Genomic DNA, 57671 nt, shown 5'->3' on the forward strand with positions numbered 1-57671 from the left:
TATTTATCAACGATGATTTTCTACAATAGTTAAAAAGACTTTTATAAAAGGTGTAAGTAAAAAAATGTCTAAAACCGTTGCTGACGTGATGAGTCGTGATCCTATTCTCGTTCATCCTCAAACTCCCTTAAAAGAAGCCATCCAAATTTTAGCAGAAAAACGAATTAGCGGTTTACCTGTAATTGATGATGCAGGTAAATTAGTAGGAATTATCTCAGAAACAGACTTGATGTGGCAAGAAACTGGTGTCACTCCCCCAGCTTACATCATGATTTTGGATAGTGTGATTTATTTACAAAATCCTGCCACCTATGACCGAGATTTACATAAGGCTTTAGGACAAACTGTAGGGGAAGTTATGAGTAAAAATCCTCTTACTATTTCTCCTGATAAACCATTAAGAGAAGCAGCAAAACTAATACAAGAACACAAAGTTCACCGTCTCCCAGTCCTTGACAGTGTGGGTAAGGTAATTGGTATTCTAACTCGTGGTGATATTATTCGCTCTATGGCTACTGAGTAGATATTGGGGAGTAGAGGAATAGGGTACACAAATATTCTTTTGCAACTGACAACTGACAACTGACCACTGACAAAGGACAATTAAATGAGTGTTTCGGCTGATAGTATCAAAGAGTTACTGAGTTCTGAAAATTTAGGCGATCGCTTGCGTGCAGTCAATCAAATTCGGGAACTAGAACCACAAATTGGTTTAGAATTAGTACAGATTGCTATTAGTGATAGTAGTGCGCGGGTGCGTTATTCAGCGGTAAGTCAAATGGATACCCTGGGAACACAGGATTTACCATTATCCTTGAAGATATTACGGGGTTTACTGAATGATCCTGAAGCAGATGTTCAAGCAGCCGCAGCAGACTGTTTAGGTGCGCTAAAATTACATGACGCTTTTGAAGATATAGAAAAGCTTTATCAGAAAACACCAGAATGGTTGGTAAAGTTTAGCATTATTGCCACATTAGGAGAATTAGGAGATCCGCGAGGCTTTGAATTACTAATACAAGCACTGGCTTCAGATAATGGCTTAATTCAAACTGCGGCCATTAGTTCTTTTGGTGAGTTGGGAGATCCAAAAGCAGTTCCTCTCCTAGTTCCTTACAGCACTAATCCAGATTGGCAAGTGCGTTATAGAGTTGTTCAAGCATTAACTCGCTTGGGCAATGATGAAGCTAAATCTGTTTTAGCAACTTTGGTAAATGACGAAGTAGAAGCCATATCTAATGAAGCTAAAAAAGCTTTGGAATTAGTTTAAATCTTATAGATCCCCGACTTCTTAGAGGATACTGCTGGCAAATAGGGGGTCACACCCCCCAGTCCCACGATAAAACAAGGTTTTCGGCAAGCGATCGCATAATTATGATTACACCGTAAACCCTATAAAATCGTAGGGGTGAGGGGTGATACCCCTGAATGACCAGCGGTATCCTTAGAGAAGTCGGGGATCTGAGATTAACCACCATATACCTGCGGCCAAGTCGTCAGTAAAAAGACTACAACCGCGCTGATAGCTAAGACACCTTGAATTAAATTCCCGACAACTGTTCCGACGGTAATTCCTATACCAGCTTTCACCGCAGGCCATAATTGACGTTGGTAAAGAAACTCACCCACAATCGCTCCTAACAGTGGTCCGAATAAAATTCCTAATAAGGGTCCACCAAAAGGTAAAGCAGGCAATAATCCGAAAAATCCCAGTAATAAACCCACAAACGCGCCAATTTGTCCCCACTTACTAGCACCGGCTTGTTTTGCTCCGATGTAACCCGCGAGGAAATCAACACCCATACTCAAGACTAAAACAATAATTGTGACAATCAGGGGAATTTTGATCGCTGCAAAGGAATGACTGACAATTCCCCAGATAATAATAGATATTAAAATTAAACTGCTTCCAGGTATAGCTGGAACTACAGCACCAATAATACCTACTAACATGACAGCAATTAACAGCCAATAAATAATTTGCATAATTAGAAAATAGTAGGTTGGGTTAAGCGACAGCGCAACCCAACAAAGTTGAAAAAATGTTGGGTTTCCTTACAGGATGTTTTAAAAGTCCTTCGTCATGTATCTAAAGTATTGAGATCCCCCTAAATCCCCCTTGAAAAGGGGGACTTTGACTCTAATTCCCCCCTTTTTAAGCTATCCATTACCGGGATCTTTCTTAACATTCGTGAGAGCGATCGCTCTCAAACCCCAAACCTTAATCCTCCGTTGATGATTCTCAATAAAATAAGGGTTTTATCAAGAAGAATAAGGTACATTTTGTCAAGAGTAGGGAAATTTTCAAGCGTTGAAACCGTTGCCACATAAATGTTTCAAGATTGTTAAGAAAGATGTGGGTAATGGATAGCTTAAAAAGGGGGGAATTAGAGTCAAAGTCCCCCTTTTTAAGGGGGATTTAGGGGGATCGGATAACGTTTAGCATCCTGTCTAGAGATGTGTGTACACCGTAGCTTTTTAAGGGGGTTAGGGGGGATCTCTTGATACAACTTAATACTTTATAAACATTCTCTTCAGTCAACCCAACCTACTGCTGACAAAATTTATTACTCATTACCAAGGGTTACAGCCAACTTATCAGCAATTCCCCCAATCCAGTTTTCATCTTGTTTTGTATAACTGCGGGGAGCATTTGCAGCTAAAATCAAAACCCCTTGATTTCCAATAGGTTGACAAATTACACCTTGAGTATTTTCTGGCAAATAATCAAATTCGATTTTACCAGGATAGACATACAAAGCAACTAAATAAATTGGCTTTTGTGTTTCTAATACTTTTTTTAAGATTATTCCTGGTGTCACTTCTGATTTAGCAGCCAGAATACCGCGACGCAATATAACTTTACCTTGATAGTAGACTATAAGCGATCGCGTGACTGTATTTGTTAATAATAACCGCGTTGCCCAGGCTAATTCTATTTTCACGGTTTCTGGTAAATCTGCTGCTAAAAAAAATCCCTCTTCTCCAATTAGTTCTACTGTTTCAGGTGTGCGTGGCTGTACCTGTTGCCAAATTAAACCCGTTAAAATCAATACCGCACTCAAAATTACCCCCAGCACATCTCCCCGTGCTTGGGAGTTAGTCAGATCCGGTGTTAACAACCGATTCATTAACAAAAGTACAGCACCTAAACCCCCAACTACTAAGGGTAAACGCCGTAAAATTCGATTAGGGTCATTAGTCATTGGTCATTGGTCATTGGTCATTAGTCATTGGTCATTAGTCATTAGTCATTGGTCATTGGTCATTGGTCATTGGGTTATTCACCTCCCCTACTTCCCCTACTTCTTCTCTGTCAACTGTCAACTGTCAACCGTCAACCGTCAACTGTCAACTGTCAACCGTCAACCGTCAACCGTCAACCGTCAACTGTCAACTGTCAACTACTCTTCCCCTGGTTCTAGTATGCGTTGGAAAAGATAACCAGTACCTCTAGCAGTGAGAATTAATTCTGGGTTACTAGGATCATCTTCTAATTTTGCCCGTAACCGAGAGATATGTACATCTACAACGCGAGTATCTACATGGCGTTCAGGAGTATATCCCCATACTTCTTGCAAAATCTCGGAACGGGAAAAAGCTTCACCAGAACGACTAACTAATAATTCTAATAAGCTGAACTCCATACCAGTTAAGCGAATCCGCTCATCACCTTTATAAACTTGACGCTTATTTGTATCAATTTTGATGGTGCTGACATGAATCACTCCAGAACTAGGAATACCATTTGCACCTGTTTTGTCTACCCGTCGCAATACTGAGCGAATCCGCGCTTCTAGTTCTTTGGGAGAGAATGGTTTCACTACATAATCATCAGCGCCCAATTCTAAGCCCGTGATGCGATCTGCTACATCTCCCAAAGCTGTGAGCATAATAATGGGGACATCTGATTCTTTGCGTAATTCTTGACAAACGCCATAACCATCTAGTTTTGGCATCATTACATCTAAAACTACTAGGTCTGGTTCAGATTTGCGAAATATTTCTAAAGCTTCCTCTCCATCCCCTGCTGTCACCACATCGTAGCCAATCATGGAAAGGCGTGTTTCCAAAATCCGCCGAATGCTGGCTTCGTCGTCTACTACCAGGATTTTTTCTTTATGACTTTCCAATTTTTGTCATGCTCCTTAACTAAAATTTTTCATGATTAATTCTTTAGCTTAACCGACAGAAGCCCCACGTCTGAGCCGATAGGGCCGCGAGGGATGAATGGCGCGTGAATTGACGACGGTTTTCCTACCAACGCGACAGCAAGGAAGGAAGACATGGAGACAATTCACAAATTTTGTGTTATGAACTGAGTATCTCGACAAGGCGAGAGAATAGCGATAATCAAGCTAGATACATGATCATTTTTGTTGATTAACCTTGATTTTGCCTTAGAAGGGGTCAGCCTATCGCCTTAACATCAGTCTTGTTGTTCTCGAAGAGCAAAAAGCTGTTAACTTGGTAGGAAGCCTATACTTCCCTTGCGGGTAAGTGTAGGTAGTTCACTATCATAATATTAAGATATCATTGCTCTCAATTGATTTGGAAAAAGCTTCTAACTATTACTATTAAGTAATGGGACACAATTAATTACACAACTGATTTTTCTGTTCCCTGTTCCCTGTTCCCTGTTCCCTCTCTCAACAAGTGAATTTAATTTTGTCCGACTACTTATTAGATTTGCGTTTTTTCCAAAATTTAAGAAATAATTAAGATTATTAACTAAAATTTAAACATGGCCAAGCCAAAAATCGTTTATATCTGTAGTAGTTGTGCAGCAGAATTTTCCCAATGGTTCGGAAAATGTTCCAATTGCGATACTTATGATTCTTTAGTTGAGCAGAATATTAGTGCTTTTATAGGGGATATATCTAGCCGATCTGGGGTGGGAAATTGGCAAGCTGGAGGTCATAGTAAATCTCATAATAAACCAGCTAAGGCTAGATCATCGCTGACTTTTGAGCAAATTAGCGATCGCCAAATTGCTCGGTGGGAATCCGGTTATGGGGAATTAGATCGAGTTTTAGGTGGTGGTATAGTTCCCGGTTCAATGGTGCTAATTGGTGGCGATCCTGGTATTGGTAAATCTACTTTACTACTGCAAGTATCTCATCAATTAGCCCAGAAATACCGTATCCTTTACGTAACTGGAGAGGAATCAGGACAACAGGTAAAATTGCGTGCTTCTCGGTTGGGAATGTCAAAACCCCCTCTTGTCATTACGGAAGATAATCAAAGCAAAGCCCCTGAAGAAACAGTAAAAGATTCAGAAAAGCCCATAGATCCTGACAGTATCGGCGCAGATTTATATGTATTGCCAGAAACGGATTTAGAGGAGATTTTGCGAGAAATAGACTCTTTGAAACCAAATGTAGCGGTAATAGATAGTATTCAAACGGTATTTCTTCCCGCTTTGACATCAGCACCGGGTTCAGTCGCACAAGTCAGGGAATGTACCGCAGCTTTAATGAAAGTGGCAAAACATGAAGATATTACAATGTTAATTGTGGGTCATGTTACCAAAGAAGGAGCGATCGCTGGACCCAAAGTATTAGAACATTTAGTGGATACTGTATTATATTTTGAAGGCGATCGCTTTGCTTCCCATAGATTATTAAGAACTGTAAAAAACCGTTTCGGAGCTACCCACGAAATTGGGATATTTGAAATGGTTTCCCAAGGGTTAAAAGAAGTTGATAATCCTTCTGAGCTATTTTTAGGTAATCGTGACGATCCTGCTCCTGGTACAGCCATTGTTGTTGCTTGTGAAGGAACAAGACCCATAGTAGTAGAATTGCAAGCTTTAGTTAGTCCTACCAGTTATCCCTCTCCTCGACGCGCTGGCACAGGCATAGACTATAACCGTTTAGTGCAGATTCTCGCCGTATTAGAAAAGCGTGTGGGGATACCCATGTCCAAATTAGATTCCTACGTTGCTTCTGCGGGGGGATTAAGCGTCGAAGAACCAGCAGTAGATTTAGGAATTGCGGTGGCGATTGTTGCCAGTTTCCGAGATCGGATAGTTGATCCTGGTACAGTCTTAATTGGGGAAGTCGGATTAGGGGGACAAGTGCGATCAGTTTCCCAAATGGAATTAAGATTAAAAGAAGCAGCAAAATTAGGATTTAAAAGAGCAATAGTTCCTAAAGGCACAAAATTTCCAGAGATTGGGATTGAGATATTACCAGTAGGTAAAGTCATAGATGCAATTATTGCGGCTGTACCACATCAAGAATTGACAGAAGAAGATTTAGAACCTGATGAGGATGAATAATCTTTTCTGCTTTTAATATTTTATCAAATCGCTGTAATACCCCTGCCTCAACGCTTCCTAGGCAGGGGATGTAAAGCGGTCAAAAACGAAACACCTTCTGCCCAGAATTGAGCGTAAGCGAAATTAGGGAAGAAGGTAGTTGAGTTTTTGATAATCATGCTATACTATTTTATGTAGCAAGAATAGACATAAATGATTGTATTTGAGGCAAAACTTGAAGGACGAAACGAGCAGTACGAATCACTCGATGAAGCGATTCGTACTGCTCGTTTTGTGCGTAATAGCTGCCTGAGATACTGGATGGACAACAAGGGCGTTGGACGCTATGACCTAAATAAATTTTGCGCTGTACTTGCAGCCAGTATTGAGTTTCCTTGGGTTAACAAGCTGAACTCAATGGCAAGGCAAGCCAGTGCTGAAAGGGCGTGGTCTGCTATTGCTCGGTTCTTCGATAACTGCAAAAAAGGTAAACCAGGGAAAAAGGGATTCCCAAAGTTCAAGAAAGAACAAACACATGGTTCTGTTGAGTACAAAACCTGTGGGTGGAAACTTTCTGATGACCGCAGGTATATCACTTTCTCGGATGGATTCAAGGCAGGAACCTTTAAACTTTGGGGAACCCGTGATCTGCATTTCTACCAACTTAAACAGTTTAAGAGGGTGCGGGTTGTGCGTCGTGCAGATGGCTATTATTGCCAGTTTTGCATCGACCATGAACGAGTTGAAAGACGAGAACCAACGGGTAAAACTATTGGTATTGATGTAGGTCTAAACCACTTCTACACCGATAGCAACGGGGAGACAGTCGCCAGCCCTAGACATCTTCGCAAAAGCGAGAAGTCTTTGAAACGATTGCAACGCCGGATGTCTAAGACTAAAAAAGGTTCTCAAAACAGAATCAAGTTGAGAAAAAAACTTGGATTAAAGCATCTCAAAGTAAGTCGCCAGCGTAAAGACTTTGCTATGAAAACGGCAAGGTGCGTAGTGAGGTCTAACGACCTTGTGGCGTATGAAGATTTGATGGTGCGGAATATGGTGAAAAATCACCGTTTGGCTAAGTCGATTAGTGACGTTTCGTGGTCGCTGTTCCGTGAGTGGATTGAGTATTTCGGCAAGGTATTTGGTGTGGTCACGGTTGCCGTTCCACCTCACTATACTTCGCAGAATTGCTCTAATTGTGGTGAGGTTGTCAAAAAAACTCTTAGCACTAGAACTCATGTTTGCCCTCACTGTGGGCATACGCAAGACAGGGATTGGAACGCGGCACGGAACATATTAGAAAAAGGATTGAGTACGGCGGGTCACGTCGGAACTAACGCCTCTGGAGAGACTGATCAATACTTGGGTGAGGAAACTCCTCCAAGCAAATCAACTCGTGGAAAGAGGAAGCCCAAAGAGCGATCTTTGGAATCCCCACCCTCTACGAAGTAGGGTGGGGAGGATGTCAATTGTGATGAAATTTTGGGAATCTATAGAACATGACAATGGAGTTTCTTGGGCTTTAGCAATGGTAGTAAATAAAGTTAAAGTTGCGGCTAATAAACCTGTAATGATTGAGTATTTCATGGCTTAATTTGAGATGGATAAAAATCAAATATGAGTCCCATAGCAAAAATGGACGTTTTTTTGAAACTTTAGTTTCGCTTTGAAATCATCCAAATCATAGAAATCAAACAAATCACAGTTCAGACAAGAGATTAAATCATCCAAATCATAGAAATCAAACAAATCACAGTTCAGACAAGAGATTAAATCATCCAAATCATAGAAATCAAACAAATCACAGTTCAGACAAGAGAGTAAAAAATCAATGATATGGGTTAAAGAAGAAGAATCTAGCAGAATACAGAAAAAGACAGGGAATTTATTCCCTGTCTTATAGCTAAAGTCGGTTAAAACCGACTATTGATTGGTTTGGTGGGTGGGTGTGGGGTTCATGTACATCACTCAATCAAGAATCACTATATTAACTTTGAGCAATACCTTCTTCCCGTGCGGCTTGTTGGACAGCAGCAGCCACAGCAGTAGCCACACGCTTATCAAAGACGGAAGGAATAATATGTTCCCGATTCAAGTCAGAGGGTTTAACTAAAGAAGCGATCGCACTGGCAGCTTCTAAACACATAGTAGTAGTAATTGTACTGGCCCGACAATCTAAAGCCCCACGAAACACCCCTGGAAACGCCAGGACGTTATTAATTTGGTTGGGGTAGTCACTCCGACCTGTAGCCATAACAGCAACGTTTTTAGGAGCTAATTCGGGTTGAATTTCGGGAATGGGATTAGCCATTGCAAATACAATTGCATCTTTCGTCATCCCCTGTACCATTTCTGGTGTCAAAACTCCCGGTGCGCTGACACCGATAAACACATCTGCACCTTGGACAGCACCGGCTAAAGTTCCTTGGGCTTTAACCGCAAATTCCAGCTTTTCGGCGGTCAAATCGCTGCGATTAGTGGAAATAATTCCCTTAGAGTCGCACATCAAAATGGTTTGGGCATCGGCTTTGCGGAGTAACCGAGCGATCGCAATCCCAGCCGCACCAGCACCATTAATCACAATGCGGATATCTGCAATAGATTTTTGGACAAGTTTCAGAGAATTAAACAGTGCTGCCAAGGTGACAATAGCTGTACCATGTTGGTCATCATGAAAAATGGGGATATTTAATTCTGCTCGCAATCTTTTTTCAATTTCAAAACAGCGTGGTGCAGCGATATCTTCTAAATTCACACCACCAAATACAGGAGCGATATTTTTAACAGCCTTGACAATCTCATCTGTATCTTGAGTATCTAAACAGATAGGAAAAGCATCAAGCCCCGCAAATTCCTTAAACAGCATGGCTTTCCCTTCCATCACAGGTAAAGCAGCCTCTGGTCCCAAATTGCCCAAACCGAGAACAGCACTGCCATCTGTGACGATAGCCACGGTATTTTGTTTAATAGTCAGATTATATACTTCCTCTGGATTTTCGGCGATCGCCTTACAAATGCGACCAACTCCTGGAGTATAAGCCATTGCTAAATCAGAAACACTTTTGAGAGGAATTCTACTCACAATACTGATTTTGCCACCGCGATGTAAATTAAAAGTGCGGTCATAAACATCAATTACCTTAATATCCGATAATTCCTTTACTCCTTGCACAATGGTTTCCGCGTGTTCCGTACTAGCGGCATCAACTGTAATATCGCGGATAGATTCTTCACGAGTTTGTTCAATTAAATCAATTTGTCCGAGATTACCACCAGTGGAGGCGATCTCTTGAGTCACAGATGCTAACATCCCCACCCGATTGGGAATTTGTAACCGCAGGGTAACACTAAAACTAGAATTAGGAGTAAGATTTTTCATGGTACTAATCTCTATTTTAAAGTTTAGATTTTATATTGAATTGCCACTGCAAATTTTATTTTTACAAAAAACCTGACATTAGAAACAGCTTTTTCTTCTCTGCGTTCTCTGCGCCTCTGTGGTTCGATAGTATTTTTTCAAGCACCATAGACACAGAGGAAAAAAAATCCAACAAAATCTTGACTCATATTCCTAAAATAACTTCTTCCTTATCAGTTGTCGCTATTTCCAAAAGTGGTTGAGACAAATTCCCAAAAAAGTCATAATAATCCAAAGCTTCCAAAATCCCCCAAGCATGATTTCCTTCAGCAAAATAAATCTGTGGTAAACCTCGTAGCTGTTCGATTTCCTGACTGTGATTTCCCACCACCACAGCCAGAGTATTACCAGCTAACATAGATTCATCATTACCCGAAGCCCCAGCCACCAAAAAGCGTTGCACAGGCAAACCCCATTTCAAAGCAGCATAACGAATAGCATCTCCCTTAGAAGCTCGGATAGGCACTAAATCCAGATACATATTATGGCTATAAAATCCTTTCACGTGGAGACGATTTTGGCGGAGACGACGAATAATTTCGCGGAAACTAGGTGATTTAGCCTCATCTACAAAATAGCTAATCTTAAACTTGCCCTGAGCATCATCAGATTGCAATTCTACCCCAGGAATATCCCGCATAACTTTGCGAATTTCCGACCGTCGCCAATTATACGCGATGTGTCTTTGCCAACTCGTATCTGTGACTATCTGCGGCCCATAGTAAATTTCACTTCCGGCTGAAGTAATCAGTAAATCTGGCATCGGGAAGCGCCATTCTTCCAACAAACTTAAGGTACTTTTGAGACTGCGACCAGTAGCAATACCAACTCCTGTTGTATTACCTTCATCATGAATTCTCTGAATTAACTTTGCTAAAGCTGCCTCATCACCCAATAGAGTATTATCAATTTCACATACCAAAAATCTATCAGCAGTTGCTAAGTGATTAGTTGCGGGGACATTCCAATCTGGATGTTCATCTGCGGGAGATTTAACCAGAGGACTCAGCAAAGACTGAATGCGTTTTTGGGGCAATAATCGGTTAACTTCTTTTAGATAATGATCTACATGACTATCCCAAGAGAAATGTTGGCAAACATTGATCATGCCATTTTTAGACCATTTTTGCCATTGTTCTTGATCTGTGAGAGCCTTTTTTAAGGCATTTTGGATATCTTGAATATTCAAAGGATCAATTAATAACCCATTCTGACAAGCAGCGAGAATATCCCTCGGACCACCATCAGCAGTCGCAATTATAGGCACACCACAGGCACTAGCTTCAATTAATGTGAGTCCAAATGGTTCTGTTAAGGCTGGGTTAATAAATACCCCTTGTGTTTTTGCCGTGAGTCGGTATAAATCTGGTACATCATCAGCATTATGATGTTTAGGATAAGCTACATGACCATAAAGATCATAGCGATCTATTAATTGTAATATCTCTAAAAATACCTGACGTGGCCCCGATTCCATTGCCAAAATGTCCTCTCGTTTACCTAGTATCAATACCAGGTTGGCCAATTTTCGTAATTCGGGATCTTCCCCATAAGCCTTAATTAAACTACTGACATTTTTCCGGATAGCTGGGCGAGAAATCGCCATAATTATGGGCTTTTGCAGGTCTTTGAGAAATTTCTCCAATTCCTGTTGAATAGGGGGATTTTGCCAATTATCTGTAGCTGGGTAAAAACGCTCTAAGGTAACACCAGGAGGAATTACTACCATGCGTTCTGGTTGATAGTGGTCGTAAACGCTGTACTGCTCTTCAACTTCTTGAGAAGTGCTGGCAATAATTAGGGCTGCACTCCCCAAGGTGATTTCTTCAGCTTCTATTCTTGTACTAATATGAAAATTCTCTTCAATGTTTTTTTGTTTAGTACCATGCTCTAATAATCTTTGTTGCTTGATGCGTCCTAGAGAGTGGCCTGTATGGACTAGGGGTATACCTAACCAACCTGCAACCCTAGAACCTACATAGCCGGCATCAGCATAATGTGTATGAATAATATGGGGAATTTTGCCGATTTTGCGAATGTGTTTGAGTAATTCATCTGCAAAACTATCTAAATGTGGCCAGAGAACTTCTTTGCGAAGGTAGCGTTTGGGACCACAAGCAATGCGAATAATTTGGGCTTTATCTGCGAGAATTTCCACTGGTTGAGCATAGTCAGGGCTAACTTTTGGGTCATTTACTAACCGTGTTACTAAGTCAACTCTTGCAATCTGGGGATTTTTAGCTAATGTGCAAGCAAGTTCAACCGCGTATTTAGTTTGTCCACCAGTGTCAGCATCCTTACCTAACTCTAGATTGTGGCCACGAATTAAACCATGAACACTAACGAGCAAAATGTACAACCCAGGGTTGTTTAACACAGTGCTGATTCCTCCATAATTAGCAATAAATCAAACATTTTTGCGTGATTCATTATAGTTATACCATTTTACCTGTTCCCTGTTCCCCGTGAGGAAATAGTTCTGGGAAAGTTGTTTCTAGTTTCAGACAATTAGCACCATTCACCTGTAATTGGTACTCTACCTTATCCATCAGGCGATTCATAATTAACCAACCATAACCACCTTCTTGTTTTGCTATGGGGTTGGGTGGAAAGTAAGTAGATAGATCAAAACCTTCACCATAATCCCAAATCTCTATAGATAAATCCCGGCCTTTTAGTTCTAAGCGCAGTAAAATCGGTAAATTTGGCTTTTTTTTATGGGCATGACGCACAGCATTAGAATAGGCTTCTACCAAAGCCAATCGTAAGCGACTTGATTGTTGTGTCCAATCAACAGATTCCCCTAGATGTAATTGTAAGCAGCCCAATAACCATTGTTCTACAATATTGATAAAACCTAGATCACTGGGAATATGAAGTTCACTTTTCATGATTTATAAAACCTCCAGAGATACTATAGTTTGATCATCTTCTTGAATATCATTATTGGTTTGAATAAGAGCTAACAAATTATCAAGATTAAGTGGTTGAGGTTGTTTTTTAATAAGTTGCCATAAACCTTCTTGATGAAGTATAGAACGATTATTTGTCCTTGAATCATCTAAATTTTCCCACACAGTTGCTTCTGTAATTCCATCACTAGTCACCAGTAATGTATCTCCAGAAGCGAGAATTAAACGGCCAGATTCAGCCTCCCATTTAGGCAATATTCCCAAAGGAATACTTCGGACTTTTAAATAATGAGGAGAATCATTTATAGTAGCTGACTCAGACCACACAAAAGGATAAATATGCCCCGAATTAGCATAGACAATTTCTTTTGTGATTGGGTGATAACGTGCTAAAACCATAGTAATAAAATAGTTACTGCTGATTAAGTCATCAATCAGAGTAGAATTCAGATTCTGCATCATCACATTTGGCTCTACTGGTACTTCAAGAGATAGTTCCCGACGCAGCAGAGAAATTGTACTAGCCATAAACAAAGCCGCTGGCACACCTTTACCAGAAACATCACCAACCGCTAACCACAAATCACCATTAGGATGGACAAATACCTCAAAAAAATCACCTCCTACCTCCCGGGCTAGATAGCAACAAGCTTGGACTTTTACACCCGCCATTTCCGGTAAAGTTTGCCGTAATAAATTATGTTGAATTTGGCGAGCTACTTCTAACTCTAGGTTAGTTAGTTGTTGTTTTTCTTGCAGACTTTGATAGAGTTTAGCTTGAGAAAGCGCTAAAGCAGCTTGTTCGGCTACACCTGTAATTAATTGAATATCTTCTTGATCCCAAACATGATCACTTCCCAATTTACGAATAGCAATAATAGCTAGTAAGTGTTCTTGATAAATAAGTGGGACTACTAAATATTGATAATGGATGTTTTCGTAGATATCTTCTGTTATTTGATAGTGGTGAGTTTGAAAAACTTCGGTAATTAACTCACTAGGGTCTGGGAGAAAATCGTATACTTCTGATTGGGAATTTTGATAGCAAAATTGCTTTTGGGTGAGAAAATTATCTTCAACTGTTTTAAGTAAACAATTATCAGCCGCAAATGTTTCTCCAATAGTGACAACAATTTTTTGCAGCATATTGTCATAGTCTAAAGATTCTCTAATTGCCGTTGTCACAGCATTAAATAAAGATTCCCGTCGCAAGGCACGAGATAATTCAGCTACTCGTTTTTTGACTACGCGATATGTATCACTAGCTTGATTGACTAATGATTGGAGTTGATAGGGATTCCAGGGCTTTGTAATGTATTTAAATACGCGACCTGAGTTAATGGCATCTACTAAATCTTCAACATCAGTAAAACCAGTTAATAAAATCCGAATTGTATCAGGAAACCGCTCTACTGTCAGACTTAATAATTCGCTACCGTTCATGTCCGGCATTCTTTGGTCAGAGATAATCATAGCCATTTCCCCTTCTCTTTCTAAGATAGCTAAGGCTTCAGTAGCATTATTAGCTCTATAGACTATAAAATCTTTCCAAAAAGTGCGATAAAGTAAATCCAAGTTATCTCGCTCGTCATCTACAACCAAGAGCTTGAGCTTGCTTAACTTTTTTTCAGTCATAATTTAAATTAACTTTCTACATAGTTAAATGACAAGATGTCCTTAATTTAAAAAATATTTAGCTATTAGCTAAGAAACTTTTATGGCTTACGCTACGCTGTCAGCCAACATTAAGTCAGTAGATGGGCTGAAATAAATATCAAAATAATATTGTTGATTAGGGCGGGCTAGAAGCCCACCCTACAAGAATATTATACTTATTGTGGGGTGGGCATCCTGCCTGCCCATATTATATTTAATTGTGCCTACCTACTTACATTTTACGCAACTAAGCCAGAACGCAAAGCAATTACTGCTGCTTCAGTACGGTCTTTAGCACATAGTTTATTCATAATATTGCCAACGTGTGTTTTTACTGTTCCAGTTGTAATATAAAGTTTTTTAGCAATTGTAGCATTACTACAACCTCCAGCTATTAATTGTAACACTTCTAACTCTCTAGCTGTGAGAATACCAGGTTTAATAGATCGTTGATGATTATTAGATTCGACAGAAGTTTTCTCCTGCACTTGTTCTAAAATAATTCGCGCAATCATCGGATCAATCCAAGGATTACCAGCAGCAGTTACCCCTATAGCTTCGAGTAAATTGTCAAATTCGATATCCTTCATACAGCAAGAGTCTGCACCAGCACTAAAGGCTGTAAGTACAGATTCTTTATCATTAGCCAATGTTAAAATTAATACTTTTGTATTCCGTAATAGACGAATTGCTTTAATCTTCCTAGTTAATTCAATGCCATCTTGATCTGGCAAACCTATATCAACAATCGCAATATCCGGCTGTAGCTGCTTTAAGATTATAAGACCATGACGAGCATTAATCGCTTCTCCAACTACTTCAATTTCGTCTTTTTGCCGTAATGCTGTACAAATACTCAGACGAGTTAGATGATGATCCTCAATAATGACAGTGCGAATTTTACTCATATTAAAATGCTGCTAGATATTAAATAGACATCTAGTAAAAATTAAATATGCCTGATATGAAACCTCTGTAGAGACGTTCCATGGAAAGTCTCTACATTGATTTTTACCAGATGTTTAATAATATATAGCTTTTTGTTGCTTAAATTATGACTAAAAAAATTTAATCTCCACAGACCTAACTTATCAATTTACATTACTTTTGAGCTACTCGTATTAACAAAAATAAACCTACAGTTAATCCAAATAAGTTGGGCAACCAAGCACCAATTAAGGGAGAAAGTATACCAGCTTGTGCCAAAGCTCCAGAAACGGATAGTAGTAAATAATAACTGAAAATCACAATCACGCTAATACCAAAACTTGTCCCGCGTCCGGTGCGCTGAGGTATACTCCCCATAACTGAGCCAACTAAACCAAAAATGACACAAACAAAGGGAAAAGCGATTTTTTGTTGAATTCGCACTTGAAGTTTGCGAATTTTTTGATCGTTACCACCTAAACGTTCTATTTCTAGTTGTTCTAGGGCTTGGGCAATATTCATTTCGCCATAGTCTCGGCTATTTTCAGCTAAGGTTAAAGGAGTGCGAGGTAGTTGTAATTGCTGATGTTCAAATCGTAAAATATTCCGATAGGAGCGATCAGATGCTACTAAATAGATAGTGCCATTGTAAAAATCCCAAACTTGTTGTTTACTGTTCCATTTAGCTGATTCAGAAACAACAATTTGATCAACTCCGCCTCGAGAACGATCTATAATTGTTAAACCTTTCATTTCCTTACCATCAAATTGGTCAGCATAAAATAAGCGAGAAAGTATTTTCTTTTTATCACCATTTGATTCTTTTAATTCTCGATATTCAGGATAGTAAATATTTTGTTGTTTAAAGGATGGTTGGTCTGACTTCAGGGCTTGTGCTAGGGTGGTAGTAGCTTTGTAATTGGCAGCAGGGGCGATTTGCTCATTGAAGATATAAGTCATGATGGTGACTCCAAAACTTAAAACCACAGCAGTTAAAACCATGCGATAAACGCTCACTCCACAAGCACGCAAAGCAATTAATTCACTTTCGCTAGAAAGACGGCTATAGGTCATTAAAGTGGCTAACAAAGTGGACATGGGGAAGGAGTAAACCATGACATAAGGTAGCTTTAATAGGAAAATTTGTAAAGCAATATTCAGTGGTAGCCCAGATTCTACAACTTTTCGTAATAATTCAAATAAGCTATCAATGGCTAAAACGACAGAAGTAAATGCCCCGACACCAAATAAAAATGGTGAAATTAATTGCATCGCCAAGTAGCGATCCATGATGGAAAAAGAAAACAGAGAAATGAAATTAGAGAATGGATTAAGCTTTTTATAAATCATGATATAGCGATTTTCAGTTGAGTAAAATACAAGAACCCCACCCCCAACCCCCTCCCCGCAAGCAAGGAGGGGACTATGATGTATCTCATTCAAGTGCATACCGCCATATAGCAGGAGTCACCGAGGTAGGGGCGCAGGGTCTGCGCCCACTCAGGAGTCAGAATAAAAACCGATTTTGAGTTTGAATTTTGGACTTTATGTACTTGCCATTTGCTATAGTAACTGATGGTATTTTTTAAATAAAAATGAATTTAAACTGCAAAATTGTCACCTAAATAATATTGTCGCACTAAAGGATTATTGTAAAGTTCATCAGCATTACCAAAAGCGAGAATTTGCCCTTCCCGCATAATATAAGCACGATCTGTAATAGCTAAGGTTTCGCGGACATTGTGATCTGTGATTAAAATGCCCATACCGCGATCGCGTAATTGACCGACAATTTCCTGAATCTCAGACACAGCAATCGGATCAACTCCAGCAAAAGGTTCATCTAAAAACAGAAATTTTGGTCCATCTTTACCAGCGGCTAAAGCCCTGGCTAATTCTGTGCGTCGTCGTTCACCCCCAGAAAGCTGAATACCTTTACTAGCAGCCACCTTTTCTAGGCGAAATTCTCGCAATAAAGTATGTAATCTTTGTCTCCATTCTCTCCTGGGAACTTGAGTTTGTTCAAATACGAGCAGAATATTTTCTTGCACAGAAAGATGACGAAATACACTTGGTTCTTGGGCTAAATAGCCAATACCTAATCTAGCCCTTTTGTGCATAGGAAAATGAGTAATATCAGAATTATCTAACCACACTTTGCCATGATTAGGTTGTTCTAAACCTGTAGCAATATAAAATGTTGTTGTTTTTCCAGCACCATTGGGACCTAGTAAACCCACAACTTCCCCTTGGCTGACAGAAAGGCTAACACGATTGACAATTAATCGCTTACCGTAAGATTTATGAATATTCTCTAAAACAATTTTCACTATCGAGTTTTGTCTAGGTGTGGAGGTCAGGAGTCACCGAATCAGTAGGGGCAATCCCCCTGTGGTTGCCCCTCTTATGGAGTCACCGTAGGGGCAATCCCCCTGTGGTTGCCCCTCTTATGGAGTCACTGAACCACGTATCCCTGACGGGACCGGAGGGATATAGGAACGTTCGCGGAGCGTCTCGATAGCTTGCGTGGCGACGCAGGAGCCATAGAGATAGGACACGAAGGAAGAAGGAAGAAGGAAGAGAAGAGTTAGCTAATGAGTTTTCAAGTTTACTCAGTTATTTTTAGTGAAAATGTCAGGGTTTTAAACATCTATTGTCAATAATCTGGCACTTGTTTACTAATTAGAACGCTTTAAGGCTGGAGTTTTTGGGGCTGGTTTAGTAGTTTGTCTATTGGGATTAGCATCCTCAATCATGTATACAGATTCTACCTGACGGTTAGATTGGGGTAGAGCAATAAATTTACCTTCGTCAATTAAATAGGTGACTTTTTCCGCGCGAATACTATTGCTACCCTGTTGCAAAATGTAAACATTACCACTGAAATCAATCCGTTTTTCTTTACTAAAGTATTGTGCTTGAGCAGATGTGGCTTGAATTTGGCGAGCCGGATACACCATTTGCACGTTACCACGAGCAGTAATTACTTGGGTTTTCGCGTCATATTCTTGGGTATCAGAGCGGATAGTTAGGGGACGATTTCCCCCAGATTGGGCTGTAGCGGGTTGCAATTGGTTAGGCAATACTACCGCACCCACAAGGGAAACTGGAAGTACCAAGGCTAATCCTAAACGGCGTATCTGTGATTTCATCAATTGATAGCGAGGTATCATATAAGTTAGAGAATAGGTAACGGGGAATAGGAAACAGAGAAATAAAAATCAAATATGAGTCCCATAGCAAAAATGGACGTTTTTTTGAAACTTTAGTTTCGCTTTGAAATCATCCAAATCAAACTAATCAAACAAATCATAGTTCAGACAAGAGATTAAATCATCCAAATCAAACTAATCAGACAAATCACAGTTCAGACAAGAGATTAAATCATCCAAATCAAACTAATCAGACAAATCATAGTTCAGACAAGAGATTAAATCATCCAAATCAAACTAATCAGACAAATCACAGTTCAGACAAGAGATTAAATCATCCAAATCAAACTAATCAGACAAATCACAGTTCAGACAAGAGATTAAATCATCCAAATCATAGAAATCAAACAAATCACAGTTCAGACAAGAGATTAAATCATCCAAATCATAGAAATCAAACAAATCACAGTTCAGACAAGAGATTAAATCATCCAAATCATAGAAATCAAACAAATCATAGTTCAGACAAGAGATTAAATCATCCAAATCATAGAAATCAAACAAATCACAGTTCAGACAAGAGATTAAATCATCCAAATCATAGAAATCAAACAAATCATAGTTCAGACAAGAGATTAAATCATCCAAATCATAGAAATCAAACAAATCATAGTTCAGACAAGAGATTAAATCATCCAAATCAAACTAATCAAACAAATCACAGTTCAGACAAGAGATTAAATCATCCAAATCAAACTAATCAAACAAATCACAGTTCAGACAAGAGATTAAATCATCCAAATCAAACTAATCAAACAAATCACAGTTCAGACATTGAATACTGGGTAAAAGCCAAACTTTATTTTCCAGCAATTCGCTATTTGCCACTGGTTCTAGACTTTCTTCTTGTAGTGTTTTTAACAAATCCACACTTTGAGTAAATAATTCTTCTACATTAATACTGCCGTAGTCGGGTAGATAACGCTTAAGACGATTGCTACCTTCTCCTAAAAGAATCATCGCGCCTCGGCGGTTATGATTACCCAGATGATAGAGTCCTACGGCAATTTGCAGAATGCCTTGATAAAAAGTTTTATCTGGTTCGATACTATCAATCCAGAGTGCTTCGAGAATGTCATGACAAGCATAGAACTGCCCAGAATTGAACTCTTCTACACCTTGCCAAAACTCTTCAGGCATGATTTCGCTCATCCCATAGTATCCCGAACTTCTTTGATAGTCTCCAGGGAAATTTCTTGTTTCTCACCAGCAAATTCATTTTCAGGAGTGAGGAATAGCATACAGTGGCATTCTTTGCGTTCGCGCATGGGTACACAAGGACAGTTCCAAAAGGCAGCGTTAACTTCTGCTTCTTTATCTTCGTAGTGACGACAAGGACATAAAGGCGCACCGATTTCATCTTTATGCTTGGCTAGTCCTTCGATAACAACTGCGGTCACGGAAGGTTCAGAACAGAAGTATGTGCCAGTCCGCTTGGCGTATTGTTCGGAAAAATGCCGCATTGCTTCTAGGCTTTTATCACTGGATTTTGAATTAACTTCTGATTTAACCATTGGCTGTGCTGTTTTAATATTTCAATGTTTCTTTGCATTGTACATCAGGCGAGAGTGTGAGAAATCAATTCAAATTGAACTAAGAGCTTTTTGTAATTGCGGTTGTAGTTCTTGTTCGTTTTGGATGACAATGCCGGGATATTCTCGATTAATGACGGTTTCGGCGGGTGAATCTGGATTTTGCCATAGTAGCCAACGACTACCCAAGGGTAAAGAGGATGTGGTGTAGGAGTTTTGTGTCAGCCAAATTAGGGGACAGTGATCTGGTGGTAAACTATTTTTTTCGATGGGGTTGGTAGCTGCTAAGGTCTCCAAAACTGCGATATTCCCTGTAATTAAACCTGTGGCTGATGTCCATAGTTGCACTTGCAGTTTTTGCTGTTGGGCATAAAAATACAAGGAAGCCGCAGCAATTACCGCTTGTTCAAATAATTCTTGTGGCCATTGGAAGGAACTATCTATGGCAATGATAATTTCTTGTCCCCCGGTAATCACTTCTAATTCCCGGACTCGTAATTCTCCATAACGAGCGCTAGACCGCCAATGAATTAAGCGAGTAGGATCACCTATGCGATAGGGACGCAGCGATCGCACTAAACCCGTTGTTGCCATCTGTAAGGGTTTACCGCGAGGATCTCCTCTTTCGCTGTCTTCTTGTCCTATTTCATCAATTAAAGGGCAAGCAGTCAGGGGTAACACGGTAGGATAAACAATTACCCTAGCTTCACATGGACGGGGACGACGACACCAAAATAAACCCCAAGGCGCACCTGTAGCCAATTCTACGGTGTGCCAGCGGTAAATTCCTCTTTTTTCAACAGGGTGATAATAAGTCCAGTGGTAACTATCTTGTGGGGGAATAGCTTCAATATTTTGCTGGACTGGTTGACCAAGAATAAATGGGAGAATGTCTCTAACTTGCAATAAACTGGCAGGTTTTTTGCTGTGATTATGAATTTCTATTTCAATTTTCAGGTCGTCACCGGCGGTTATTGGTTCAATGGGACGACGTTTAACAATTATACCCATAAGCGATCGCACAGCCACAAAACCTGATAATCCTAAAAGGGCAAAACTAACACCACTAATGACATACAGCCAGCCAGCCATGGTATTAATCCCTGCACCTAAGTAACATACAGAGATACCCGCTAACACCCAACCACCATAAGCAGGGGCGGCTGCATGGGTTTCCAGCCAATTGTTGATTTTTTTAGTTATTTTCATCCTTCTTTTTTAACTTAATTTTGCCAGAGGTGGTGCTATTCCAGTCCGGGTCTTGTGGGTTGGTTTTTGGGTGTTTTGCTTTGGCGTTGGTTTTTTGGTTTGTTGTTGTGGGTTTTTCTCTTTCTGCTCTTATTCTTTGCGTGAGACAAATCTATATATTGTCAAACTTACAGCAAATTGTCATCAAACCTGGAATAAGAACCCCACCCCCAACCCCCTCCCCGCAAGCGATGAGGGGGCTAAGATGTACCTTATATCCGACATTCCGCACTTCATAATGTAGTATGAGTCTTTTCAAGAATTATTCTTAATAAGGCTTAGATTGTTCAATATTAATACTTAAAATGATGGATAAAATATGTATTTTATTAAACGATAAAAAATAAAATTATGGAAATATTCGCGTATTACAAAATGAAGTGCAGAAAGTGGGATATAAAGAATCTTGTCCCCTCCCCTTTATAAGGGGAGGGTTAGGGTGGGGTAATTCATTGACTTCTGAACCTTGAGGATTGCTATATATACAAGTTTCCTGTAATCTATTGCCACTGACAACTGACAACCAACAACTGACATCATGGTTTATCCCGTTATTTGGAAAGATAATTCAGTATCACTCATTGATCAAACTCGTTTACCTAACGAATATACAGTGGTAGAGATTCACCGCAGTGAAGATATGGCACAAGCCATTATAACAATGATTGTCAGGGGTGCGCCGGCGATTGGGGTTGCTGCGGCTTATGGGATGTATTTAGGTGCTAGGGAAATTGAAACAAGCGATAACCAAGAATTTTTAGCTAAACTAGAGAAAGTAGCCAATTTGTTGCGTTCTACCCGTCCCACTGCGGTAAATTTGTTTTGGGCAATTGGGAGAATGATGCAAACAGCCTATGAAACATTAGGCACAGTTGCCGAAATTCAACAAACTCTTTTAGAAACCGCTAAAAAGATTAATGCTGAAGATTTACAAACCTGTCAAGCCATAGGTGATCATGGTTTAGCCGCATTACCGAAAACTCCCGAACAACTGATTATACTCACACATTGTAACGCTGGAGCTTTAGCAACTGCTGGTTATGGTACAGCATTAGGTGTAGTCCGTTCTGCCTGGAAAGAAGGACGTTTAGCCAGAGTATATGCAGATGAAACTCGTCCCCGGTTACAAGGTGCAAAACTCACCGCTTGGGAATGTGTACAAGAAGGGATTCCGGTGACAGTAATTACCGATAATATGGCTGCCCATTGCATGAAACAAGGTTTAATTGATGCTGTGGTTGTGGGTGCTGATAGAATTGCTGCTAATGGTGACGCTGCCAATAAAATCGGGACTTACAGTTTAGCAATTGTGGCCAAAGCCCATAATATTCCTTTCTTCGTCGCTGCACCTTTATCCACAGTAGATTTTGAATTAATTGATGGTAGTCAAATTCCCATTGAAGAACGTCACCCCCAGGAAATTTATCAAATAGGTGAAACTATCCTCACACCTCCAGGAGTGGAATTTTATAACCCGGCTTTTGATGTCACACCTGCCCATTTAATCACAGCAATTATCACTGAAAATGGAGCTTTTCCTCCTGGTGATTTATTAAATGCTAAAAATGCCAAAATCCAAAGCTAAAATCTGAATTATTTGCTGCATTTAAACTAGAAAATGTCGCTTTATATCTTCGGTAAACTATTCAAATAGATTAATACCAAAATATAAAGCTGCATAGAATAATCAAACGCAGATAAACGCAAATGAAAATGTGATAATCAATGGATTTAGTTTAGGCAGATTTAAAAAATCTAATAATCTCTCTGACATTATCTAGGAATTGTCCATCTGTAGAAAGCTGTGCAATCGCATTTCTAGCTTCTCTAGATAAACGCTCATGTTCAGTTTGGTTTATAGCCCGTAATTCTGCTAAATTTGCCACAGTTCGAGCGATTTCTCGGTGAGTTTCGTCGGTAAACCGTTGGTAGTTAGCTGCTAAAGAAGAGGATTTTTCTGGATTTAATTGATCTTCTAAAGATTGTACTTTTTGTTCTAGTTCATAAAAGCGGTTACGAAGTTCCAAAATATCTTCACGGGGATAGGTAAAAGCTTGACGAATCATTGTCAACCGATTATATAAATATTCATAGGCACTGATAGATGGCCGCAGTATAGTTAATAATAAAGCTGCACCAGAACTTATATATCCTACGGCACTGATTCCTGTAAAGGCTAGAATATAAAGGACAATAGCTGAAATTAAGTGTAAGCTAATTGCCACCAATAGCGATTGCTTGGCTAAAACTTTTACATAATTAACTTGTTTTTCATCTACCGGAATATTTTTTTCTATTGATTCTGCGGCTTGTGCTAAAACTTCTTTAGCTTGAAAATGGACATTCCACGGAACTGTCACGATTACTAATAACCACCAAAAACTTGCACCACCAATTACCCAGTCGAGAAAATTACCACTAGGAACGTGAAACCATTGTAAGACGCTAAAACCCAGTAATACTGTGATCACAATTCCCGCAATAGAACTGACAAAAAAGTTAAAATACATATTTTATTATCTCTGCTAAAACTATTACTTTGAGAATATCAATTATAACCTCTTTTTTAAGATGAACATTCTTTGATCAGATCATCAACTAAAAATCAATGTTAGTATTACAAAGTCTTAATTCTTTCTTCCTACCCATTGAGTAACAGGAGACATGGCTTTCCAACCGAGAAATTTACCAATCGGTTCGGCGCGTTGAATAGCAATGCGGGTGAAATTTCCGCCTACTTTTTCATACCATTGATATAATCTTTGTTCACCTTCCAAAGTGACAACATTCACTACCATTCTACCCCCTGGAAGCAAGGCACTCCAACAAATTTCTAATATTTCCGGTGCTGTCACACCACCACCAATAAAAATCGCATTTGGTGCGGGTAAATTGTGAATAACTTCTAGTGCTTTACCCGCAATAATTTGTAAATTTGGTGTTCCCAAAGCGGTGGCATTATCAGCAATATAATTTAGTCTAGTGGAATTTTGTTCAATAGCGATCGCTCGACATCTAACATGACTCCGCAACCATTCTATAGAAATAGAACCACAACCAGCCCCCACATCCCAAAGCAACTCACCAGGATTAGGTGCTAAACTAGATAATGTCACCGCGCGGACTTCCCTTTTAGTTAATTGTCCATCATGATGAAAAGCATGATCAGGTAAACCGGGAAATCTGGATAAAGCGACTATTCCATTATCTGTAATACATTCCACCGCAATAGTATTTAAAGCCGCGATATTTGTTTGATTCCAATTAGCAGCGATATCTGTGATAATATTTTCATCAACATTCCCCATTTTTTCTAAAACGGTAATTTGACTATGACCATAACCGCGACTTGTCAAAATTTCCGCCACATTAGCCGGAGTATTTTTTCCCTCACTCAAAATTAATAATTTTGCACCAGGATAAATATAAGATTGGAGTAAAGAAACCGGACGACCACATAAACTTAAAGTTTCCACCTCCGTTAATGACCATCCTAAACGAGAACAAGCCAGACTAAAAGCTGAAAGTGCAGGAATAATAGTAATTTCCGAAATAGGAATATCTTTAATAATAGTTGCACCCACACCATAACATAACGGGTCGCCACTAGCTAAAATACAAACTACTTGACCACGACGACTAATAATTTCGGTTATGGAATCTTGGAAAGGTGATTTCCAGGAAATTTTTTCGCGGTTGTCGTCATGGGGTAACATGGAAAGATGACGTTCCCCACCAAAGATAATTTGAGCTTTGTCTAAGCAGGAAACAGCAATGGGACTTAACCCTGCTAAACCATCTTCACCGATACCGATAATTGATAACCATTTTTTCATAATTCGTGGGGTTGTTTATTTTGGTGGAATATCGCTTTTATTACCTTACCATTACAGGCTATGAACTTGAAAATAGAGATTGAACAAGAGGAAGACGGACGCTTTATTGCGGACGTGATTGATTTTCCCGGTGTGTTGGCTTATGGAAACACAAGACAGGAAGCGGTGGCTAAGGTTCAGGCTTTGGCTTTGCGTGTTTTGGCTGATAAACTGGAACATGGGGAAGTAAAACCAGATTTATTTAGTGTTTCTTTTGCAGCAGCATGAGTCAATGGTCAAGTCAAAAAGCAAAGCGCGTTTTAGCTGCTTTGTTACGTATTGGGTGGGAAATCAAACGTCAATCGGGTTCACACAAAATTCTGTCACACTCTGATTGGGCTGATTTTGTCTTTGCTTTTCATGATAATGAAGAAATTGGTCCAAGAATGTTAGCAAGAATCAGTAAACTTACTGGTTTAACTCCTGATGATTTGTAGAATTCTATGGTGGTATTGCTGGAACAGTTGCAGCAGCAACCGTAGGTGGTTCTATGGCTATTGCTATCAGTGCTGCTGCTCCAGCAGTTTTAGGTATAGGAATTACACTTGGTAGTTATCGGTTATTTAAAGATAGTCTAAAATAGCAAAGTACAAGAACGCATTTGTTATTGAGGGTTATTTAGTAACTCAAGCTAATTGTAAAAAGGCAGATCATGGTAATAGTACACGGACGATGAAATAAATTATCAAATCTTTATTAATAAGCCTTCAGTTAATTTATCGAGGGTTTTTTGCTGTTAATATACATCTTTCATTTTCCCACCAAACCGCCTCAGAATGAATTCTGAGTCTAATAGCCAAAGTCTGTTAAAACAGACTAAATAAATAAAATAAATATCAATCTTCATTCAGCTTTAGCTGAATTTTGCTATTAGCCAAGAAATTCATTTCTTGGCGGTTGTGATATCATGATGATGCTCGAAGATATGAAAAAGAGCGATAGCGCAAGCGCTTTCTCAATGCTTTTGATGGTGATATAGAAATTACGTTTAAACTCTTACCTTTGCGTCTTTGCTCCTTTGCGACTTTGCGTGAAACAAAATTAATTGACAATAGCCAAAAATACCATCTCATGATAAACTACTAAATCTTAGAGTTAGGAAACTTCGGTTTAATTCCGGGACTGTGCCGCAACTGTAAAGCAATTTGAGATGATTGGAGTTTGATTAAAGCTCCAAAGTCTAAAATTGAGTAAGTCAGAACGCTAACTCTTTTGGTAAACACTTACATTCTGTCTCTGCGTCACACAGAGAAGGACTCATGATTTTGCAAATTCCATTTACTGCTTGTCCAGGATTATTTTACAACACACCCGCCCAAGATGGTCTTCTTTATCGGCTGAGAATACCAGGGGGAATCATTAATTATCAACAGTTTCAGGCTATTGCAGATATTGCTGATCATGATGGTAGTGGCTATATTGATATTACTAACCGGGCTAATTTGCAAATTAGGGAAATCAAACAAAACATAAATGTTGAAGTTCTGCAAAAATTACAAGCATTGGGTTTAGCTTCTACCAATGCTAATGTAGATCATATCCGCAATATCATGACTAGTCCCACTGCGGGGATTGACACACAAGAATTAATAGATACTCGTCCCTTAGTCAAAGCCTGGGAAGAATATATAATCACACATTCTCAACTTTCCGAATTATCGGCAAAATTTAGTGTGTGTTTTGATGGTGGAGGCAAAGTTTCTGTAAGCGATCGCCTCAATGATATTATATTAGCAGCAGAATTAGTTAACAGCAAAGTCTATTTGCGGTTATATCTGGGTTATGGAGAAAAAGGAGAACCAGCGAAAGACACAGGAATTTTATTAAAACCAGGAGAAGCAATCCCAGTTTTAGCAGCATTAGCTGAGACTTACCGAAAACACATAGACACTAAAAACCGACGCAAACCACGATTACGAGAAATCATCAATAACATCACAATTGAAAAATATCTTCACCAAGTCCAACAAAATCATATATTTGATATTACAAAAAACTCACCTTCTCTCTGTGCCTCTGCTACGGCAGTCACTCATGGGGGAAACCCCCAAGACCGCGCTGCCTCGCCTCTGCGTGAGAAAACCCATATTGGCATTCATTCCCAAAGCCAAAGCGGATTATATTATATCGGCATAGTTTTACCCTTGGGAAGATTAGAAACTTGGCAAATTAGAGGTTTAGCGAATATTGCTCAAAGATATGGTGATGATAATATCAGGTTAACACCTTGGCAAAACTTACTATTAACGGATATTCCCCAAAACGAAATTAGCGAAGTTGAGAAAGAAATTACCAATTTAGGTTTAAACTTTTCAGCAACCGACATTAAAAGTTTCTTAGTAGCTTGTGCGGGGAAACGGGGTTGTGCTGCTGCGGCCACAGAAACTAAAGATGATGCCTTAAACTTGGCAAAATACCTGGAAAATTCTATGATTCTGGATTCTCCAGTGAATATCCACTTTACTGGTTGCAGCAAATCTTGCGCTCAACACACTGAAGCTGATATTACCTTACTTGGTGTTACCACAGAAACTACAAAGGAAACTTTCCCAGGTTATCAAGTCTATGTTTTTGGTCATTTACTCCATGAATATGTAAACGTGGCGAAAGTTCCGACTCTGATTCAACAAGTATTGGAAGTGTATCAAAAACACCGTTTAAGTTTACATGAATCCTTTAGAGACTTCATCTATCGTCAAAGCCACCAATTAAACCAATTATTTAAGTGCTAATGCAAAATCTCTCTTAAACCCTCTTTTCTTCGTGATCTATCTCTATGGCTCCTGCGTCCCACGCAAGCTATCGAGACGCTGCGCGAACGTCACTATATCCCTCCGGTCCCGTGAGGGATACGTGCTTCATTTTTCCATTATTTGTGCGTAAGTTCTATAATCATCTTCATCAAATAAATCACAGTCCACGTACACCACTTAAAAATCTCATGTTTGACTACATCCGCGATGCCAACGAAATATATCGTAATTCCTTTGAAATTATTCGGTCAGAATCCAATCTAGACAAGTTACCAGAGGATATAGCTAAAGTTACAGTTCGGATGATTCATGCCTGTGGAATGACGGATATTGTTGAAGACTTAAGCTATACACCCACAGCGGCAGAAGCGGGGAGAAATGCTATAGCCGCCGGCGCACCGATTTTGTGTGATTGTCGCATGGTAGCCGAAGGGGTAACAAGAAGCAGATTACCCAGAAACAATAACGTTATCTGCACCCTCAATGACCCAGAAGTTCCACAAATAGCTAAGAGACTCAGAAATACAAGGTCAGCAGCAGCTTTAGAATTATGGCGTTTCCATATAGAAGGGGCAGTAGTAGTGATTGGGAATGCACCAACAGCCCTATTTAGGTTATTGGAAATGCTAGATGATGGAGTTCCTAAACCTGCATTAATATTGGGTTTTCCGGTCGGTTTCGTGGGTGCAGCCGAATCAAAAGCCGCATTGGCCGCAGATAGTCGCAATGTCCCATTTATGACTTTACATGGTAGACGGGGCGGAAGTGCGATCGCTGCTGCTGCTGTGAATGCTTTATCCAGTGAGGAAGAGTAATGACTAACTCTGGAGGTCGTCTTTATGGAATTGGTGTGGGACCTGGAGACCCTGAACTCATCACATTAAAAGCTTTGCGTATCCTCCGTTCTGCCCCAGTTATTGCTTATCAATCAGCGACGAACAAGGAAAGTATCGCCAGAAAAATTGTTTCTTCCTACTTGGATAATAGTCAGATTGAGGTACTATTTCACCTTCCTCGGGCCTTAGAACCAGAAAAGGCTAAGTCTATCTATGATCAAGAAACTCAACCCATTGCTGACCATTTAGCAGCCGGTCGAGATGTAGCAGTTCTCTGTGAAGGAGATCCGTTTTTCTATGGTTCTTTTATGTACCTTTTTACTCGTTTGGCTGACAAGTACAAAACAGAAGTCGTCCCCGGAGTTTCCTCGCTCATGGCCTGTCCTGTAGCTTTGGGTTTACCATTTACCTATTACAATGATGTCCTCACGGTTTTACCCGCACCACTACCAGTAGAATTTCTCACTAGTCAACTTCTGGCTACTGACGCTGCGGCTATTATGAAACTTGGTCGTCATTTTCCGAAAATCAGGAATCTTCTCCACGAATTAGGACTAGCTTCCAGAGCCAGATACATTGAACGCGCTACAACCACACAGCAGCGCATATTGCCTTTAGATGAGGTTAACCCAGAAGACGTTCCTTATTTTTCGATGATTATTATTCCCACTAAAAATAAGTTGTAGTCTGAACTATGATTTTTTTGATTTATGTGAATGTCTGAACTATGATTTTTTTGATTTCTATGAATAACAACTGATAACTGACAAGAAAATTTCTATGAACACAAGGGTAAGGGTAGTGGCTGCGGTTGTGGTGTTGAGTCAAAATAGCGTTATCATTGGGCGAAAAATTACCAATATCTTACCAGGTGCGAAATTGTATGGTTTAGTTAGTCGTACCAATGATGTTGATATTAGCTTTACCAATTTTGGCGAAACTGTGCGAGAACTATTCACCGCTGGTACACCGATAATTGGTATTTGTGCCGCTGGTATTCTCATCAGAACAATTGCCCCTATTTTAACTAATAAAGGACAAGAACCACCTATTTTAGCTATTGCAGAAGATGGAACTGCTGTAGTACCGCTTTTAGGTGGGCTGAGTGGTGTAAATGACTTAGCGCGTCAAATTGCAGAGGCTTTAAATATAAAACCAGCAATTACCACCACAGGAGATATCCGCTTTCACACTGCTTTGTTATCTCCTCCCTCTGGATATCATTTAGCTAACCCAGAACATGGGAAAAAATTTATTGCTGACTTATTAGCAGGGGCAAAAGTTAAGTTAGAAGGAACAGCACCTTGGTTAAGCGAAAGTAATTTACCTATTGATGAAAATAGCGAGTTAACTATTCAAATTACTGAAAAACTGGGTAATTTTAGTTACAACTGTTTAGTTTACCATCCTGCAAAAATTGCTATCGCCCTAACTAACCCAGAACCACACACTATTACTCAAATTCAGGAAATACTCAAAGAATCTAATTTAGCACCTGCCGCAGTCGCGGGAATATTTGCACCACTTCAATTAGCTAATAATTCCCAGCTTCACTCTATAGCTAAGGCTTTGGGAGTTCCTATTCGCTTCTTTCCCAAAAGTGAATTAACAGAATTGATTTTAGCCGCCGCAGGTGCAGATGCCCAAATTGTATCATCCTCAACTGCTATTGCCGTCGCCATCTCAACTCAAATTATTAACCCCGCTAATATAGGACAACCCCAGGGGAAATTAGCTATTATTGGTACAGGTCCTGGTGCATCTCAATGGATGTCACCGCAAGTAAAGGAAATTCTGGCAGCAGCAACGGATTTAGTCGGTTATAAAAATTATATTAATTTAATCGGTTCTCTGGCAGATGGTAAGTGTGTCCATGAATCAGATAATCGAGTAGAAGCAGAAAGAGCGTATCAGGCGTTGGACTTAGCCGCAGCCGGAAAATATGTAGCGGTTGTGTCTTCTGGCGACCCCGGTATTTACGCAATGGCAGCGGCAGTTTTTGAGGTTTTAGACCAATATAATAAACCAGAATGGCAAACTATTGATATTCAAGTCGCCCCTGGTATTTCCGCTATGCAAGCCGCAGCAGCCACCATTGGTGCGCCTTTAGGACATGATTTTTGTGTGATTTCCCTATCTGACATTTTGAAGCCTTGGGAAATTATCGCCCAACGAATCACGGCTGCGGCTACCAGTGATTTTGTAATTGCTTTTTACAATCCTGTATCCAAAGAACGTACTTGGCAACTAGCGGCCGCAAAAAAGATTTTAATGGAACACCGAAAACCTCATACTCCAGTCGTGTTAGGGCGAAATCTAGGGAGAAAGGGAGAACAAGTCCAGGTTATTACCCTGGAAGAGTTAGAACCGACATTAGCAGATATGCGAACTGTGATTATTATCGGTTCTTCCCACACTCGACAAATTCAGCAGGATAATAATGTTTGGGTTTATACTTCCCGCCGATATAACTCTGAAGAATGATGTTTTTTATATTAATCAAAATATCATTTAAACTTTTATTTCTCCCTTCTTCTTCCTTCTTCCTTCTTTCTCCTGACTCGGTGACTCCTGACTCCTCTTATTAAGATATAATTCACTTAATTATGTCTAGTTTATATCTGAAAAAGACTTGATTTTTTTATTCTCATCATTAACAATAAAAGCATCATGTTTCAGACATGATTGTAGCCAATAAAAGTGACAGAAGCCCTTAAATGTCCGCTCTTGCGGACATTTTACTTATTGAATAATAATATATTGACTATATCAATACCTTAGCCATTTTTGTGTAGGTCGGTTTTCGTCCCTCAACCCGACGTATTTGTTGGGTTTCGTCACTCAACCCAACCTACGAATCAATGATTTTTTGGATGTGGCTAAGATATTGCTATATTAATTGTCATAAAATAAAGGGCGAGGTTTGCCCCACCCATATAAATATATTTCATTCATTTTTTTTCTTGAGATAGTATTGATTAATTTGGTAAATTTATATAGCGGTATGCAGTTGAATGAGATACGAAATTTTCCTAAAAAACCATACAGAAAAAGACTTTTAACTCTGTTCCCTGTTCCCTACTATAATATTCACCAAATTACCAGAATATTAACAACTACCAGCCCAAGTTATCCAGGTGTGGGATAACCCTATATGCAAAATTTCTCCGGTTATCTCAGATTCTGTAATGATTATTGTTGTTAAATCAACGCCCATAAATTCTGCTTCATTGATATTGCTATCAATTAAATTAGCGTTATGGAGATTTGCACCTCTAAAGTCAGCACCACTGATTTCTGCTTGACTCAGATTTGCACCTACTAGGGTTGCTGAACTTAAAATTGCAGTTCGCAAATCAGCACGATTCAGATTGGTTTTTCTCAAATTGACTCTGGTTAAATCAGCGCCTATTAAGTTAACTTCACTTAAGTTTGCATTTTCCAAATTTGCTCTAGTTAAATCAGCATTGGTTAAATTCGCTCTACTGAGATTACAACCACTCAAATTTGCTCGACTAAGATCAGCACCGCTTAAATCTGCTGCTTCTAAATTTATTCCTCTCAAATCAGCACGTCTTAACATAGCTTGGTGCAGATTCATTCCAGGAAAGTCCCTTTCTCCTGATTTATACGACTTCAGGAGTTTTTGAGTATCCATATTTCCACCTTATTATATCTACAGGTGAGTATTGCACTTCCCAAACCACAGAAAATTACTTGAGTTTCTAGCGACCAAAATTTTAGCTAAAAATCATATATTTATTATACTGTTATTAAGAAATTAATTAAATAAACGTTACAATTTATTTGGTTTATGAAAAAATATAGAATTCCTTAAATGACAGCTAATTTAATATCTAATTCCACCGCTGATTTTATTAACTCCTTGTCCCTTGCTGCTAATGCGTATCGAGAAGGAAATCAAGTCCCCTCCGCTGAAATAATAGTAAATGCGTTGCTAGAAGCAGAAAAAACCGCAAAACAGCAAAAGTTAAATTATCCTTTTGTATCTCTCGGTGGTAAATGGCGGCTTTGTTTTGCTACTGGTACTAAAAAAGTCAGAAGTCGTGGGGGAATTATTTTAGGTAAGGGTTGGTATGTACCAAAATTCACGAAAATTCATATTTGCTTTAGTCCTACGGAAGAACAGAATTTAGAAAAAGGGGAAATTGCTAATCAAGTCCAATTGGGAGCAATATTATTTAAATTGACTGGACCAATAAAATATTTAGGAAAAAAGAATTTATTGGCTTTTGATTTTATCCAAATGCAAATTAGTTTATTTAATTGGATGTTTGTTAATAAACAGATTAATGCCCATAAAGTTGAAATTGCAGATTTTAATGATCAACCCATAGCTAAATTACCTTTTTTTGCTTTCTTTTTAGTGACTGAAGATGTGATTGCTGCTCGTGGGCGTGGGGGTGGTTTAGCTCTTTGGATTAGAGACAATTAATCTTTTTGGTAATATAGCAAGAGTCACCGAATCACCGAATCAGGAGTAAAATTGACTTGGTGTCTGGCTTTGAATTTAGATTCTGTAATAGTAATATATTCTGAGTGTCACGTATAAATACTACTAATTTTTGTTTGATTTTGCCTCTTGTTGCCAAGCTTAATAAAAATCGTAATGAGAACTTAACACCATCTGGCAACAGAAAGACTAAAATCAGAACGGACAGATTAGCCCTGTAATAAAGGAGGCTTAGAAAACAATGTCCGATTTAAATCGCGGAATTATGAAATTTCAAGGTGCAGATTCACCTAAACTGATTACAATCTCCACTGTGGTACTTTTAGGATCAATTGCCGGCCTGATTATTTGGGCGCTTACTGCCGCTTATGCGCTAGGCTAAATTCCTTGAATAACATTCGGGACACTAGTAAACAAGATTTTCATTGTTCTCTAGTGTTCTGTAACGGGAAACAGGGAACAGGGAACAGGGAATTTTAAATTATCTCGAACCGGAAAAAGTGTTTGAGCTTTTTTGGTATCAAGGCTTATTATTTTGATAATATCAACCTTGAGCAGCTCTGTAAATATTGATTTATAAGGGTTTTATGTTGATTTGGCAATTCATTTTTGTTAATTACAAACTTAGAGGTTGTTTGATAGCTTGCGTGGCGTAGCCATAAAGTGTTTCGCTGTGACTTTAGGCACTTTTAGATCCCCCCTGACAAGTGTAGGTTTTTTACAATTGGGTTTTATGCGGGACTTGGAAGACAAGGAAGGAAAGTAGACAAGGGAGTGTGAAGAGAAAGAACCGGAAAATTCTGCCCGCTATGTTCCCTGCGGGCGCAATCATCACTTATTACCAATTAGCCAACTTTCTGGATGATTAATCAGTTTTAATTCTTCTTTGTTCTTCTTCCTTGTCCACTTTCCCTCCTTGTCTACCAAGTCTGGCCCCTATTATAAATCTCAATTTAAAAAACCTACACCTGTCAGCCTAACCCCCCTAACCCCCCTAACCCCCCTTAAAAAAGGGGGAACGGTCATCAAAGTCTCCCTTTTTAAGGGAGATTTAGAGGGATCTAAAACTTTTGATACCGACAAAAGAACTTTTTAAACATCCTCTTAGAGTGTGTCATCAAATTTTAAATTTTAGATTAGAGAATCATGATTAATTTTTTGGGTATTTTAATTATTTTAATTGTTTGTCCACTTTTAGGAGCAATCCCGCTAATTGGCTGGATTACTTATGCTCTGAGTGGCAAGAAATTAGCCAATGTGGGTACAGGAAATATTAGCGTCGCAGCCGCCTTTTATCATGGTGGTAAGTTGGCGGGAAGTATCTGTGTCGTCTCTGAAGCCCTCAAGGGTGTTGCTGTTGTCACAATTGCCCAATATTGTTTTCCTTTAGAACCAGTATGGGAAATTATTGCTTTAATAGCCTTGGTTATCGGTAGATATGTTGCTACTAAAGGAGCGGGAACAACCAATGTGGCTTGGGGACTGCTGGCCCATGATCCCTTAGTAGCCGCTTTTGTCAGCTTGATTGCAGCTATTGGCTTTTTAATTACTCGCTCCAAAGAAACAATTAAATTAGGGGTATTAGTCATATTTCCCCTATTTGTGGGGATTATCCATTCCCAGGATATACCGAGAATCATGGCTGCTTTTGCTTTATCGGGGTTAATTTACTGGATTTATAACCAAATTCCTGATGATCTTAACCTCCCAGTTGAGGAAGCAAATCCAGAATCCCAACAGATGATGCAATATTTAAGTAATGAGGATAAGATCATTACCTTAGATGATGATTTAGATGGGGAAGTCGTAGGAGCTAAAGCTGCGACATTATCGCAAATTAAACGTTGGGGCTATTCAGTTCCTAAAGGTTGGGTACTAGGTCCTGATGATGATCCCAACTATTTAATTGATTTTCTGCAACCGTCGTCGCTTTCACCTTTAGTCGTCCGTTCTTCAGCAATTGGGGAAGACTCCCAACAAGCATCAGCGGCGGGACAATATGAAACAATTTTAAATGTTACTAGTAAGGCAGAACTCCGGCAAGCGATCACTCAAGTCCAAGCCTCCTATAATCATCCCAGTGCCGTCGAATATCGCCGTCGGAGCAGTTCAGAAGAGGCGGCCATGGGGGTACTCATTCAACCACAAGTCCAAAGTGTATTTTCGGGGGTAGCTTTTAGCCGAGATCCTATTTCTCAACAAGGTGAGGCTGTAGTTATAGAAGCTGTATCTGGTAGTCCCTCTCAAATTGTGTCGGGAAAAGTGACACCAGAACAATATCGAGTCGTGGTTGCTGATAATGAAAAATTATCTTGTCTGCAATTTGAAGGTAGTGGTAAAGTTTCCGAAGCATTAATTAAGCAAGTTGCATACCTAGCTCGGCGCTTGGAAAAACGTTATTTGGGTGTTCCCCAAGATATTGAATGGAGTTATGATGGGCAAAACCTGTGGGTATTACAATCAAGACCCATCACTACGCTTTTACCCTTATGGACAAGAAAAATCGCGGCTGAGGTGATTCCGGGAGTTATTCACCCCTTAACTTGGTCTATTAATTCTCCTTTAACCTGTGGTGTGTGGGGAGAAATTTTTAGTATAGTTTTAGGCGAACGGGCTAGAGGCTTAGATTTTACCAAAACAGCAATACTGCATTACTCTAGAGCTTACTTTAATGCTTCCTTATTAGGAGAAATCTTTTTGGAAATGGGATTACCCCCAGAAAGTCTGGAGTTTCTGACTAGAGGTGCAAGTATGAGTAAACCGCCAATGGATTCCACTTTGGCTAATTTACCAGGACTGACAAAGTTACTCAAGCGGGAACTTGATTTAGACAAAGATTTTAAATCGGATTATCGTCAAGTTTTTATCCCTGGATTGACCCAATTATCAAATGTGGTGATTGCAGAATTATCTCTAGATCAGTTATTAACTAGAATAGATTTAATTCTCAACTTATTACACCGGGGTACTTATTATAGTATTTTAGTCCCCTTGAGTGCAGCTATCCGCCAAGCGGTTTTGGGGGCAAAGGAAGAACAAATTGATAATAGTGTTACCCCAGAGGTAGCATCATTAAGAGCTATGCGTCTTTTAGCTGCGGATGCTAAACAAATCTTAATAGCTGGTAATTATGAGTTTAAACCAGAACAAGTATTTGCACAGTTGGCAGAAACGCCCCAAGGGCAAAGGATTTTATCTGAAATTGACGAATTAATCGAGGATTATGGCTATTTGAGTGAAGTAGGTACGGATATTTCTGTTCCCACTTGGCGAGAAAATCCTCAAATAGTTAGACAATTATTTGTGCAGTTGCTGCAAGCTCCTGAAGTGCTAAATTTAGCTGATGCTCGGACTGAACAGGCAAATTTAGTCCAAAAACGCGTTGATCTCAAAGGTAGGGTAACGGAAGTTTATTCCCGCTTGTTAGCTGAATTACGCTGGACGTTTTTAGGTTTAGAACAGATTTGGCTTCAGTCTAGAGTGTTAGGAGAACAGGGAGATATCTTCTTTCTCAAGTTAGATGAAATTCGCAATTTAATTATTAATCCAGATGTGGCTTTTAGGAATAGCTTATTGGAATTAGTTACCAACAGGCGATCGCAATTTCTCCAAGATAGCCAAATTATCCAAATTCCCGCCGTTGTTTATGGTTATAACCCTCCTCACCCCATTGCCCCTGTAATTGATCCATCTGATAATATTTTATTAGGTATTCCTGCCAGTCAAGGACAAATTCAAGGACGGGTGAAAATAGTCAGAACTTTGCAAGAAGCCCATGATATTGATAAAAATACTATCCTTGTAGTCCCTTACACAGATTCCGGTTGGGCGCCTATTCTAGTGCAAGCTGGGGGGTTAATTGCTGAAGTTGGTGGTAAACTTTCCCACGGGGCAATTATCGCCCGTGAATACGGTATTCCTGCTGTTATGGATGTGCGTGGTGCTACATACCTGCTGCAAGATGGCCAGCAAGTCATCATTGATGGATACAAGGGGACTGTGGAAATACAATAGAGATCTGGTAAAAATTAAATATGCGTTTTCTAGAATCCTTGTAGATTCCATAGATTAATTCTCTCATTAAACGGCGATCGCAATCCGGTAACTTAAATTTTTGTAGCACTCGGTCTAAAGCAACACCAGCACAAGCTTCTTTGTGTACTTCTTTGAGGGCGATAAAGGCAACTTGACGAGGGGTTGTCATGGAATATCAGGTGATTTAGTTCAGAGTTGTCATTATACCTGCCAACATAAGCTCAAGGAGCAAATACTTAGGGTGCGTTAGTGGTAGCGTAACGCACCAAATAATAACGGAAAACGATGAAACATGGACTGATGTTATACAGAGGATAACGTAATGCAGCGCCATATCTCGGAGATTCTTCACTTCGTTCAGAGTAACAATTTCAACACTTTTTTAGTGTACGAACAGTATTGATTGCTAGTAGTTCGTCAAATTTATTTTGACGGGTAATGATAGGAGAAAACTTCTGTTTTTCCCTCCCCTACTCCCCCCTCACAAGGGTAGGTTTTTTACATTGTCGTGAGGGCAAGACTTGGAAGACAAGGCAGACAAGGTGGCAAGGGAGGAAAAGCGGACAAAATAAACCATAAACTGAGTATTTTGTGGATAAAATCCACCTTGTCTACTATCCTTCCTTGTCCTCCTGGTCTTGCCTTTACAGAAAATATTAAAAACCTACACCTGTCAGCCTACTCCCCCTGCCCCTCTTCTCCCCCTGCTTGCCTTTACCCGTCATTTTTGGATTGACAGACTACTAGTGGTAGTTTTTGCTTTTCCAATCAGCAGACAATATTGTATACTTGACAATACATAGTCTATTTAACATCATATATATGCTAGAAAAGCAATTGGTTGAATTTGAGCTAGAAAATGGCGGTAAATTCCTAGTGGAAATTGAGGAATCAGAAGATACATCTCTTGCTACTGAGAGAGTCGCTTTACCATCTGGGCGAGAAACGCAGTGTACCAGGATTTATAGATTGTATGTCAACTGAAAATTACTTTCAAACCTTTAGAAGTGCGCTCGCTCGCATTTATAATAAAAACTGTAAAGTTGTTGGCGCTGATTTTTTAGTGAATCAGTACCATCTTCTTACCTTCCGTATCTTTGGCTTTCCCCAAGGACATGATCTTGGTGTCTGGGCTAATGATGAACTGCTTGATGTCCAAGCTACTCACTCGATACAGATAGAAGCCATTAAAGTTCCTAGATATCAGATTGAGCTTGGTTTTAGTGATTCTCCTGTGTGGGATAAATCATTACAGGGAGTTGTGGGTATGGCTGTACCCGCAGAGAAAAGGCGAGAAGGAGTCAAAGCGGCATTTAGGATGCCTACAACTGTGTTAAATAGTGAACTGCTTGATGCCCAAGCTACTCGCTCGATACAGATAGAAACCATTAAAGTTCCTGGATATCAGATTGAGCTTGGTTTTAGTGGTTCTCCTGTGTGGGATAAACCATTACAGGGAGTTGTGGGTATGGCTGTACCCGCAGAGAAAAAGCGAGAGGGAGTCAAAGCGGCATTTAGGATGCCTACAACTGTGTTAAATGGTGAACTGCTTGATGTCCAAGCTACTCGCTCGATACAGATAGAAGCCATTAAAGTTCGTGGATATCAGATTGAGCTTAGTTTTAGTGGTTCTCCTGTGTGGGATGAATCATTACAGGAAGTTGTGGGTATGGCTGTACCCGCAGAGAAAAAGCGAGAGGGAGTCAAAGCGGCATTTAGGATGCCTATAAATGTGTTAGTGGAAACTGGGGATTTCTTAAATCAAGCCATGCAGCAAAAACCAATAAATTCTTCTCGTTCTTTTAATCGAGTACAAAAAATTAAAGTCAGGCAATTGGAAAAACGTTTCGCAATTTTAGAAATTGATTATGAAGCAGTTTATAACCAATTGAATGAAACACTAGATGCTGAATTTAAAAATAAAATACAGCTAAAACTGAAGAGAATTGAGCAAGAGATGAATGATGTCTTTGGAGAGTTAAAAATGATCGGGTAAAAATTTTATTACAAAAGTCCGCCAATAACCGACCTTAAGTATAAAATTTATCCAACAGGTTTTGGTTTAATGAAGGAGTTTTAGCCCAGACAACACAACTCATATCAGTTACAGATATTGCCAATTTCCTAAATACTGGTCAATAACTCAGGGCTGAAGCCACTGAGCTTGTAAGAAATCAAGGCTTACGTGTTTGACTAGCTCATCGAGACGCAATTTGGTACGAACTTCCAGATACTTCCCTAGTCTGGATTATCTTCAAGCTATCTTGTAATAGCGTTGGTTAAAGCCAAGACATCTTGATTGCGTTGAGCGAAGGGACATTAAACTTTACTCGAAGGATTAGTGCGATTCGTTGTTAGCTGAATCACGGTATCCAGCCCGTACATAAGCTAACCAACCCAATCTAGAAATAGAGAAAGGTTGAACTCTCGGTCTGATATGGGTGCAAGTCCCATCTGCCAGACTCAGGTATGACTCCCTATCTGCCTACGATGACCCGACTCGGCTTCGGGAGGTCGAAGCTAGGAACAGGACGCAATCAGACATCCGTTGTGGGGTGACACTGGCGTTAATGGGGAGTTCCCACGGTGAAACAGAGCCTGGAAAAGCAACTTATCGAGAGGCGGGACACAATACAAAAAACCCGACCTCATTGGAGTTAATTCCCGCCGCATCTTAGTCCCATAGCGGTACGAGTCCAGGGATTCCAGTGGTTGAAATGGCTACACCTAACGGAACTAATAATCAACCGAGGGAACGAATAAAAACGGATTGAGGGTCTAAGGGCGGTCGAACCCTACAAGTAGGCTGGACGAGCAGCGGAATTCCCTCAATCCGGGTAGGACAGACCGTAATTGGTCTGAGGTGTTCAGAATACACAAACTGGAGCAGAGCATGATTGGACACAGAGACAACTCTAGTGAATCTTGGAAGACCTTACCCTGGAAGAAATTCCGCCGTAACTTATTCCGCCTACAAAAACGAGTGTACAAAGCGGTTCAAGTTGGAGACAAGCGCAAAGCTAAGTCCCTACAAAAGCTGATTCTGAAATCAACCGCAGCGAGATTAATGGCTATCCGTCAAGTAACACAGCTAAACGCTGGTAAAAAGACCGCAGGAATTGATGGCAAAAAGTCCCTTACCTTTAAGGAACGCTTTGAGCTTAATGAACTGCTAAAAGCATCCGTTAGCAACTGGAAACACCAGGAACTAAGAGAAATACCCATCCCCAAAAAGGACGGTACGATGAGGATGCTGAAAATCCCTACTATTGCAGACAGAGCTTACCAATGCCTTGTCAAATACGCATTAGAACCAGCGCACGAGGCAACCTTCCATGCTAGGAGCTACGGGTTTAGGACGGGACGTTCAGCGCATGACGCACAGAAAATCCTGTTCATAAACCTATGCTCTGCGCGAAATGGAATAGATAAAAGGGTTATAGAACTCGATATCGAAAAATGCTTTGATAGGATAAACCACACCGCCATCATGGATAGACTCATAGCTCCCAAGAGCATAAGACAAGGTATTTTCCGATGTCTCAAAGCCGGAGTCAACCCAGAATTTCCTGAACAGGGAACGCCTCAAGGCGGAGTGGTAAGTCCACTACTAGCTAACATCGCTTTAAACGGCATTGAAAGCATCCACAGATATAAAGATGCCGGAAGTAAAGTAATAGAACCAACAATCCGATACGCGGATGACATGGTGATAATACTCAGACCTCAAGACGATGCCACAGAAATACTTGACAAAATCAGTCAGTTTTTAGCAGAGCGGGGAATGAAAGTCAGCGAGAAAAAGACAAAGCTAACCGCCGCGACAGATGGGTTTGATTTCCTCGGCTGGAACTTTTTAGTCCAGAAAAACGGGAAGTTTAGATGCGCTCCATCAGTGGACAATTTTAAATCTTTTCGCAAGAAAGTAAAATACATCGTCAACAACTCGAATTATGGTGCTACCACAAAGGCTGAGAAATTAGCCCCTGTAGTTAGAGGCTGGAGGAATTACCACCGCTTCTGCAAGATGGACGGGTCAAGAAACTCGTTATTTCACATCCAAAACAGAGCATTTAGGGTATTCAACAAGGAAACTAAACAGAATCGCTATACCAGTAAGCAATTACTAGATAAGGCGTTTCCAGCAGTCCCTTACTCCGAAAACAAACACATCAATGTCAAAGGTGAGAAATCACCTTATGACGGAGATTTAAGTTATTGGAGCGAACGTAACAGCAAGCTCTATAACAACAATACCTCTAAAGCCCTCAAACGGCAAAGCCATAAATGTGGTCATTGTGGTCTTAAAATGCTCAATGATGAGAAGGTACACTTACATCATGTTGATGCCAATCATAACAATTGGAAACCAAACAACCTTCTAGCAATTCATGAAAGCTGCCACGATTATATTCACATGAGCAAAAACGAAAGCTAAGAACATCGGAAGCTGGGTGCAGTGAAAGCTGCACGCCCAGATTTAACAGAGAGGGGCGCGGGATAATACCCGCCCTCGACTCTACCTCTCTTAATGCGAGTACCCGTAATTTCAGTAGACAATACGCCATTAATGCCAACTAAACCAAGTCGTGCAAGACGATGGATCAAAGATGGTAGTGCAATCGGCAAATTCGACAAACTTGGCATTTTCTATGTCCAGTTATTAGCCGAATCAAGTAATACCGAAACGCAAGAAATAGTTCTTGGTTTAGATCCTGGCAAACTTTTTTCAGGTATAGCGGTTCAATCCAAAAAGTTCACCTTGCAGATGCTACATTTAGTTCTACCATTCAAAACAGTCAAAGACCGGATGGAGCAACGATCAATGATGCGACGTAGCAGACGAGGAAGGCGAATCAATAGAAAGCTATCTTTCAGTAACCGTAATCATCGTCAAGCAAGATTTGATAATCGTCGTGGCTCAAAATTGCCTCCAAGTATTAGAGCAAACAAAGACTTGGAATATCGAGTAATTAGTTTACTCCTCCAACTTTACCCCATAAAAACAATTGTTATTGAAGAAGTAGAAGCGCGAGGCAATAAAGGCTTTAGTCCCGTTATGGTTGGGCAGAGATACCAAATTGTCCGACTATCACAACTTACAAATGTCGTTTTAAAGAAGGGCTGGGAAACATCAAACCTTCGTAAGCATCTGAGATTGCACAAAGAAAAATCCGATAAATCTTTGCAAATACCAGAAACGCACGCTGTTGATGCAGTAACGTTAGCTTGCTCTGAATTTGTTAAATACCAGACATGGGAAGGAGCTAAAAATCATGGCGCATCTTGGGTAGGAAATGCAGATGTCACTGAATCCCAATTCACCATTGTCCGTCGCCCACCAATTAGCCGTAGACAATTACATTTGATGGCTTTTAGCTCTTATGGTAATCGTCGGAAATATGGAGGCACTACAACCCGTCATGGTTTTAGAAAAGGTGACTTTGTAAAAGCTAGTCAAGGCAATAAAACCTTCTTTGGCTGGGTTAGTGGAGACACTGAAAAACAAGTTTCAGTTAGTGATGCTAATTGGAAAAGATTAGGACAATGCACTGTTAAAAAAGTTAAGTTGATACAACGATCAACAGGTCTAATTATCACGGCGGTTAAAACCGCCCGTGTCGCTTCCCTCTGGTGCACGCTTTGTGACTGAGTTTCCCACTTACCGCGAGGTCTTATGAATATGATGTTGAGGAATTATTAGAAAATTGCGTAGAATTTTTAGTCTAAGAAAATAGATCAGAAAATACTTACTACAGCTTCTATCATTTTAGTTTCCGTGATTTCATTAACAAAATATAGAACTCAAACCCATCCCATAGAGAGATGATCCATACCAGAATTTGAAATAAATTATAACCGTATGTACTTAAATAACATACATCTTAAATCCCCTCGTCGCTTGCGGGGAGGTGGGGTTTTTGTATTTAAATCTGGTAGGTTGGTTTGAAGTTAGGAAACCCAACATTTACGGACTTTTGTTGGGTTGTCGCTTAGAGGATGTTTGAAAAGTTTTGGGCGAATATAATTCGCTACTACACAAGCAAAGTCCAGATGGTGCGTGGACTAACGAAAAATTAAGGTTATTTAACCCACGAAGGTGGGTTTTGTCTGTGTAGCTGTGACTTCTAGTCGCCAGGTGGGTATAAATTAGACTTTTCAAACACCCTCTTAACTCAACCTACAAAAACTCTTAACCGAACAGTATTGACATCAATTCTGAATTCATCTCAATTAAATTGTGAGAAAAAAGAGATTATTTAACTTTTTAGGATTGGTAATCACAATAGCGATCGCTATTATTAGTTGTCAAAATTTGCTATTACCAAAATCATCTCCACCTATTACCGTTAAACTCAGTGGTTGGATAGGTAATCCCCTAGAACAAAAACTTTTAAAACAGGTAATCCAAGACTTTGAAAGGCAGCATCCACAGATAAAAGTCAAGTATGAAGCGATCGCTGATCAATATATGGATGTGATTAAAACCCGCTTAGTAGGAGCAGCGGCCCCAGATGTGTTTTATTTAGATGCGCTAGAAGCCCCTTTTCTAATGGGTCAGAATGTCCTAGAACCCCTTGATAATTACATTAACCCCAAATTTGACCTAACAGACATAGAACCCAATTTACTCAAAAGTTTTAAATACCAAAATCATATTTATGGTCTTCCTAAAGACTATTCTACCTTAGCTTTATTTTATAACAAACAAGCATTTACGAATGTTGGTTTAACTAGTCCTCCCACTACCTGGGAACAACTACGTACCTATTCAAAACAGTTAACAGGCAAACTTAATAAATATGGCTTTGGTGAAGTTCCCGAATTAGCGCGTCAGGCATATAAAATTACAGCTTTTGGGGGAGAAATTGTAGATAAAAAGGGTTATGCTACCTTTGCTAATTATCCAGGGTTACAGGGTTTACAATTAGTAATTAACCAATATCAAAAAGATCGATCATCTGCTCAAAAATCTGATGTCGGGACAAATTCCGGGAGTGAAATGTTTGGACAAAATAAAGTAGCAATGGTAATAGAGGGTAATTGGGCAATTCCCTATCTCCAAGAAACATTCCCCAAACTAAAATTTGCGACAGCAGAGATTCCTAAAATTAATCATCAAAAAGCAACAATGGTTTTTACTGTAGCTTACGTGATGAATAAACAAGCACCGCATAAAGCGGAAGCCTGGGAACTCATTTCCTATCTGACAGGTAAAGAAGGGATGAAGAAATGGACAGGGACAGGATTTGCATTACCAGCCCGTAAATCAGTGGCACAGCAGTTAGGTTATGATCAAGATCCTTTGAGAGCGCCATTAGTAGCAGGAGTTGATTATGCTACGCCTTGGCAATTAGGTAAATATCCCGCCACAATTATCAACAATTTTGATAATCAGTTTATTAGTGTTTTGCTAGGACAACAACCATTAAAACAAGCCATGTTAAAGGCACAAAATACAGCAAATCAGCAAATTCAGGCGGATATCTAGGGCTTGCTGATAGCGTAGTTAGTAGGGGCGTATTGCAATACGCCCCTACAGGAGTTAGGAGTTAATGAACCACGTATCCCTGACGGGACTGGAGGGATACAGGAGCGTTCCGAAGGAATAGGACACGAAGGAAGAAAGAAGGAAGAGAATGTTTAGGATCAGCAGAAAAATCAAGGACAATTTTACAGGTTATTTATTCATAACTCCCAGTCTTTTAGTTTTAGGCACATTTGTAATTTTGCCTATTCTCTATTCTGTATTTCTTTCCTTACACAAAGTGCAAATGTTGGGAGGTATTAACTATCGTTTTATTGGTTTGGGTAATTTTCATCGGTTGTTAACAGATGAAAGAGTAGGAATTGCTTTAAAAAATACAGCAGAATATGTGGCAATTGTTGTTCCTATTCAAACTATTTTGGCTTTAGGTTTAGCTGTGACACTCAATTCTGGCATTCATGGTAAAAATTGGTGGCGGATTCTTTACTTTTTACCCACTGTCACATCTTCGGCTGTATTGACCTTAATTTTTATGTGGATTTATAACACTAATGGACTACTAAATAATTTTTTAGCCTTTCTAAAATTGCCTATTTATAATTGGTTGGGAGATCCAAATGTTGCCCTCAAAGGGATTATGATCATGAATATTTGGTCAACAGCACCGTTTTTTATGGTGATTTATTTAGCAGCTTTACAGGATATTTCTCAAACACTTTATGAAGCCGCAGAACTTGATGGGGCTAATGGTTGGCAACAGTTTATTTATATTACCTTACCTTTATTACAACCTGTGACTTTCTTTGTGATGGCTATGGGGATAATTGGTACTTTTCAATTATTTGATCAGTCTTATATATTTTCTGGGGGAACTGGTGGACCAAACAACGCTACTCTCACTTTAGTTTTGCTAATTTATCAAACCGTATTTCGGAATTTACAAATGGGATATGGGGCAGCAATTGCCTTTTTATTAGCATCTGTAATTATCATCCTCACATTAATTCAGCGGCAATTTTTTGGAGGCTATAAAATGTGACTAAAATCTTTAATTCTTTATATTTCAAAGTTATATTATATATTTTCCTCACAGTTTATGGAATTATTACTGTAATTCCTTTTCTCTGGGCATTTTCGGCATCATTTAAGCCTCTATCAGAGATTATTAATGGGGAGTTTAATTTTATCCCCAAACATTTTACTCTCGACAATTACAAACAAATATTTCTGCAAGAACCTCTATTTGGGCGGTGGTTTTTTAACAGTGTCATTATTGGCGTTAGTGTCACGATTTTAAATTTGCTATTTAACTCAATGGCAGGTTATGCCCTAGCCAGATTACACTTTCAGGGTAAACAGTTCTGGTTTTTCCTGATTTTGGCAGTGTTAGCAGTACCAGCGCAAATTACCCTTATTCCCACATTTTTAATTTTAAAAGCGATTGGTTGGCTAAATTCATACCCAGGGATGATTGTTCCTAGTATGGTTAATGCTACTTTCATTTTTATGATGCGGCAGTTTTTCGTAAATTTCCCTAGGGAATTAGAAGAAGCTGCTCAATTGGATGGTTTAAATGCCTGGGGAATTTTTTGGTATATAGTTTTACCTTTAGCTCAACCAGCATTAGCCGCGCAAGCGGTTTTTGTATTTATGGGTAGTTGGAATAATTTTTTGTTACCCATAGTGATTCTCTTTGACCCGGAAATGTTTACTTTACCTTTGGGACTAAATACTTTTAAAGGTCAATATATTAGCTATTGGAACTATATTATGGCGGCTTCTATGGTGTTTACCCTGCCAGGTTTAGGTATTTATGCTTTCTTTAACCGCTACTTTATCCAAAGTGTTACTTTTACAGGTGGTAAAGGTTGAGAAGTCAGGAGGTAGGGGCGCAGGGCCTGCGCCCATCATCTAGAAGTTTTAAAAAATGGTTATCATCCGATTCATCTATGGATGAAGATATTAATTTATAGTCAACATCAAAATTATCTATTTATATCCTTTTTATGTAATTAAATAAACCTAAAAGTACGGAAACCATAGTTATGAATAATCATTACTATCAATTAAATACTATATATTAAAAACTTTGCACAAAATGAAGCCTAAATTATAAATTTTTACTTATGTATCCAATATAATATTTATTTAATAAATACCTTGCCAAGTTGATCTATTTGTTAAAAAAACCTGTAAACTAATTTTAATTGGTTCAGAGATGGAAAACCATCTTACCCAGCGACCCGAAGTAATTAAACTTTGTTCCCATAGCGAAATCAGCCTTTTGATCTATTAAAAGGCTAGGTTTTTAGTGTATTAGCAAGAAATCATTGTAATCTTGCTTTAATTTTGATATCCAAAATTTATAACTAAAAAATAATTTTAGTAAATCTAGGAGCTATAAGATGTCCGACTTTTTAAATCCAATTAACCGCCGAAAATTTATTACTATAGCTGGAGTTTCTGCCAGTGCAGTATTACTTAAAGGATGTTTGGGAAACCCACCAGAAACAGGTAACAGTGGTGGCAATTCTGCACAATTGGCTGGTCAAGTAGCAGCTAATATTAACCCAGAACAAAAACCAGAAACTACAAAAGTTAAGTTGGGATATATTCCCATTGTAGAATCTGCACCTTTAATTATTGCCCTAGAAAAAGGCTTATTTGCTAAACATGGGATGACCGGTGTAGAACTTTCTAAACAAGCTTCATGGGGTTCTGCACGGGATAACGTCGAAATTGGTTCTGCTGGTGGTGGTATTGATGGTGGTCAATGGCAAATGCCTATGCCACACTTAATTACCGCAGGTTTAATCACTAAGGGGAATAAACCCATCCCCATGTATGTACTAGCCCAATTAGTTACACATGGTAATGGAATAGCGATCGCTAATAAACATTTAGGGAAAGGAATTAGCTTAAAACTGGATGCGGCTAAACCCTTATTTGCCCAACTTAAATCTTCTACACCTTTCACAGCCGCTTTTACCTTTCCCCATGTTAACCAAGATTTATGGATTCGTTACTGGTTATCAGCAAGTGGAATTGACCCAGATACAGATGTCAAATTGTTGACAGTACCTGCGGCACAAACCGTTGCTAACATGAAAACAGGCACAATGGACGCTTTCAGTACCGGCGACCCCTGGCCATTCCGTCTGGTTAATGACAAAATTGGTTTTATGGCCGCATTAACAGCCGAAATTTGGAAAAATCACCCCGAAGAATATTTTGCCATGAGAGGTGACTGGGTTGAGCAAAATCCCAAAGCTACAAAAGCCTTATTAAAAGGGATTATGGAAGCCCAACAATGGTTAGATAACTTTGACAACCGCAAAGAAGCAGCGGGAATTTTAGCTGCTAAAAAATATTTTGGCTTATCTTCACCAGACGTTTTAGCTGACCCATATCAAGGTAAATATGACATGGGTGATGGTCGAAAAATTGATGATAAATCAATGGCTGCTTATTATTGGAAAGACGGAAAAGGCAGTGTTTCTTATCCTTACCAAAGTCATGATTTATGGTTCATAACTGAAAATGTGCGTTGGGGATTCTTGCCCAAAGATTACATTACTAATGGTGCGGCCAAAGCCAAAGAATTAATCAAAAAAGTTAACCGCGAAGATATTTGGAAAGAAGCCGCTAAAGAATTAGGAATATCTGCGGCTGATATTCCTACCAGTACATCTCGTGGAGTAGAAACATTTTTTGATGGGATTAAATTTGACCCTGAGAAACCAGAAGAATATCTCAAGAGTCTGAAAATCAAAAAAGTTAGCGTTTAGTTATTAGTCAGTAGTCATTAGTAAATTTGAGGAAGCATCCATGACCGTAGTTCAGAAACGTTCTATAAGTCCTAAACTGGAGAATAAATTTTTATCGGGTTTGCAAAAGCAACTTCCTGAACTTATCCCTCCCTTGATTGCATTAGCTATTTTTCTAGCTATTTGGCAAGTATTTTCTTGGACTCCAGGGGCAACTTTACCAGGACCAATCCAAGTTGTTCAAGATACTTGGATCTTAATTTTATATCCCTTCTATGACAAGGGAGGCACTGATAAAGGGTTATTTTGGCAAATTTGGGCTAGTTTGCAACGGGTGGCTATTAGCTATACCTTAGCGGCAATTGTCGGTATTGCTTTGGGTGTTTTGATTGGTGTGAATAAAACCATGTCCAAAGCTTTAGATCCTCTATTTCAATTACTCAGAACAGTACCGCCTTTAGCTTGGGTTCCTATTTCTTTAGCTGCTTTAAGACAAAACGAACCAGCCGCATTATTCGTAATTTTCATTACCGCAATTTGGCCAATTTTAATTAACACTGCGGTGGGTGTAACTCAAATTCCCGACGATTACAACAACGTTGCTAAAGTTTTACAACTTTCTAAAAAAGAATACTTTTTTAACATTCTCATTCCTTCTGCATTACCCTACATTTTCACAGGTTTAAGAATTGCCATTGGTTTGGCTTGGTTGGCGATTATTGCGGCAGAAATCGTTATGTCTGGGATTGTGGGAATTGGCTTTTTTATCTGGGATGCTTATCAAAATAACAACGTTAGTGAAGTTATTTTAGCTCTAGTTTATATCGGTGTTGTTGGTCTAATTTTAGATAAACTCATGGTGGCACTACAAAACTGGATTTTACCAGAACAAAAATAGTTAGTAGTCATTGGTCATTAGCTAATAGCAAAAAAATGACCAATCACCCATTACCAACTGACAACTGACCACTGACAACTGACAACTGACCACTGACAACTGACCAATTACCAATTACCAAATAATATGTCTGTATTTGTTGCTGTTGATCAAATTGATAAAATTTTTGAATTAACCGGTGGCGGTCAATATATCGCTCTTAAAAATATTAATTTAGAAATCAAAAAGGGTGAATTTGTTTCTCTGATTGGTCACTCTGGCTGTGGTAAATCAACTCTTTTAAATATGATTGCTGGGTTAGATTTACCCACAGAAGGTTTAGTAACTCTGGAAGGACAAAGAATTAAAAAACCAGGTCCAGATAGAATGGTAGTATTTCAAAACTATTCGCTTTTACCTTGGCGAACTGTCAGAGAAAATATTGCTTTAGCAGTAGATTCAGTATTCAATGGAATGCCCGCAGCCGAACGCAAAGAAATCATCGAACGGCATATAGATATGGTGGGTTTGCGTCCCCATGCTGATAAACAACCAGGGATGTTATCTGGTGGACAAAAACAACGGGTAGCGATCGCTCGCGCCTTGGCAATTCGTCCTAAACTATTACTATTAGATGAACCCTTCGGTGCATTAGATGCCCTAACTCGCGGTAATTTGCAAGAACAATTGATGAAAATTTGCGAAGAAAACCAAGTTACCGCAGTTATGGTGACACATGACGTAGACGAAGCCGTTTTGTTATCTGACAGAATTGTCATGTTAACCAATGGACCAGAATCGAAAATTGGTGACATTTTAGAAGTAGATATTCCTCGTCCTCGCAAACGCATGGAAGTAGTAAAACATCCCAGTTACTACACATTGCGGAGTGAAATGATTTACTTCCTCAACCAACAAAAACGCATCAAGAAAATTCGGGCGCGGAAAACTTCTGCAATTGTCCGACATGGGTTAGAAAAAGTTAATTTAGAAATTGGTTTCTTACCCATCACAGCTTGCGCCCCCCTCGCTATTGCTAAAGAAAAAGGCTTTTTCATTAAACATGGTTTAGATGAGGTTAATTTAGTCCGGGAAAGCAGTTGGCGAGGAATTGTAGACGGGATGACAGGGGGATATTTAGATGCGGCACAAATGCCCTCTGGGATGCCAATGTGGTTAAGTTTGGGAGGAAATAAAAATGAACCCTTACCAGTTGTCACAGCCCTGACAATGACCCGCAACGGTAACGCCATCACCTTAGCAAAACGTTTTTATGACGAAGGTGTACATAGCTTATCCGACTTCAAAAAATACCTCCTCAAAACCCGTGAACAAACACACAGAATGGGTGTAGTTCATCCCGCATCCATGCACAATTTACTCCTCCGTTATTGGTTAGCAGCAGGTGGGATTGACCCCGACAGTGACGTGGCTATGAAAAATATCCCTCCTGCTCAAATGGTAGTAGATTTAAAAGGTGGAACTATTGACGGTTATTCTGTAGGTGAACCTTGGAATTATCGGGCAGCAGTTGAAGGTTCAGGCTTTACAATTGCCACCGATTTAGAAGTTTGGTTAGGACACCCTGGTAAAGTTTTAGGTGTGCGAGAAGATTGGGCAGAAGCTTATCCGAATACTCATATTGCCTTAACTAAAGCCTTACTAGAAGCTTGCCAATATTGTGCAGATCCTGCCAACGCCCAAGAAGTTAGGCAAATTTTAGCAAGTCGGGATTATGTCAGCACAGATATTGAATACATCCAACTCGAAAACCCCAATAGTGATACTTGTGACTTAGATCATCCTATGCGGGAATATGCCCATCACCAATTTTATTCCGAGTCTGCGATTAATCGCCCCAGTCGGACTGAACAAATTTGGATCATGACTCAATTAGCGCGTTGGGGTGATACACCTTTCCCCAGAAATTGGGTAGAAATTGTCGAACGAGTATGTCGAGTTCGTGTTTTCAGTACAGCAGCCAGAGAACTGGGTTTAGATATTAGTTATACCCGTCAACCTATCCAACTATTTGATGGTAAACCTTTCAACGCTGACGACCCCATTAGCTATCTCAACGACTTAGAAATTAAACGCGACTTCTCCATAGCTGAAGTAGTCCTAGATGCCCCCAGAAGAACAGCAGCTTAAAACTTCCTTTCTTCCTTTGCGCGAAACTTTCTACCAATTACCAAACAATGCAAGACCGTAACTTGAAATCTACCAACACCGCTACAACCAGTCTTCAGCCCTTCCTAGAAATTAAAGACGTTTGCAAAGTTTATCCCACCAAGTCAGGACTATTTACCGTCCTTGATGGTGTTAATCTCAACGTTGAACAAGGTGAATTTCTTTGCGTTATTGGCCACTCTGGTTGTGGTAAATCAACGCTGTTAAACATGATTTCTGGTTTTAATTTCCCTACAACTGGACAAGTCTTATTAGAAGGAAAACCAATTACCAAGCCTGGTCCCGATAGAATGGTGGTTTTCCAAAACTATGCTTTATTACCTTGGAGAACGGCTTTTGAAAATATTTATTTGGCTGTAAATGCAGTTTATCCAACTAAGCCGGAAGCTGAAAAACGGGCTATTGTCCGGGACCATTTAACAATGGTAGGTTTGGGTGACGCAATGGAAAAGAAACCTATGCAAATGTCTGGGGGAATGAGACAACGGGTTTCTATTGCGCGGGCTTTAGCTATTCGTCCCAAAGTGTTGATTTTAGATGAACCTTTTGGGGCATTAGATGCTATTACTAAGGAAGAATTGCAAGAAGAATTGTTGAAAATTTGGGGTGATAATCGTTGTACGGTTTTGATGATTACCCATGATATTGATGAGGCTTTATTTTTAGCTGATAAGTTGGTAATGATGACCAATGGACCTCATGCCAAAATTGGAGAAGTGATGGATATTCCTTTTGCTCGTCCCAGAGATAGAGCGAGAATTATGGAAGATCCTCAATATTATCAATTGCGGAATTATGCGTTGGACTTCTTGTTTAACCGTTTCGCTCATGATGATGTAGGTTAGTATATTTTGGGCGAACATCAACAACAATCCTGAAAATCCTTAAATCGGTGGACATCCTGATTCAGACAATTACAATTTCAACCTCCCAACAATAATCTATAAATTACGAGGATTTTTGCGTATTTCTTGTCTGAATCAGGATAACCAGGATTAGAGGATTTACAGGATGTTATTGTCTATTATTAATAAACAATCGCAATTTTTGGATGAAAGAGAATCTACTGTTATTATAATTATCATTTTTTATCTTTCAATCCTCACAGAAAAATCATCAACAACAATCCTGAAAATCCTTAAATCGGTGGACATCCTGATTCAGACAATTACAATTTCAACCTCCCAACAATAATCTATAAATTACGAGGATTTTTGCGTATTTCTTGTCTGAATCAGGATAACCAGGATTAGAGGATTTACAGGATGTTATTGTTTATTATTAATAAACAATCGCAATTTTTGGATGATAGAGAATCTACTGTTATTATAATTATCATTTTTTATCTTTCAATCCTCACAGAAAAATCATCAACAACAATCTTGAAAATCCTTAAATCGGTGGACATCCTGATTCAGACAATTACAATTTCAACCTCCTACCAATAACCTATAAATTACGAGGATTTTTGCGTATTTCTTGTCAGAATTAGGATAACCAGGATTAGAGGATTTACAGGATGTTATTGTCTATTATTAATAAACAATCGCAATTTTTGGATGATAGAGAATCTACTGTTATTATAATTATCATTTTTTATCTTTCAATCCTCACAGAAAAATCATCAACAACAATCCTGTAAATCCTTAAATCGGTGGACATCCTGATTCAGACAATTACAATTTCAACCTCCCAACAATAATCTATAAATTACGAGGATTTTTGCGTATTTCTTGTCTGAATCAGGATAACCAGGATTAGAGGATTTACAGGATGTTATTGTCTATTATTAATAAACAATCGCAATTTTTGGATGATAGAGAATCTACTGTTATTATAATTATCATTTTTTATCTTTCAATCCTCACAAAAAAATCATCAACAACAATCCTGTAAATCCTTAAATCCTGGACATCCTGATTCAGACAATTACACTTTCAACATCCCAACAATAACCTATAAATTACGAGAACTTTTGCGTATTTTTTGTCAGAATCAGGATAACCAGGATTAGAGGATTTACAGGATGTTATTGTCTATTATTAATAAACAATCGCAATTTTTGGATGATAGAGAATCTACTGTTATTATAATTATCATTTTTTATCTTTCAATCCTCACAGAAAAATCATCAACAACAATCCTGTAAATCCTTAAATCGGTGGACATCCTGATTCAGACAATTACAATTTCAACCTCCTACCAATAACCTATAAATTACGAGGATTTTTGCGTATTTCTTGTCAGAATTAGGATAACCAGGATTAGAGGATTTACAGGATGTTATTGTCTATTATTAATAAACAATCGCAATTTTTGGATGATAGAGAATCTACTGTTATTATAATTATCATTTTTTACCTTTCAATCCTCACAGAACATTCATCAACAACAATCCTGAAAATCCTTAAATCGGTGGACATCCTGATTCAGACAATTACAATTTCAACATCCCACCGATAACCTATAAATTACAAGGATTTTTGCGTATTTCTTGTCTGAATCAGGATAACCAGGATTAGAGGATTTACAGGATGTTATTGTCTATTATTAATAAACAATCGCAATTTTTGGATGATAGAGAATCTACTGTTATTATAATTATCATTTTTTATCTTTCAATCCTCACAAAAAAATCATCAACAACAATCCTGTAAATCCTTAAATCGGTGGACATCCTGATTCAGACAATTACAGTTTCAACATCCCACCGATAACCTATAAATTACAAGGATTTTTGCGTATTTTTTGTCAGAATCAGGATAACCAGGATTAGAGGATTTACAGGATGTTATTGTCTATTATTAATAAACAATCGCAATTTTTGGATGATAGAGAATCTACTGTTATTATAATTATCATTTTTTATCTTTCAATCCTCACAAAAAAATCATCAACAACAATCCTGTAAATCCTTAAATCCTGGACATCCTGATTCAGACAATTACACTTTCAACATCCCAACAATAACCTATAAATTACGAGAACTTTTGCGTATTTTTTGTCAGAATCAGGATAACCAGGATTAGAGGATTTACAGGATGTTATTGTCTATTATTAATAAACAATCGCAATTTTTGGATGATAGAGAATCTACTGTTATTATAATTATCATTTTTTATCTTTCAATCCTCACAGAAAAATCATCAACAACAATCCTGAAAATCCTTAAATCGGTGGACATCCTGATTCAGACAATTACACTTTCAACATCCTACCAATAACCTATAAATTACAAGGATTTTTGCGTATTTCTTGTCAGAATCAGGATAACCAGGATTAGAGGATTTACAGGATGTTATTGTCTATTATTAATAAACAATCGCAATTTTTGGATGATAGAGAATCTACTGTTATTATAATTATCATTTTTTATCTTTCAATCCTCACAGAAAAATCATCAACAACAATCCTGAAAATCCTTAAATCGGTGGACATCCTGATTCAGACAATTACACTTTCAACATCCTACCAATAACCTATAAATTACAAGGATTTTTGCGTATTTCTTGTCAGAATCAGGATAACCAGGATTAGAGGATTTACAGGATGTTATTGTCTATTATTAATAAACAATCGCAATTTTTGGATGATAGAGAATCTACTGTTATTATAATTATCATTTTTTATCTTTCAATCCTCACAAAAAAATCATCAACAACAATCCTGTAAATCCTTAAATCCTGGACATCCTGATTCAGACAATTACACTTTCAACATCCCAACAATAACCTATAAATTACGAGAACTTTTGCGTATTTCTTGTCAGAATTAGGATAACCAGGATTAGAGGATTTACAGGATGTTATTGTCTATTATTAATAAACAATCGCAATTTTTGGATGATAGAGAATCTACTGTTATTATAATTATCATTTTTTACCTTTCAATCCTCACAGAAAAATCATCAACAACAATCCTGAAAATCCTTAAATCGGTGGACATCCTGATTCAGACAATTACAATTTCAACCTCCCAACAATAATCTATAAATTACGAGGATTTTTGCGTATTTCTTGTCAGAATCAGGATAACCAGGATTAGAGGATTTACAGGATGTTATTGTCTATTATTAATAAACAATCGCAATTTTTGGATGATAGAGAATCTACTGTTATTATAATTATCATTTTTTATCTTTCAATCCTCACAGAAAAATCATCAACAACAATCCTGTAAATCCTTAAATCGGTGGACATCCTGATTCAGACAATTACAATTTCAACCTCCTACCAATAACCTATAAATTACGAGGATTTTTGCGTATTTCTTGTCTGAATCAGGATAACCAGGATTAGAGGATTTACAGGATGTTATTGTCTATTATTAATAAACAATCGCAATTTTTGGATGATAGAGAATCTACTGTTATTATAATTATCATTTTTTATCTTTCAATCCTCACAGAACATTCATCAACAACAATCCTGAAAATCCTTAAATCGGTGGACATCCTGATTCAGACAATTACACTTTCAACATCCCACCGATAACCTATAAATTACAAGGATTTTTGCGTATTTTTTGTCAGAATCAGGATAACCAGGATTAGAGGATTTACAGGATGTTATTGTCTATTATTAATAAACAATCGCAATTTTTGGATGATAGAGAATCTACTGTTATTATAATTATCATTTTTTATCTTTCAATCCTCACAGAAAAATCATCAACAACAATCCTGTAAATCCTTAAATCGGTGGACATCCTGATTCAGACAATTACAATTTCAACCTCCTACCAATAACCTATAAATTACGAGGATTTTTGCGTATTTCTTGTCAGAATCAGGATAACCAGGATTAGAGGATTTACAGACCCAACCAAGCTAAGAAATTATCCCACAAAGAAGTAGAAAATTTTCTGCCAGGTATTTGCATTTTTTGGCGAATATTTTGAATATTCCAGTTAGTAAGTCTAGCGAGAGTTTCAGCTTCTTTTTCCAATCTCTGATTCAAAGAACGTTGATATTGTCGTCCTGCACTACATTGGACATTACCTGTAAATGGGTGTTGTAAAATATAACGTCCTTGAAAAGATTCCCGTTGGGAAGTTGCTTGAAACATCAAATCTTCGGGAAATTTATTTCTGGTGTAACGAACGTGCAAGCGAGTAATGAAAACACTACTGCTAGGGAAACGAGAACGAAAAGTGGGAGATACTGGTCTATCACTATTATTATCTAACCAAAATACACCAGCTTGTTTTAATTCTTCATTATTGAGTGGTTCCGCAGAACAAGGATCACAACTACTCATATCCCAAGCATATTCCAGAAAGCCGACTTTTTTATCTTCTTTGGTGTAGGAAGTTTGGAACATGGATTTATAAAAATCACCAAATTCACTTTTCACATAAACAGGAATATTCACATCTGAAGGAACTTTAACGGTGCGATAATTAGTAATTTCTGCCTGTCCTTGGGGTGAGAGAATATAAACAACTAAATCTTGTTCTTTGGTGGCGTTAATCATTCCTAAACGAATCGGTAACATGAATTTAAGTGATTCATAGGAAATTTGTAAAGGACGCAGTAATTGATAACCTGATTCGGCAAATTTATCTAAGTTGACTTTAGCAACAAAGAATTTCATGGCAGAACGAATATAGGGTTTTAGTAATTCCTTTGCCCCTTTAGGAATTTTATAACCATTGCGGTTCAGCCAAATTTCTAGTCCACCGGATTCTTTAGCACTGAGGATGACAATATCATATTCACCAACATTAAATTTGGCTTCAACAGTTACACCTAAATTGCTATCTCTCCTCATTTTATTTGCTGAACTTTCCATTCTTCCTCCTGCTAACGGTGCGGGCATATCTGCCATTTTTTCCATGACAGCACAGGGGTCAGAATCGAAATATTCAACTAATCTGGGGGCGCTAAAAGCATCTAATCTTTCAATAATTTTCGGTTCGGCTACATGAACTTGTTCTTTTTTTAAAACAGTAGGAACAGGAATAACAACAGCAAAATCTTTAACATCTCCTTGAAAATCGTTAGCCATTGTTAAGACGGTGCGATTTCCATCTCGCGCCAGTATAACTTGAGAGGCTTGGTTATAGAGTTTTGTATCAGCTTTAGCTACATAAAATCCACAAAAAGCCCAAGCTGTAGGCGCGAAACACAGCAAGGCTAAAATTGCAGATATTAAGGGCAGAAATAGGCGAAAAAGTTGCATTTTGATACCTTAATTGATGATAGTTA

General features: G+C 38.8%; 43 protein-coding genes and 1 pseudogene (1 of these 44 only partly in view). 24 read left to right on the forward strand and 20 right to left on the reverse strand.

Features of this window, described 5'->3' with window-relative positions; translation table 11 throughout:
* The first annotated feature begins 64 nt into the window (after positions 1-64).
* Both EZY12_19925 and EZY12_19930 read left to right on the forward strand, forming a co-directional pair.
* The gene (locus tag EZY12_19925; GenBank protein QSX66996.1) at positions 65-523 is read left to right on the forward strand and encodes a CBS domain-containing protein; all 459 of its coding nucleotides are present in this window, start codon (positions 65-67) and stop codon (positions 521-523) included.
* An 84-nt stretch (positions 524-607) separates the two neighbouring features.
* Positions 608-1270: a HEAT repeat domain-containing protein gene (locus EZY12_19930; GenBank protein QSX66997.1), complete on the forward strand. Its 663-nt coding sequence runs from the start codon at positions 608-610 to the stop codon at positions 1268-1270.
* A gap of 197 nt (positions 1271-1467) precedes the next feature.
* Here EZY12_19930 and EZY12_19935 read toward each other — a convergent pair whose 3' ends face one another.
* From EZY12_19935 to EZY12_19945, 3 genes are all read right to left on the reverse strand, one after another.
* Positions 1468-1986 (reverse strand): DUF456 family protein, encoded by a 519-nt coding sequence (locus EZY12_19935; protein QSX66998.1) that lies wholly within the window; start codon positions 1984-1986, stop codon positions 1468-1470.
* A 581-nt stretch (positions 1987-2567) separates the two neighbouring features.
* Positions 2568-3206 carry a cofactor assembly of complex C subunit B gene (locus tag EZY12_19940; GenBank protein QSX66999.1) on the reverse strand — a complete coding sequence of 213 codons (639 nt, stop codon included), beginning with the start codon at positions 3204-3206 and terminating at the stop codon, positions 2568-2570.
* A 198-nt stretch (positions 3207-3404) separates the two neighbouring features.
* Complete coding sequence (locus tag EZY12_19945; GenBank protein ID QSX67000.1) at positions 3405-4133, reverse strand: response regulator transcription factor; 729 nt, start codon at positions 4131-4133, stop codon at positions 3405-3407.
* Positions 4134-4744: 611 nt separating this feature from the next.
* On the opposite strand from EZY12_19945, the gene radA reads away from it, so the two are divergent.
* Positions 4745-6283, forward strand: a complete 1539-nt coding sequence (gene radA, locus EZY12_19950; protein ID QSX67001.1) for a DNA repair protein RadA — start codon at positions 4745-4747, stop codon at positions 6281-6283.
* 192 nt (positions 6284-6475) lie between these two features.
* Positions 6476-7714: a transposase gene (locus EZY12_19955; protein QSX67002.1), complete on the forward strand. Its 1239-nt coding sequence runs from the start codon at positions 6476-6478 to the stop codon at positions 7712-7714.
* Positions 7715-8249: 535 nt separating this feature from the next.
* Here EZY12_19955 and EZY12_19960 read toward each other — a convergent pair.
* The 11 genes from EZY12_19960 to EZY12_20010 form a co-directional block, all read right to left on the reverse strand.
* Complete coding sequence (locus EZY12_19960; protein QSX67003.1) at positions 8250-9641, reverse strand: NAD-dependent malic enzyme; 1392 nt, start codon at positions 9639-9641, stop codon at positions 8250-8252.
* A 184-nt stretch (positions 9642-9825) separates the two neighbouring features.
* Positions 9826-12057 carry an HAD-IIB family hydrolase gene (locus EZY12_19965; protein ID QSX67004.1) on the reverse strand — a complete coding sequence of 744 codons (2232 nt, stop codon included), beginning with the start codon at positions 12055-12057 and terminating at the stop codon, positions 9826-9828.
* A 58-nt stretch (positions 12058-12115) separates the two neighbouring features.
* Entirely contained in the window at positions 12116-12571 is a 456-nt protein-coding gene (locus EZY12_19970) for an anti-sigma regulatory factor (protein ID QSX67005.1), read from the reverse strand.
* A gap of 3 nt (positions 12572-12574) precedes the next feature.
* The gene (locus EZY12_19975; protein QSX67006.1) at positions 12575-14227 is read right to left on the reverse strand and encodes a SpoIIE family protein phosphatase; all 1653 of its coding nucleotides are present in this window, start codon (positions 14225-14227) and stop codon (positions 12575-12577) included.
* A 260-nt stretch (positions 14228-14487) separates the two neighbouring features.
* Positions 14488-15156 carry a response regulator transcription factor gene (locus tag EZY12_19980; protein QSX67007.1) on the reverse strand — a complete coding sequence of 223 codons (669 nt, stop codon included), beginning with the start codon at positions 15154-15156 and terminating at the stop codon, positions 14488-14490.
* A 193-nt stretch (positions 15157-15349) separates the two neighbouring features.
* The gene (locus tag EZY12_19985) at positions 15350-16465 is read right to left on the reverse strand and encodes an LptF/LptG family permease (protein QSX67008.1); all 1116 of its coding nucleotides are present in this window, start codon (positions 16463-16465) and stop codon (positions 15350-15352) included.
* A gap of 311 nt (positions 16466-16776) precedes the next feature.
* Positions 16777-17505 carry an LPS export ABC transporter ATP-binding protein gene (lptB, locus tag EZY12_19990; protein QSX67009.1) on the reverse strand — a complete coding sequence of 243 codons (729 nt, stop codon included), beginning with the start codon at positions 17503-17505 and terminating at the stop codon, positions 16777-16779.
* Positions 17506-17853: 348 nt separating this feature from the next.
* On the reverse strand, positions 17854-18348 hold the full coding sequence (locus EZY12_19995) for an OstA family protein (GenBank protein QSX67010.1): 495 nt from the start codon (positions 18346-18348) through the stop codon (positions 17854-17856).
* Between the two features lie 786 nt (positions 18349-19134).
* Complete coding sequence (locus EZY12_20000) at positions 19135-19539, reverse strand: DUF309 domain-containing protein (GenBank protein QSX67011.1); 405 nt, start codon at positions 19537-19539, stop codon at positions 19135-19137.
* Positions 19536-19901, reverse strand: coding sequence for a ferredoxin--nitrite reductase (locus tag EZY12_20005; GenBank protein QSX67012.1), 366 nt, complete (start codon positions 19899-19901; stop codon positions 19536-19538). Before EZY12_20005 ends, EZY12_20000 begins: the two co-directional genes overlap by 4 nt.
* A gap of 69 nt (positions 19902-19970) precedes the next feature.
* The gene (locus tag EZY12_20010) at positions 19971-21128 is read right to left on the reverse strand and encodes a DUF58 domain-containing protein (GenBank protein QSX67013.1); all 1158 of its coding nucleotides are present in this window, start codon (positions 21126-21128) and stop codon (positions 19971-19973) included.
* Between the two features lie 577 nt (positions 21129-21705).
* Here EZY12_20010 and mtnA point away from each other — a divergent pair.
* Positions 21706-22752, forward strand: a complete 1047-nt coding sequence (gene mtnA, locus EZY12_20015; protein ID QSX67014.1) for an S-methyl-5-thioribose-1-phosphate isomerase — start codon at positions 21706-21708, stop codon at positions 22750-22752.
* Positions 22753-22903: 151 nt separating this feature from the next.
* On the opposite strand, the gene EZY12_20020 is transcribed toward mtnA, so the two are convergent.
* Both EZY12_20020 and cbiE read right to left on the reverse strand, forming a co-directional pair.
* Positions 22904-23677: a hypothetical protein gene (locus tag EZY12_20020; protein ID QSX67015.1), complete on the reverse strand. Its 774-nt coding sequence runs from the start codon at positions 23675-23677 to the stop codon at positions 22904-22906.
* Between the two features lie 117 nt (positions 23678-23794).
* Entirely contained in the window at positions 23795-25003 is a 1209-nt protein-coding gene (gene cbiE / locus EZY12_20025) for a precorrin-6y C5,15-methyltransferase (decarboxylating) subunit CbiE (protein QSX67016.1), read from the reverse strand.
* A 60-nt stretch (positions 25004-25063) separates the two neighbouring features.
* Between cbiE and EZY12_20030 the strand changes: the two genes are divergently transcribed.
* From EZY12_20030 to cobJ, 6 genes are all read left to right on the forward strand, one after another.
* Entirely contained in the window at positions 25064-25270 is a 207-nt protein-coding gene (locus tag EZY12_20030; protein QSX67017.1) for a type II toxin-antitoxin system HicB family antitoxin, read from the forward strand.
* Positions 25267-25479 (forward strand): type II toxin-antitoxin system HicA family toxin, encoded by a 213-nt coding sequence (locus EZY12_20035; protein ID QSX67018.1) that lies wholly within the window; start codon positions 25267-25269, stop codon positions 25477-25479. The genes EZY12_20030 and EZY12_20035 overlap by 4 nt, the downstream gene beginning before the upstream one ends.
* Before the next feature lie 828 nt (positions 25480-26307).
* Entirely contained in the window at positions 26308-27774 is a 1467-nt protein-coding gene (gene cobG, locus EZY12_20040) for a precorrin-3B synthase (protein ID QSX70749.1), read from the forward strand.
* Positions 27775-27983: 209 nt separating this feature from the next.
* Positions 27984-28610: a precorrin-8X methylmutase gene (locus EZY12_20045; GenBank protein ID QSX67019.1), complete on the forward strand. Its 627-nt coding sequence runs from the start codon at positions 27984-27986 to the stop codon at positions 28608-28610.
* Positions 28610-29317, forward strand: coding sequence for a precorrin-2 C(20)-methyltransferase (locus EZY12_20050; protein ID QSX67020.1), 708 nt, complete (start codon positions 28610-28612; stop codon positions 29315-29317). The genes EZY12_20045 and EZY12_20050 overlap by 1 nt, the downstream gene beginning before the upstream one ends.
* A 94-nt stretch (positions 29318-29411) precedes the next feature.
* Complete coding sequence (gene cobJ / locus EZY12_20055; GenBank protein ID QSX67021.1) at positions 29412-31115, forward strand: precorrin-3B C(17)-methyltransferase; 1704 nt, start codon at positions 29412-29414, stop codon at positions 31113-31115.
* A 625-nt stretch (positions 31116-31740) separates the two neighbouring features.
* On the opposite strand, the gene EZY12_20060 is transcribed toward cobJ, so the two are convergent.
* The gene (locus EZY12_20060; GenBank protein QSX67022.1) at positions 31741-32289 is read right to left on the reverse strand and encodes a pentapeptide repeat-containing protein; all 549 of its coding nucleotides are present in this window, start codon (positions 32287-32289) and stop codon (positions 31741-31743) included.
* A 180-nt stretch (positions 32290-32469) separates the two neighbouring features.
* On the opposite strand from EZY12_20060, the gene EZY12_20065 reads away from it, so the two are divergent.
* On the forward strand, positions 32470-33087 hold the full coding sequence (locus EZY12_20065; protein QSX67023.1) for a hypothetical protein: 618 nt from the start codon (positions 32470-32472) through the stop codon (positions 33085-33087).
* A gap of 1164 nt (positions 33088-34251) precedes the next feature.
* A complete protein-coding gene (locus EZY12_20070) occupies positions 34252-37119 on the forward strand; it encodes a glycerol-3-phosphate acyltransferase (GenBank protein QSX67024.1) in 2868 nt (955 codons plus the stop codon).
* Positions 37120-37165: 46 nt separating this feature from the next.
* Here EZY12_20070 and EZY12_20075 read toward each other — a convergent pair.
* Positions 37166-37309, reverse strand: a pseudogene (locus tag EZY12_20075) (16S rRNA (cytosine(967)-C(5))-methyltransferase).
* Positions 37310-37962: 653 nt separating this feature from the next.
* On the opposite strand from EZY12_20075, the gene EZY12_20080 reads away from it, so the two are divergent.
* The 11 genes from EZY12_20080 to EZY12_20130 all read left to right on the forward strand — a co-directional run bounded on the left by EZY12_20080 (position 37963) and on the right by EZY12_20130 (position 52308).
* The gene (locus EZY12_20080) at positions 37963-38124 is read left to right on the forward strand and encodes a hypothetical protein (GenBank protein QSX67025.1); all 162 of its coding nucleotides are present in this window, start codon (positions 37963-37965) and stop codon (positions 38122-38124) included.
* On the forward strand, positions 38114-39136 hold the full coding sequence (locus EZY12_20085; GenBank protein QSX67026.1) for a hypothetical protein: 1023 nt from the start codon (positions 38114-38116) through the stop codon (positions 39134-39136). The genes EZY12_20080 and EZY12_20085 overlap by 11 nt, the downstream gene beginning before the upstream one ends.
* A gap of 897 nt (positions 39137-40033) precedes the next feature.
* A complete protein-coding gene (locus tag EZY12_20090; GenBank protein ID QSX67027.1) occupies positions 40034-41578 on the forward strand; it encodes a reverse transcriptase N-terminal domain-containing protein in 1545 nt (514 codons plus the stop codon).
* Positions 41579-41671: 93 nt separating this feature from the next.
* Positions 41672-42793 (forward strand): RRXRR domain-containing protein, encoded by a 1122-nt coding sequence (locus tag EZY12_20095; protein ID QSX67028.1) that lies wholly within the window; start codon positions 41672-41674, stop codon positions 42791-42793.
* Between the two features lie 588 nt (positions 42794-43381).
* Positions 43382-44632 carry an ABC transporter substrate-binding protein gene (locus EZY12_20100; GenBank protein QSX67029.1) on the forward strand — a complete coding sequence of 417 codons (1251 nt, stop codon included), beginning with the start codon at positions 43382-43384 and terminating at the stop codon, positions 44630-44632.
* Positions 44633-44780: 148 nt separating this feature from the next.
* Positions 44781-45668: a sugar ABC transporter permease gene (locus tag EZY12_20105; GenBank protein QSX67030.1), complete on the forward strand. Its 888-nt coding sequence runs from the start codon at positions 44781-44783 to the stop codon at positions 45666-45668.
* Positions 45665-46501: a carbohydrate ABC transporter permease gene (locus EZY12_20110; protein ID QSX67031.1), complete on the forward strand. Its 837-nt coding sequence runs from the start codon at positions 45665-45667 to the stop codon at positions 46499-46501. The genes EZY12_20105 and EZY12_20110 overlap by 4 nt, the downstream gene beginning before the upstream one ends.
* 533 nt (positions 46502-47034) lie before the next feature.
* On the forward strand, positions 47035-48417 hold the full coding sequence (locus EZY12_20115; GenBank protein ID QSX67032.1) for an ABC transporter substrate-binding protein: 1383 nt from the start codon (positions 47035-47037) through the stop codon (positions 48415-48417).
* A gap of 40 nt (positions 48418-48457) precedes the next feature.
* Entirely contained in the window at positions 48458-49294 is an 837-nt protein-coding gene (ntrB, locus tag EZY12_20120; GenBank protein QSX67033.1) for a nitrate ABC transporter permease, read from the forward strand.
* Positions 49295-49420: 126 nt separating this feature from the next.
* On the forward strand, positions 49421-51424 hold the full coding sequence (locus EZY12_20125; GenBank protein ID QSX67034.1) for an ABC transporter substrate-binding protein: 2004 nt from the start codon (positions 49421-49423) through the stop codon (positions 51422-51424).
* A 47-nt stretch (positions 51425-51471) separates the two neighbouring features.
* Positions 51472-52308, forward strand: coding sequence for an ATP-binding cassette domain-containing protein (locus EZY12_20130; GenBank protein ID QSX67035.1), 837 nt, complete (start codon positions 51472-51474; stop codon positions 52306-52308).
* Positions 52309-56274: 3966 nt separating this feature from the next.
* Here the strand turns inward: EZY12_20130 and EZY12_20135 are convergent.
* Positions 56275-57645, reverse strand: a complete 1371-nt coding sequence (locus EZY12_20135) for a DUF2330 domain-containing protein (protein ID QSX67036.1) — start codon at positions 57643-57645, stop codon at positions 56275-56277.
* A gap of 9 nt (positions 57646-57654) precedes the next feature.
* Positions 57655-57671: the 3' portion of an RnfABCDGE type electron transport complex subunit D gene (locus EZY12_20140; protein QSX70750.1), read on the reverse strand. 823 nt of this gene lie beyond the right edge of the window; 17 of the gene's 840 nt are visible here — the last part of the coding sequence; the start codon falls outside the window, past its right edge; the stop codon is at positions 57655-57657.

Origin of the sequence: Dolichospermum sp. DET69 (assembly GCA_017355425.1) — a bacterium.
GTDB lineage: Bacteria > Cyanobacteriota > Cyanobacteriia > Cyanobacteriales > Nostocaceae > Dolichospermum.

What these genes read in the sequence shown, in the direction of transcription:
- EZY12_19925 (QSX66996.1), top strand. Translation starts at nt 65, where the DNA reads ATGTCTAAAACCGTTGCTGACGTGATGAGTCGTGATCCTATTCTCGTT.
- EZY12_19930 (QSX66997.1), top strand. Translation starts at nt 608, where the DNA reads ATGAGTGTTTCGGCTGATAGTATCAAAGAGTTACTGAGTTCTGAAAAT.
- EZY12_19935 (QSX66998.1), bottom strand. Translation starts at nt 1,986, where the DNA reads ATGCAAATTATTTATTGGCTGTTAATTGCTGTCATGTTAGTAGGTATT.
- EZY12_19940 (QSX66999.1), bottom strand. Translation starts at nt 3,206, where the DNA reads ATGACTAATGACCCTAATCGAATTTTACGGCGTTTACCCTTAGTAGTT.
- radA (QSX67001.1), top strand. Translation starts at nt 4,745, where the DNA reads ATGGCCAAGCCAAAAATCGTTTATATCTGTAGTAGTTGTGCAGCAGAA.
- EZY12_19955 (QSX67002.1), top strand. Translation starts at nt 6,476, where the DNA reads ATGATTGTATTTGAGGCAAAACTTGAAGGACGAAACGAGCAGTACGAA.
- EZY12_19960 (QSX67003.1), bottom strand. Translation starts at nt 9,641, where the DNA reads ATGAAAAATCTTACTCCTAATTCTAGTTTTAGTGTTACCCTGCGGTTA.
- EZY12_19970 (QSX67005.1), bottom strand. Translation starts at nt 12,571, where the DNA reads ATGAAAAGTGAACTTCATATTCCCAGTGATCTAGGTTTTATCAATATT.
- EZY12_19975 (QSX67006.1), bottom strand. Translation starts at nt 14,227, where the DNA reads ATGACTGAAAAAAAGTTAAGCAAGCTCAAGCTCTTGGTTGTAGATGAC.
- EZY12_19980 (QSX67007.1), bottom strand. Translation starts at nt 15,156, where the DNA reads ATGAGTAAAATTCGCACTGTCATTATTGAGGATCATCATCTAACTCGT.
- EZY12_19985 (QSX67008.1), bottom strand. Translation starts at nt 16,465, where the DNA reads ATGGATCGCTACTTGGCGATGCAATTAATTTCACCATTTTTATTTGGT.
- EZY12_19995 (QSX67010.1), bottom strand. Translation starts at nt 18,348, where the DNA reads ATGATACCTCGCTATCAATTGATGAAATCACAGATACGCCGTTTAGGA.
- EZY12_20000 (QSX67011.1), bottom strand. Translation starts at nt 19,539, where the DNA reads ATGAGCGAAATCATGCCTGAAGAGTTTTGGCAAGGTGTAGAAGAGTTC.
- EZY12_20005 (QSX67012.1), bottom strand. Translation starts at nt 19,901, where the DNA reads ATGGTTAAATCAGAAGTTAATTCAAAATCCAGTGATAAAAGCCTAGAA.
- EZY12_20010 (QSX67013.1), bottom strand. Translation starts at nt 21,128, where the DNA reads ATGAAAATAACTAAAAAAATCAACAATTGGCTGGAAACCCATGCAGCC.
- mtnA (QSX67014.1), top strand. Translation starts at nt 21,706, where the DNA reads ATGGTTTATCCCGTTATTTGGAAAGATAATTCAGTATCACTCATTGAT.
- EZY12_20020 (QSX67015.1), bottom strand. Translation starts at nt 23,677, where the DNA reads ATGTATTTTAACTTTTTTGTCAGTTCTATTGCGGGAATTGTGATCACA.
- cbiE (QSX67016.1), bottom strand. Translation starts at nt 25,003, where the DNA reads ATGAAAAAATGGTTATCAATTATCGGTATCGGTGAAGATGGTTTAGCA.
- EZY12_20030 (QSX67017.1), top strand. Translation starts at nt 25,064, where the DNA reads ATGAACTTGAAAATAGAGATTGAACAAGAGGAAGACGGACGCTTTATT.
- EZY12_20035 (QSX67018.1), top strand. Translation starts at nt 25,267, where the DNA reads ATGAGTCAATGGTCAAGTCAAAAAGCAAAGCGCGTTTTAGCTGCTTTG.
- EZY12_20045 (QSX67019.1), top strand. Translation starts at nt 27,984, where the DNA reads ATGTTTGACTACATCCGCGATGCCAACGAAATATATCGTAATTCCTTT.
- EZY12_20050 (QSX67020.1), top strand. Translation starts at nt 28,610, where the DNA reads ATGACTAACTCTGGAGGTCGTCTTTATGGAATTGGTGTGGGACCTGGA.
- cobJ (QSX67021.1), top strand. Translation starts at nt 29,412, where the DNA reads ATGAACACAAGGGTAAGGGTAGTGGCTGCGGTTGTGGTGTTGAGTCAA.
- EZY12_20060 (QSX67022.1), bottom strand. Translation starts at nt 32,289, where the DNA reads ATGGATACTCAAAAACTCCTGAAGTCGTATAAATCAGGAGAAAGGGAC.
- EZY12_20065 (QSX67023.1), top strand. Translation starts at nt 32,470, where the DNA reads ATGACAGCTAATTTAATATCTAATTCCACCGCTGATTTTATTAACTCC.
- EZY12_20070 (QSX67024.1), top strand. Translation starts at nt 34,252, where the DNA reads ATGATTAATTTTTTGGGTATTTTAATTATTTTAATTGTTTGTCCACTT.
- EZY12_20080 (QSX67025.1), top strand. Translation starts at nt 37,963, where the DNA reads ATGCTAGAAAAGCAATTGGTTGAATTTGAGCTAGAAAATGGCGGTAAA.
- EZY12_20085 (QSX67026.1), top strand. Translation starts at nt 38,114, where the DNA reads ATGTCAACTGAAAATTACTTTCAAACCTTTAGAAGTGCGCTCGCTCGC.
- EZY12_20090 (QSX67027.1), top strand. Translation starts at nt 40,034, where the DNA reads ATGATTGGACACAGAGACAACTCTAGTGAATCTTGGAAGACCTTACCC.
- EZY12_20095 (QSX67028.1), top strand. Translation starts at nt 41,672, where the DNA reads ATGCGAGTACCCGTAATTTCAGTAGACAATACGCCATTAATGCCAACT.
- EZY12_20105 (QSX67030.1), top strand. Translation starts at nt 44,781, where the DNA reads ATGTTTAGGATCAGCAGAAAAATCAAGGACAATTTTACAGGTTATTTA.
- EZY12_20115 (QSX67032.1), top strand. Translation starts at nt 47,035, where the DNA reads ATGTCCGACTTTTTAAATCCAATTAACCGCCGAAAATTTATTACTATA.
- ntrB (QSX67033.1), top strand. Translation starts at nt 48,458, where the DNA reads ATGACCGTAGTTCAGAAACGTTCTATAAGTCCTAAACTGGAGAATAAA.
- EZY12_20125 (QSX67034.1), top strand. Translation starts at nt 49,421, where the DNA reads ATGTCTGTATTTGTTGCTGTTGATCAAATTGATAAAATTTTTGAATTA.
- EZY12_20130 (QSX67035.1), top strand. Translation starts at nt 51,472, where the DNA reads ATGCAAGACCGTAACTTGAAATCTACCAACACCGCTACAACCAGTCTT.
- EZY12_20135 (QSX67036.1), bottom strand. Translation starts at nt 57,645, where the DNA reads ATGCAACTTTTTCGCCTATTTCTGCCCTTAATATCTGCAATTTTAGCC.